The sequence below is a fragment of the Gluconobacter morbifer G707 genome (genome assembly GCF_000234355.1).
Taxonomy (GTDB): domain Bacteria; phylum Pseudomonadota; class Alphaproteobacteria; order Acetobacterales; family Acetobacteraceae; genus Gluconobacter; species Gluconobacter morbifer.
Genome location: NZ_AGQV01000001.1, coordinates 461,374 through 519,044, shown reverse-complemented (window position 1 = coordinate 519,044; position 57,671 = coordinate 461,374). Strand labels below are relative to the sequence as shown.

Annotated in this window: 53 protein-coding genes and 1 pseudogene (2 of these 54 only partly in view); 26 read left to right on the top strand and 28 right to left on the bottom strand. The window is 60.9% G+C overall.

Annotated features, from left to right (window positions below; translation table 11 throughout):
* The 8 genes from GMO_RS02310 to mtnK form a co-directional block, all read left to right on the top strand.
* Positions 1 to 795: the 3' portion of an OmpA family protein gene (locus GMO_RS02310; RefSeq protein WP_008850646.1), read on the top strand. Its footprint begins 345 nt before the window's first position; 795 of the gene's 1,140 nt are visible here — the last part of the coding sequence; its start codon lies beyond the left edge, outside the window; the stop codon is at positions 793 to 795.
* A gap of 137 nt (positions 796 to 932) precedes the next feature.
* Entirely contained in the window at positions 933 to 1,475 is a 543-nt protein-coding gene (locus GMO_RS02305) for a GtrA family protein (RefSeq protein ID WP_040507363.1), read from the top strand.
* A gap of 84 nt (positions 1,476 to 1,559) precedes the next feature.
* Positions 1,560 to 4,199: an alanine--tRNA ligase gene (alaS, locus tag GMO_RS02300; RefSeq protein WP_008850644.1), complete on the top strand. Its 2,640-nt coding sequence runs from the start codon at positions 1,560 to 1,562 to the stop codon at positions 4,197 to 4,199.
* A gap of 116 nt (positions 4,200 to 4,315) precedes the next feature.
* On the top strand, positions 4,316 to 4,999 hold the full coding sequence (locus GMO_RS02295; RefSeq protein ID WP_008850643.1) for a carbonic anhydrase: 684 nt from the start codon (positions 4,316 to 4,318) through the stop codon (positions 4,997 to 4,999).
* A gap of 35 nt (positions 5,000 to 5,034) precedes the next feature.
* Positions 5,035 to 5,571: a hypothetical protein gene (locus GMO_RS02290; RefSeq protein ID WP_008850642.1), complete on the top strand. Its 537-nt coding sequence runs from the start codon at positions 5,035 to 5,037 to the stop codon at positions 5,569 to 5,571.
* Between the two features lie 66 nt (positions 5,572 to 5,637).
* Positions 5,638 to 5,859 (top strand): endonuclease/exonuclease/phosphatase family protein, encoded by a 222-nt coding sequence (locus GMO_RS14610; protein ID WP_008850641.1) that lies wholly within the window; start codon positions 5,638 to 5,640, stop codon positions 5,857 to 5,859.
* Positions 5,860 to 5,963: 104 nt separating this feature from the next.
* On the top strand, positions 5,964 to 6,659 hold the full coding sequence (locus tag GMO_RS02285) for a hypothetical protein (protein WP_008850640.1): 696 nt from the start codon (positions 5,964 to 5,966) through the stop codon (positions 6,657 to 6,659).
* The gene (gene mtnK / locus GMO_RS02280) at positions 6,660 to 7,847 is read left to right on the top strand and encodes an S-methyl-5-thioribose kinase (protein ID WP_008850639.1); all 1,188 of its coding nucleotides are present in this window, start codon (positions 6,660 to 6,662) and stop codon (positions 7,845 to 7,847) included. It abuts the gene before it with no gap.
* A 48-nt stretch (positions 7,848 to 7,895) separates the two neighbouring features.
* Here mtnK and GMO_RS02275 read toward each other — a convergent pair whose 3' ends face one another.
* From GMO_RS02275 to rpsD, 3 genes are all read right to left on the bottom strand, one after another.
* Positions 7,896 to 9,443 (bottom strand): peptide chain release factor 3, encoded by a 1,548-nt coding sequence (locus GMO_RS02275; protein WP_008850638.1) that lies wholly within the window; start codon positions 9,441 to 9,443, stop codon positions 7,896 to 7,898.
* A 153-nt stretch (positions 9,444 to 9,596) separates the two neighbouring features.
* Positions 9,597 to 9,749, bottom strand: a complete 153-nt coding sequence (locus tag GMO_RS14340; protein WP_175282564.1) for a hypothetical protein — start codon at positions 9,747 to 9,749, stop codon at positions 9,597 to 9,599.
* A gap of 79 nt (positions 9,750 to 9,828) precedes the next feature.
* Positions 9,829 to 10,446 carry a 30S ribosomal protein S4 gene (gene rpsD, locus GMO_RS02265; RefSeq protein WP_008850636.1) on the bottom strand — a complete coding sequence of 206 codons (618 nt, stop codon included), beginning with the start codon at positions 10,444 to 10,446 and terminating at the stop codon, positions 9,829 to 9,831.
* Positions 10,447 to 10,796: 350 nt separating this feature from the next.
* Here rpsD and GMO_RS02260 point away from each other — a divergent pair, with 350 nt between their 5' ends.
* The gene (locus tag GMO_RS02260; RefSeq protein ID WP_008850635.1) at positions 10,797 to 11,267 is read left to right on the top strand and encodes a peptidoglycan-binding protein LysM; all 471 of its coding nucleotides are present in this window, start codon (positions 10,797 to 10,799) and stop codon (positions 11,265 to 11,267) included.
* Between the two features lie 99 nt (positions 11,268 to 11,366).
* The gene (locus GMO_RS02255; protein WP_008850634.1) at positions 11,367 to 12,581 is read left to right on the top strand and encodes an MFS transporter; all 1,215 of its coding nucleotides are present in this window, start codon (positions 11,367 to 11,369) and stop codon (positions 12,579 to 12,581) included.
* Here GMO_RS02255 and GMO_RS02250 read toward each other — a convergent pair.
* Complete coding sequence (locus tag GMO_RS02250; RefSeq protein WP_008850633.1) at positions 12,535 to 13,917, bottom strand: MATE family efflux transporter; 1,383 nt, start codon at positions 13,915 to 13,917, stop codon at positions 12,535 to 12,537. The two genes, GMO_RS02255 and GMO_RS02250, sit on opposite strands and share 47 nt — an antisense overlap.
* An 84-nt stretch (positions 13,918 to 14,001) precedes the next feature.
* Here GMO_RS02250 and cysS point away from each other — a divergent pair, with 84 nt between their 5' ends.
* From cysS to GMO_RS02230, 4 genes are read left to right on the top strand one after another with little or no spacing between them, the layout of a single operon-like run.
* Complete coding sequence (cysS, locus tag GMO_RS02245) at positions 14,002 to 15,366, top strand: cysteine--tRNA ligase (RefSeq protein ID WP_008850632.1); 1,365 nt, start codon at positions 14,002 to 14,004, stop codon at positions 15,364 to 15,366.
* On the top strand, positions 15,363 to 16,139 hold the full coding sequence (locus GMO_RS02240) for an RNA methyltransferase (RefSeq protein WP_008850631.1): 777 nt from the start codon (positions 15,363 to 15,365) through the stop codon (positions 16,137 to 16,139). The genes cysS and GMO_RS02240 overlap by 4 nt, the downstream gene beginning before the upstream one ends.
* A gap of 4 nt (positions 16,140 to 16,143) precedes the next feature.
* Positions 16,144 to 17,166: an ion channel gene (locus GMO_RS02235; RefSeq protein WP_008850630.1), complete on the top strand. Its 1,023-nt coding sequence runs from the start codon at positions 16,144 to 16,146 to the stop codon at positions 17,164 to 17,166.
* On the top strand, positions 17,138 to 18,016 hold the full coding sequence (locus GMO_RS02230; RefSeq protein WP_008850629.1) for an aldose 1-epimerase family protein: 879 nt from the start codon (positions 17,138 to 17,140) through the stop codon (positions 18,014 to 18,016). The genes GMO_RS02235 and GMO_RS02230 overlap by 29 nt, the downstream gene beginning before the upstream one ends.
* Positions 18,017 to 18,067: 51 nt before the next feature.
* Here GMO_RS02230 and gltX read toward each other — a convergent pair whose 3' ends face one another.
* Complete coding sequence (gltX, locus tag GMO_RS02225) at positions 18,068 to 19,402, bottom strand: glutamate--tRNA ligase (RefSeq protein WP_008850628.1); 1,335 nt, start codon at positions 19,400 to 19,402, stop codon at positions 18,068 to 18,070.
* 63 nt (positions 19,403 to 19,465) lie between these two features.
* Here gltX and GMO_RS02220 point away from each other — a divergent pair, with 63 nt between their 5' ends.
* From GMO_RS02220 to GMO_RS02210, 3 genes are all read left to right on the top strand, one after another.
* A complete protein-coding gene (locus GMO_RS02220; protein ID WP_008850627.1) occupies positions 19,466 to 20,287 on the top strand; it encodes a hypothetical protein in 822 nt (273 codons plus the stop codon).
* Positions 20,288 to 20,404: 117 nt separating this feature from the next.
* The gene (locus GMO_RS02215) at positions 20,405 to 21,532 is read left to right on the top strand and encodes a THUMP domain-containing class I SAM-dependent RNA methyltransferase (RefSeq protein ID WP_040507668.1); all 1,128 of its coding nucleotides are present in this window, start codon (positions 20,405 to 20,407) and stop codon (positions 21,530 to 21,532) included.
* 108 nt (positions 21,533 to 21,640) lie between these two features.
* The gene (locus GMO_RS02210; protein WP_008850625.1) at positions 21,641 to 22,534 is read left to right on the top strand and encodes an NAD(P)-dependent oxidoreductase; all 894 of its coding nucleotides are present in this window, start codon (positions 21,641 to 21,643) and stop codon (positions 22,532 to 22,534) included.
* A gap of 41 nt (positions 22,535 to 22,575) precedes the next feature.
* Here the strand turns inward: GMO_RS02210 and GMO_RS02205 are convergent, their stop codons facing one another.
* Genes GMO_RS02205 through alkB form a run of 4 tightly spaced genes read right to left on the bottom strand, consistent with a single transcriptional unit; the run spans position 22,576 to position 26,306 of the window.
* Entirely contained in the window at positions 22,576 to 23,019 is a 444-nt protein-coding gene (locus tag GMO_RS02205; RefSeq protein WP_008850624.1) for a hypothetical protein, read from the bottom strand.
* Complete coding sequence (locus tag GMO_RS02200) at positions 23,016 to 24,206, bottom strand: beta/alpha barrel domain-containing protein (protein WP_008850623.1); 1,191 nt, start codon at positions 24,204 to 24,206, stop codon at positions 23,016 to 23,018. The genes GMO_RS02205 and GMO_RS02200 overlap by 4 nt, the downstream gene beginning before the upstream one ends.
* The gene (locus GMO_RS02195; protein WP_008850622.1) at positions 24,207 to 25,598 is read right to left on the bottom strand and encodes a class II 3-deoxy-7-phosphoheptulonate synthase; all 1,392 of its coding nucleotides are present in this window, start codon (positions 25,596 to 25,598) and stop codon (positions 24,207 to 24,209) included.
* 51 nt (positions 25,599 to 25,649) lie between these two features.
* The gene (gene alkB, locus GMO_RS02190; protein WP_008850621.1) at positions 25,650 to 26,306 is read right to left on the bottom strand and encodes a DNA oxidative demethylase AlkB; all 657 of its coding nucleotides are present in this window, start codon (positions 26,304 to 26,306) and stop codon (positions 25,650 to 25,652) included.
* A 141-nt stretch (positions 26,307 to 26,447) separates the two neighbouring features.
* Between alkB and GMO_RS02185 the strand changes: the two genes are divergently transcribed.
* Entirely contained in the window at positions 26,448 to 26,849 is a 402-nt protein-coding gene (locus GMO_RS02185; RefSeq protein ID WP_008850620.1) for a hypothetical protein, read from the top strand.
* A gap of 97 nt (positions 26,850 to 26,946) precedes the next feature.
* Positions 26,947 to 27,768, top strand: coding sequence for an alpha/beta fold hydrolase (locus GMO_RS02180; protein ID WP_040507361.1), 822 nt, complete (start codon positions 26,947 to 26,949; stop codon positions 27,766 to 27,768).
* Between the two features lie 39 nt (positions 27,769 to 27,807).
* Here GMO_RS02180 and GMO_RS02175 read toward each other — a convergent pair whose 3' ends face one another.
* The 3 genes from GMO_RS02175 to GMO_RS02165 form a co-directional block, all read right to left on the bottom strand.
* On the bottom strand, positions 27,808 to 29,850 hold the full coding sequence (locus GMO_RS02175) for an FUSC family protein (RefSeq protein WP_040507360.1): 2,043 nt from the start codon (positions 29,848 to 29,850) through the stop codon (positions 27,808 to 27,810).
* 83 nt (positions 29,851 to 29,933) lie between these two features.
* Entirely contained in the window at positions 29,934 to 31,334 is a 1,401-nt protein-coding gene (gene gorA, locus GMO_RS02170) for a glutathione-disulfide reductase (RefSeq protein WP_008850616.1), read from the bottom strand.
* Positions 31,335 to 31,361: 27 nt separating this feature from the next.
* On the bottom strand, positions 31,362 to 32,249 hold the full coding sequence (locus GMO_RS02165; RefSeq protein WP_008850615.1) for a ferredoxin--NADP reductase: 888 nt from the start codon (positions 32,247 to 32,249) through the stop codon (positions 31,362 to 31,364).
* A gap of 149 nt (positions 32,250 to 32,398) precedes the next feature.
* Here GMO_RS02165 and GMO_RS02160 point away from each other — a divergent pair, with 149 nt between their 5' ends.
* A complete protein-coding gene (locus GMO_RS02160; protein WP_175282563.1) occupies positions 32,399 to 34,852 on the top strand; it encodes a helicase-related protein in 2,454 nt (817 codons plus the stop codon).
* A 7-nt stretch (positions 34,853 to 34,859) separates the two neighbouring features.
* On the opposite strand, the gene GMO_RS02155 is transcribed toward GMO_RS02160, so the two are convergent.
* From GMO_RS02155 to GMO_RS02110, 10 genes are all read right to left on the bottom strand, one after another.
* The gene (locus tag GMO_RS02155; RefSeq protein WP_008850611.1) at positions 34,860 to 35,459 is read right to left on the bottom strand and encodes a helix-turn-helix domain-containing protein; all 600 of its coding nucleotides are present in this window, start codon (positions 35,457 to 35,459) and stop codon (positions 34,860 to 34,862) included.
* Between the two features lie 194 nt (positions 35,460 to 35,653).
* Positions 35,654 to 36,388 carry an META domain-containing protein gene (locus GMO_RS02150; protein WP_008850610.1) on the bottom strand — a complete coding sequence of 245 codons (735 nt, stop codon included), beginning with the start codon at positions 36,386 to 36,388 and terminating at the stop codon, positions 35,654 to 35,656.
* Positions 36,389 to 36,400: 12 nt separating this feature from the next.
* Complete coding sequence (serS, locus tag GMO_RS02145) at positions 36,401 to 37,663, bottom strand: serine--tRNA ligase (protein WP_008850609.1); 1,263 nt, start codon at positions 37,661 to 37,663, stop codon at positions 36,401 to 36,403.
* 14 nt (positions 37,664 to 37,677) lie between these two features.
* Entirely contained in the window at positions 37,678 to 38,460 is a 783-nt protein-coding gene (gene tatC, locus GMO_RS02140) for a twin-arginine translocase subunit TatC (protein ID WP_008850608.1), read from the bottom strand.
* Complete coding sequence (gene tatB / locus GMO_RS02135) at positions 38,457 to 39,050, bottom strand: Sec-independent protein translocase protein TatB (RefSeq protein WP_008850607.1); 594 nt, start codon at positions 39,048 to 39,050, stop codon at positions 38,457 to 38,459. The genes tatC and tatB overlap by 4 nt, the downstream gene beginning before the upstream one ends.
* 9 nt (positions 39,051 to 39,059) lie before the next feature.
* A complete protein-coding gene (scpB, locus tag GMO_RS02130) occupies positions 39,060 to 39,650 on the bottom strand; it encodes an SMC-Scp complex subunit ScpB (RefSeq protein WP_008850606.1) in 591 nt (196 codons plus the stop codon).
* Positions 39,647 to 40,402, bottom strand: coding sequence for a segregation and condensation protein A (locus GMO_RS02125; protein ID WP_008850605.1), 756 nt, complete (start codon positions 40,400 to 40,402; stop codon positions 39,647 to 39,649). The genes scpB and GMO_RS02125 overlap by 4 nt, the downstream gene beginning before the upstream one ends.
* Positions 40,403 to 40,413: 11 nt before the next feature.
* Positions 40,414 to 41,535, bottom strand: a complete 1,122-nt coding sequence (locus GMO_RS02120) for an SPOR domain-containing protein (protein WP_008850604.1) — start codon at positions 41,533 to 41,535, stop codon at positions 40,414 to 40,416.
* The gene (gene argS, locus GMO_RS02115) at positions 41,532 to 43,340 is read right to left on the bottom strand and encodes an arginine--tRNA ligase (RefSeq protein WP_008850603.1); all 1,809 of its coding nucleotides are present in this window, start codon (positions 43,338 to 43,340) and stop codon (positions 41,532 to 41,534) included. Before argS ends, GMO_RS02120 begins: the two co-directional genes overlap by 4 nt.
* A gap of 37 nt (positions 43,341 to 43,377) precedes the next feature.
* The gene (locus GMO_RS02110; protein WP_008850602.1) at positions 43,378 to 44,541 is read right to left on the bottom strand and encodes a deoxyguanosinetriphosphate triphosphohydrolase; all 1,164 of its coding nucleotides are present in this window, start codon (positions 44,539 to 44,541) and stop codon (positions 43,378 to 43,380) included.
* Between the two features lie 275 nt (positions 44,542 to 44,816).
* On the opposite strand from GMO_RS02110, the gene GMO_RS02105 reads away from it, so the two are divergent.
* Together GMO_RS02105 and xth are read left to right on the top strand one after the other, a co-directional pair.
* Positions 44,817 to 45,161 carry a HesB/IscA family protein gene (locus GMO_RS02105; RefSeq protein ID WP_040507663.1) on the top strand — a complete coding sequence of 115 codons (345 nt, stop codon included), beginning with the start codon at positions 44,817 to 44,819 and terminating at the stop codon, positions 45,159 to 45,161.
* A 4-nt stretch (positions 45,162 to 45,165) separates the two neighbouring features.
* The gene (gene xth / locus GMO_RS02100) at positions 45,166 to 45,939 is read left to right on the top strand and encodes an exodeoxyribonuclease III (protein WP_008850600.1); all 774 of its coding nucleotides are present in this window, start codon (positions 45,166 to 45,168) and stop codon (positions 45,937 to 45,939) included.
* Between the two features lie 7 nt (positions 45,940 to 45,946).
* Here xth and GMO_RS14605 read toward each other — a convergent pair whose 3' ends face one another.
* From GMO_RS14605 to GMO_RS02075, 6 genes are all read right to left on the bottom strand, one after another.
* Positions 45,947 to 46,087 carry a hypothetical protein gene (locus GMO_RS14605; RefSeq protein WP_245528434.1) on the bottom strand — a complete coding sequence of 47 codons (141 nt, stop codon included), beginning with the start codon at positions 46,085 to 46,087 and terminating at the stop codon, positions 45,947 to 45,949.
* A 332-nt stretch (positions 46,088 to 46,419) separates the two neighbouring features.
* Positions 46,420 to 46,983: a ferritin-like domain-containing protein gene (locus GMO_RS02095; protein WP_040507660.1), complete on the bottom strand. Its 564-nt coding sequence runs from the start codon at positions 46,981 to 46,983 to the stop codon at positions 46,420 to 46,422.
* Between the two features lie 98 nt (positions 46,984 to 47,081).
* The gene (locus GMO_RS02090) at positions 47,082 to 47,390 is read right to left on the bottom strand and encodes a hypothetical protein (protein WP_139064341.1); all 309 of its coding nucleotides are present in this window, start codon (positions 47,388 to 47,390) and stop codon (positions 47,082 to 47,084) included.
* 444 nt (positions 47,391 to 47,834) lie between these two features.
* Complete coding sequence (aspS, locus tag GMO_RS02085) at positions 47,835 to 49,634, bottom strand: aspartate--tRNA ligase (protein ID WP_008850596.1); 1,800 nt, start codon at positions 49,632 to 49,634, stop codon at positions 47,835 to 47,837.
* A 64-nt stretch (positions 49,635 to 49,698) separates the two neighbouring features.
* Positions 49,699 to 51,240 (bottom strand): FAD-dependent oxidoreductase, encoded by a 1,542-nt coding sequence (locus GMO_RS02080; protein WP_008850595.1) that lies wholly within the window; start codon positions 51,238 to 51,240, stop codon positions 49,699 to 49,701.
* 146 nt (positions 51,241 to 51,386) lie between these two features.
* Positions 51,387 to 52,175, bottom strand: a complete 789-nt coding sequence (locus GMO_RS02075) for a DUF2076 domain-containing protein (protein WP_008850594.1) — start codon at positions 52,173 to 52,175, stop codon at positions 51,387 to 51,389.
* Positions 52,176 to 52,328: 153 nt separating this feature from the next.
* Here GMO_RS02075 and GMO_RS02070 point away from each other — a divergent pair, with 153 nt between their 5' ends.
* From GMO_RS02070 to GMO_RS02050, 4 genes and pseudogenes are all read left to right on the top strand, one after another.
* Positions 52,329 to 53,207: a glycine--tRNA ligase subunit alpha gene (locus GMO_RS02070; RefSeq protein WP_040507357.1), complete on the top strand. Its 879-nt coding sequence runs from the start codon at positions 52,329 to 52,331 to the stop codon at positions 53,205 to 53,207.
* Entirely contained in the window at positions 53,200 to 55,254 is a 2,055-nt protein-coding gene (glyS, locus tag GMO_RS02065; protein WP_008850592.1) for a glycine--tRNA ligase subunit beta, read from the top strand. Before GMO_RS02070 ends, glyS begins: the two co-directional genes overlap by 8 nt.
* 172 nt (positions 55,255 to 55,426) lie before the next feature.
* Positions 55,427 to 57,283: pseudogene (locus GMO_RS02060) on the top strand (DUF2075 domain-containing protein).
* Positions 57,284 to 57,361: 78 nt separating this feature from the next.
* A protein-coding gene (locus GMO_RS02050; RefSeq protein ID WP_008850589.1) for an L-idonate 5-dehydrogenase crosses the window boundary here: on the top strand, positions 57,362 to 57,671 show its 5' end (the start). 737 nt of this gene lie beyond the right edge of the window; 310 of the gene's 1,047 nt are visible here — the first part of the coding sequence; the start codon lies at positions 57,362 to 57,364; its stop codon lies beyond the right edge, outside the window.

Here is a 57,671-nt window from a genome sequence, read left to right as displayed (position 1 = left end):
GCTTATGGCGGTCTCGTGAACGTGCTGTATGACATCGATCTGGCGAACTTCGGCCTGAACGTGCCGGTCACGCCGTTCGTCGGTGTCGGTGCAGGTTATCTGTGGCAGCACTACAACCCGACCACCACCAACTACGTGAACGGCGCAACGAGCCGCCTCGGTGGTACGCAGGGTTCCTTCGCCTACCAGGGCATCGTCGGTGCAGCCTATGACATCCCGAATGTCCCGGGCCTGGCCGTCACGACGGAATACCGCTTCATCGGTCAGCAGTTTGCTGATGGCCCGTACCAGTCCACCTCGTATAACCGTACGGGCGTACACAAGGGCAACGTGAACTTCGACCCGCGCTTCTCGCACCAGTTCATCCTGGGCCTGCGTTATGCGTTCGACACGGCTCCGCCGCCGCCGCCGCCGGCTCCGGTCGTTGTTCCGCCGGCTCCGACCCCGGCCCGTACGTACCTGGTGTTCTTCGATTGGGACAAGTCTGTCCTGACCGGCCGCGCCCGCGAGATCGTTGCACAGGCAGCCCAGGCTTCCACGCACGTTCAGACGACGCGCATCGAAGTCAACGGCTATACGGATAACTCCGCTGCCCACCCGGGCCCGCGTGGTGAGCGTTACAACATGGGTCTTTCCATCCGTCGCGCCCAGAGCGTGAAGGCTGAACTGATCCGTGACGGTGTCCCGGCTGCCGCCATCGACATCCACGGCTATGGCGAAAGCAAGCCGCTGGTTCCGACCGGCCCGAACACCCGCGAGCCGCAGAACCGTCGCGTCGAGATCATCCTGAAGTAATTCAGACCGATCCTGATGCCGGAGCCTCCCGGCTCCGGGTTCTGGAAAAGGCGTCCTTCGGGGCGCCTTTTCTTTTTTTCGGGTTCCCCATCTGAAAAACCGCCTTTCGCCACGATATTTTCGAGCTGGAGGTTCCCCTGCGCCGCAACCGTATTTTCTACCCGCGCTCCCGTCCCCAGATTCTGGGCCAGTTTCTCCGGTTCGGTACGGTGGGAGCACTCGGCATTCTCGTGGACTGGGGAACTGTCGATCTCCTGCGCCCCCTCACCGGCCTGGTGCCCGCCACGCTCTGCGCCTATTTCGTGGCCGCGACAGGAAACTGGACCCTCAACCGCCTCTGGACTTTCCGGCTGTCCGCCGCCGAAAATCAGCACCCGGTCCTGCAATGGCTGCGCTTCCTTCTCGCCAATGCCTTCGGGTTCCTGCTCAACCGCGGCACGGTCTTTCTGTGCTATGCCCTGCTCCCGTTCAGCGTGCGCCATCCGCTCGTCGCGCTTGCCGCAGGTGCGGTCTGTGGCATGCTGGCCAACTTCAACCTGTCCCGACGGCTCGTCTTCCGGGCCAGAACGCCGGAAACACCCATGGAACTCATGCAGATGGCCGTGGAAATCCCCGCCGCGGACGTGACAGCCCCTCCACCCAGACCAGAGTTTCCCGATCCGCATGACCGCAGGGACTGAGCTGCGCATTTTCAAGTCCGCCACAATAGTCTAGGACTGTCAGCCTCTTCTTTCCGCTTCCCTGGAACCTGACGCTCCAACATCATGACCAGCACAAACGACATCCGCTCAGCCTTCCTCGAATATTTCGGGTCGCAGGGCCATCGCATCGTTCCATCGGCCTCCCTTGTGCCGCAGAACGATCCCACCCTGCTGTTCACAAACGCTGGCATGGTCCCGTTCAAGAACGTCTTCACAGGGCAGGAAACGCGCTCCTATTCGCGCGCCACCACAGCCCAGAAGGTCGTGCGCGCCGGCGGCAAGCATAATGACCTTGATAATGTCGGCTACACGGCGCGCCATCACACCTTCTTCGAGATGATGGGCAATTTCAGCTTCGGGGATTACTTCAAACCGGAAGCCATCGAATTCGCCTGGACCCTGCTGACACGCGATTTCGCCCTCCCGAAGGAAAAACTCCTCGTAACGGTCTATGCCGAAGACGAAGACGCGGCAGGACTATGGAAGAAAATTGCCGGACTGGGCGATGACCGCATCATCCGCATCGGCACGTCGGACAATTTCTGGCGCATGGGCGATACCGGCCCCTGCGGTCCCTGCTCGGAAATCTTCTACGATCACGGAGACAGCGTTTTCGGCGGCCCGCCGGGAAGCGCCGATGAAGACGGTGACCGTTTCGTCGAGATCTGGAACCTCGTGTTCATGCAGTTCCTCGATCAGGCGGACGGCACACGCACCAACCTGCCCCGCCCCTCCATCGACACGGGCATGGGTCTGGAGCGCTTCGCCGCCATCATGCAGGGCAAGCGCGACAACTACGACATCGACACGATGCGCGCCCTGATCGAAGCCTCCGCCGACCTCATGCATCAGGATGCAGACGGAACCTTCCGGGCCAGCCACCGCGTGGTGGCCGATCATCTGCGCTCTACGGCTTTCCTGATCGCAGATGGCGTCCTCCCCTCCAAGGAAGGTCGCGGCTACGTGCTGCGCCGCATCATGCGCCGCGCCATGCGCCATCTGCACATGATGGGCGCCAAGGACCCCGTGTTCTATCGCCTGCTCCCGGCCCTGATCCAGCAGATGGGCGCAGCCTATCCGGAACTGGTGCAGCATCAGGCCCTGATCGCCGAGACCATGAAAGGCGAGGAACAGCGTTTCACCGCCCTTCTGGAACGCGGCCTGACCCTGCTCTCCGATGAAGTCAGCCATCTGGGCGACAAGGAAGCCCTTCCCGGTGACGTGGCGTTCAAACTCTATGACACCTTCGGATTCCCGCTGGACCTGACGCAGGACGCCCTGCGCGAACAGGGCCGCACAGTCGACGAGGCCGGTTTTGAAGCCGCCATGGCCGAACAGCGCAAACGCGCCCGGGCGGCGTGGGTCGGCTCCGGCGATACCGCCGCCGAGACCGTCTGGTTTGACGCGCGTGAAAAGCATGGCCCCAGCGAGTTCCTCGGCTACGTGTCGGAAAAATCCGATGCCGAGGTCCAGGGCATTTTTCGGGGCAATGACGAACTGGCCGAAGCTCCTGCCGGTGAAGAAACCATCGCCATCCTGCTGAACCAGACGCCGTTCTACGGCGAAAGCGGCGGTCAGGTCGGCGATCACGGCACACTGACCGCCCCGGGACTGCGCGTCGAAATCACGGATACGCAGAAGCGCAACGGCGATCTGATCGTGCATTACGGCAAGGTCGTGGAAGGCACGCTGAAGCCGGGCATGGCGGTCCATGCGGAAATTGACCACGAACGCCGCACGGCCGTTCGCGGCCATCACTCCGCCACCCACCTGCTGCACGAAGCCCTGCGCCGCCGGATCGGAACGCATGTCACACAGAAAGGCAGCCTGAACGCCCCGGAACGCCTGCGTTTCGACATCAGCCAGCCCCGTCCCCTCACGGATGAGGATCTTGCGGAGGTCGAGGCGGAAGTGAACACCCGCATCCGTGAGAACGCCCCGGTCGAAACGCGCCTGATGACACAGGACGAAGCCGTGGCGGAAGGCGCGATGGCCCTCTTCGGCGAGAAATACGGCGATGAGGTCCGGGTCGTCTCCATGGGCAAGGGAGAAGACGGACGCCCCGCCTATTCGATCGAACTTTGCGGCGGCACGCACGTCAACCGCGTCGGTGAGATCGGCCCGTTCCGGATCGTCTCCGAAAGCGGTGTCTCGGCAGGCGTACGCCGTATCGAAGCCGTCTGCGGCGCTGCTGCCGAAAAGCTGTCCCTTGAAACGGAAAACCGCCTCAAGGACATTGCCAGCCTGCTGAAAGTTTCCGTGGCAGACGCGGTTTCGCGTGTGACAGCCCTGCTGGAAGAACGCAAATCCCTCGCCAGCCAGGTGTCCGACCTTCAGCGCAGACTGGCCACCGGCGAAGGCACGAACGCGACTGAAACCATCAACGGCATCACGCTTTCCGCCCGCAATCTGGGCGACGTCAGCCCCAGGGAACTCAAAAGCCTTGCGGACAGCATCGGCCAGCAGATCGGCTCCGGCGTCGTCGCCCTGATTTCCGAAGCGGATGGCCGCGGCTCCATCGTCATCGCCGTCACGAAAGACCTGACCCCGCGTCTGGACGCCGTAAAGCTGGTGCGCGAGGCGTCCGCCCTCATGGACGGAAAAGGCGGTGGCGGCCGCCCGGACATGGCGCAGGCCGGGGGCCCCAACCCGAACGCGGACGCGGTTTTCGCAATGCTGCGCGAACAACTCGCCAGGGCCTAAAACTACGACAGGACATATCAGGACAGTGACAAAGAATTAGGACTTCCCAAATCCTTCTTTACCTGTCCTGATAAAGCCCTCTAACTGTCAGGTAGTTTGAATTTAAGGAGAACACCATGGCCTGTGGGCGCGATACTCTGGCGAAACTGCTGGGCGGAGTCCGCAAGTTCGAAACGGACGTCTATCCCGAGAACGCAGAACTGTTCGAGAGTCTGGCCAACAGCCAGTCCCCCTCCAGTCTGTTCATCACCTGCGCCGACAGCCGGATCAGCCCCAGTCTCATCACCCAGACGGAACCGGGCGAACTGTTCATCGTCCGCAATGTCGGCAACATCGTTCCGGCCTACGGCGAAATGCTGGGCGGCGTCTCTTCGGCCATCGAATATGCCGTCGCCGTTCTCAAGGTGAAGAACGTCATCATCTGCGGGCACTCCAACTGCGGCGCCATGAACGCCCTGATGGACCTGAACGCCCCCAAACTGGCCAGCCTGCCGACGGTCCGCAGCTGGCTGCGCCACGCCGAAGCCGCACGCGCAGCCCTCGGAAACCTCAAGGCCGAGGATGCCGGCCCGGAGGAAATCCGTTCCCTAGCGGAATACAACGTCCTGCTTCAGCTCGCCCATCTGCGCACCCATCCCGCCGTGGTACGGGCGCTGGCACAGAACGAACTGAAGCTTCAGGGCTGGTTCTATGACATTCCCAAGGGCGAAATCCTCGTTCTGGATGAACAGACCCGCAAGGCACGCCCGGTCGGGGACGTTCTGAAAGAACTGGAACAGCCGCAGGACGTCACAGCCTGAAATCCACGATTGCGAAAGGACTGGCCTGCCTCGTCATGGCAGGCCATGTCAGCATCGTTTCCGCGCATGACCTCAAGATCAGCACCTGGAACATGGACTGGCTGACCCTGAAGGCCACCGGCAATCCGGCCCTGCCCGATGACGTCCGAACACGTGCGCCGCAGGATTTCACCCGCCTGCGCACTTACGCGCATCACCTGAATGCCGATATCGTCGGCTTCGAGGAAGTCGACGGCTTCGAAGCAGCGGCCCGGATCTTCGACCCCGCGACATACCAGCTTGTCCTGACACCCGACCATGTTGTCCAGCGCGTCGGTGTAGCGGTTCGCCGCGGCCTGCACGTAACGGTCAATGACGAACTGTCAGACCTGAACGTGTCCGGCCCGCTGGTGCCCCACCCCCTGCGCGGCGGCCTCGATGTCACGGTCAGCGACGGGAAGGCCACGCTGCGCCTGCTCGTGGTCCATCTCAAGACCGGCTGCTGGGACCAGCCCCTGACACAGCACGGACATTCCTGCCCCATCCTGTATCAGCAGTTCCACATTCTGGAAGACTGGATCCAGGAACGGTAGGACGAAGGCGAAGCCTATGCCGTCCTGGGCGATTTCAACCGCCGCCTCACCCTGCACGATCCCCTGATGCAGCACATCGAAGCCGATGCCCCCGTCCTTCTGACAACAGCCGACAAAGCCAGCCCCTGCTGGGGCGGAGAATATTTCATCGACCATATCCTCCTGGGCAACGCCGTCCGGACATGGCTTCGTCCGGACAGCCTGCGTGTCATGACCTACCGGCAGGACACCGATCCCGCAGGCCTGTCCGACCACTGCCCCGTTTCCGTCCATCTCGACTGGCCCTGACACCGGCGGCCCCGCAGCCCGCCTGACAGGAGAAACAGTTTTGCAGCCGGCCTTCATTTGCGCCATGAAAGACCCCCTTCTTTCGCCGCCGGAGCCCCTGCCCCATGACCTGCCCCGCCCCTGACTGGCCCGTCACGCCGCTTGCTGCCTCAGTCAGCGTGGTCGCGGATAGACCCATGCCCGCGCTGTCACCCGCCCTTGCCAACCGCGTACAGGCGCACTGGGACAAGGCGCGTGAAACGCGGCCCTCGCTCTATAACGGGCGCGTTTTCTGCGCGGATCATATCGAGCCGGAGCGGATCTCGGGCCACTGGTCAGAATACCGGCGCGTTTTCGCCCAGATGCAGGAGCCTGACCTGTTCGGAAAAGCTCCCCTGCGCCCTCTGGCCGTCGTAGGCCTTCTGAAAACGCGCGACGGCATCATGATCGGTCAACGCGCGCAACAGGCGGTCTACCTTTCCGGCTGGTGGCAGGGCACGCCCGCAGGCAACGTGGAAAGCCGGACCGGAACAGAAGAGATCGATCTGCCCGCACAGCTTCTGGCGGAAGCCGCGGAGGAACTCGGGCTGAGCGCACAGGACTGCAGAACCGGCCCCTGCCTCCTGGCCTGCGAACACCCGCAGACCCATATCATGGATGTAGGCATCCGCCTGGATGTCTCCTTGGGGTTCAGTGAGGTTCTGGAACGCTGCCAGAGCCGGGGCAATGGTGAATACGCCGCGCTACGCCTCCTCACCGCCGGACAGCCCCTACCCCATCCGACCGTCCCGACCCTGTCTGCCATGCTGGAGCATGCCTGAATGACCTATCGTTCCCTTGACGCCACAGGCCTCCTAGACTGGCTGAGCACCCAGCCTCCTCTGGCGGCCCGACTGGGCGGCACGGCACAGGACTGGACTATCCGGGAAGTCAGCGACGGAAACCTGAACATCGTCCATCTGGTGGATGGCCCGGCGGGAAAGCTCTGCTGCAAGCAGGCGCTGCCCCATGTCCGGGTCGCACCTGACTGGCCCATGCCACTGGATCGCGCCCTGTTCGAAGCCCGGTACATGCGCGCCACGGCAGAAGCCGTCCGTGGCCTCGCGCCGAAATTCTACGTCTATGACGAAGCCCTTTACCTGCTGGTGATGGAAAGCCTCGCCGGCTACGAGGTCCTGCGTCCTGCCCTGATGGCCGGCAGAGCAGCGCCCGGTTTTTCCGCCGTGATCGGGCACTATGTCGCCCGCACGGTGCAGGCCACGGGATGGATCAGCCAGCCTTTTGAAACCGGCTCCCGCCTGCTGGAGGCCTTCTCAGGCAACACCGCCCTGACGCGCATCACCGTCGACCTGATCCTGACCGATCCCTACACGATCTCCTCCCGCAACCCGCCGGCGGAAGCAGGACTACGGGACGATATCCGCAAACTTCAGAATGACCCTGCGCTTCACCGCGCCGTCGGATATTTCCAGAGCCGTTTCCTGACCGCACGTCAGGCCCTCCTGCATGGAGACCTCCATACCGGCTCCATCATGCTGAAGGACGGCGATGTACGCGTCATTGATGGCGAATTCGCAACAATGGGGCCGATCGGCTTTGACTGCGGCCTGTATGTCGGCAACCTGGCCCTGCATCTCTGCGCCGCTCCCCAAAAGGCTGACAGCCTGCGACAGGAAATCGTGCTGTTCTGGGAGAGTTTCAGCAGCGAATTACGCTCTCTCCTGTCACGCGGCGGCGGAGACATGTGGTCCCTGTCCGACGCAACCCAGCGTCAGGACATGCTGGATGACCTGCTTCTGGACATCCTGAAAGACATGGCCGGGTTCTGCGGTCTTGAAATGATCCGCCGGACGGTCGGGTTCGCGCAGGTGGCAGATTACGACCTCTGCGAAACGGAACAGAACCGCCTTCTGGCACGGCAGAAAGCCCTTCAGATCGGCCGGACCCTTCTCCTGAAAGCCTCCGGCGTCCGGTCCCTCTCCAGCCTGCTGAGTCTGATGGGCCTGTAACTGCCCAGAGGCCTGCTCCCCTGAGAAGCGGAGCAGGCCTGCGGCCCGTTAGACGGCAGCCAGTCCGATCTGCTTAATGTCATGGAAGGACAGGTCCGGGTTCGTCTCGATCGTCCGGCGCATCATGAAGGATGACGTCGCCAGAAAAACCGGATCCCCATCCAGATCATCCGCCATGGCGGACCGGTTGACCATCTCGAAAGCTTCGATCTTGTCCCGCTCCCCCGTCACCCAGCGCGCGAGTGTGTAAGGCGTGCTCTCGAAACCGATCGCAACGCTGTATTCCCCCTTCAGCCGAGACTGAAGCACGTCAAGCTGAAGCGTGCCCACCACGCCGACAATCGGCGGCAGACCATCCTGTGGCCGGAAAAGCTGCACCACACCCTCTTCCGCCAGTTCGACGAGCGCCTGACGCAGCTTCTTGGCCTTCATCGCATCGTCCAGACGCACACGACGCAGGATTTCCGGTGCGAAGTGTGGAACCCCGGTAAAACGCAGCTCCTCGCTCTCACTCAGCGTATCCCCGATGCGCAGTGTCCCGTGATTGGGAATCCCGACCACATCCCCGCCAAACGCCTCTTCGGCAAGCTGCCTGTCACGGGCGAAGAAAAACTGCGGGGTATGGAGCGCAAACTGCTTGCCTGTCCGGACATGCTTCAGGCGCATCCCGCGCGTCAGACGCCCGGAGCAGACACGCGCGAACGCCATGCGGTCCCGATGGTTGGGGTCCATGTTCGCCTGGATCTTGAAGACCAGCGCCGTAACCTGCTCCTCATTCGCCCGGACCTCACGGGTCTCCGTCGGCTGGGCACGGGGCGCCGGCCCATAGGCCACAAGGGCGTCCAGAAGATCGGTCACGCCGATTTCCTTCATGGCCGACCCGAAAAACACAGGCGACAGATGCCCGGCATCAAAAGATTCCCGGTCGAACTCAGGAAGCGCCGCTTCAGCCAGTTCAACTTCCTCACGCATCTGCTCCATGCGCGGATCATCCTCGCTGACCGGCTCCTTGGTGTGGGCTTCCTGTGTCCGCAGATCATAGATGCCAACAAATTTGGCTGCCCGCCCAATCGGCCAGGTCGCAGGAGACACATCCAGCGCCAGGGAACTGGAAATCTCGTCCAGCAGCGCGAAACAGTCCTGGGCCTCACGGTCCATCTTGTTGATGAAGGTAACGATCGGAATATCGCGCAGACGGCAGATCTCGAACAGTTTGCGGGTCCGGTCCTCAATGCCTTTCGCAGCGTCGATGACCATGACCGCACAGTCAACAGCCGTCAGGGTCCGGTAAGTATCTTCCGAAAAGTCCTCATGGCCCGGCGTATCAAGCAGATTGAAGATACAGTCGCGATACTCGAACGTCATGACAGACGTCACGACGGAAATGCCACGGTCCCGCTCAATCCCCATCCAGTCGGATTTGGTCCGGCGGCGTTCACCCTTCGCACGGACATTGCCCGCCATCTGAATGGCGCCACCAGCCCGCAGGATGCGCTCGGTCAGCGTCGTCTTACCGGCATCCGGATGGGAAATGATGGCAAAGGTGCGCCGACGCGCGATCTCGCGATTGATTTCAGCGCTCAACGCCTCTGACATGATGCCTCCGATGACAGCAGAACTTCGGGACCGGCTCCTTCACAGGGCCCGGAGTCAGACAGGACAGGCCTGACAGCAGCAGAGGACGCCCGGAAAGATACTTCTTCCGTTGGGAGGCGCAATCTGGAGAAACGGGCTTTTTCCGTCAAGGGACTAAAGCCCCCCTTTATACATACAGACGTCCTGCCACCCGAATCCCAGCCAATGTCCCGCCAGACCACGCACCACATCCTTCAGCCCGTCCACGGCCTGCGCTCCATGAGAGACGACACCACCGAAGCCGAAGCCGCAATAGCGTCCAAACACAAAAAACGCCGGATGGAGAAATCCATCCGGCGTTTTCCGGTCGTCTGCCAATCCCGAGCCACAGGGACCCGGAAACAGATCAGCGGGAGTAGAACTCGACCACGAGGTTCGGTTCCATCTGCACCGGATACGGCACATCGGAAAGCTGCGGCGTACGCAGGAACGTGCCCTTCATCTGGCGATGATCGACCTCGACGTATTCCGGCGTGTCGCGCTCACCCGTCTGGACAGCGTCGAGAACGATGGCGAGATGCTTGGACTTCTCGCGAACCTCAATCACATCCCCTTCCTTCACGAGGTAGGACGGAATGTTAACGCGCTTGCCGTTGACCGTGACATGGCCGTGGCTGATGAACTGACGCGCAGCGAACGGCGTGATCGCGAACTTGAGGCGGTAGATGACCGCATCCAGACGGCGCTCCAGCAGACCGATCAGGTTCTCGGAGGTGTCACCCTTGCGGCGGACGGCCTCGTCATAATACTTGCGGAACTGCTTCTCGCTGATGTTGCCGTAGTAGCCCTTGAGCTTCTGCTTGGCCATCAGCTGGATGGAGAAGTCAGACGGCTTCTGCTTGCGGCGCTGACCATGCTGGCCCGGGCCATATTCGCGGCGGTTGACCGGGGACTTGGCACGGCCCCACAGGTTGACGCCGAGACGGCGGTTGATCTTGTACTTGCTCTCAAGACGCTTTGACATGGGTTGACCCCTGTTCACACATCAGAACCGCCCGTTGCTGCCCGGCGATCCGTTTTGTTGCACCGGTAGGCCTCTCCCCGGATTGGAAAAGGCGGGCGCGCACCCAGAAACCGGCACCAGCGGGAAGCAGGATCCCGCAACGACAGGGGCCGGCCGGTACGTCCACGTTTCCGGCAGTAGTGGGGCGCCTACAGGACTCTCCGATGCCTGTCAATCACAACAGAACAGACAGCCCTGCCAATTTCTCAGGGGTGAAACGCAGAAAACGCGCAACCACCTGGCGGGTCATCGCGCTAACGGTCCGACACTCCCTCTGTTGAAGGGAGCCATTCGATTTCCGAGTTACGCGCATGAAAATCTATCGCTTCAATCCCAAAGCCGGCCACATCACGGAAGGCGCCCTCGAAGGACTGATCCAGTCTCTTGATTCGCCCATCCCGCCAAAGCCGGGCGAGAGTGCCATCAAGCGCGCTTTCAAGAAATTCGGACTGGCCCAGATGCACATGTCCCACCTCGTCATCGACGACCGGACGATCTATCTGCGCGGCAAGGCCAAATCCGCCAAGGAACGTGACCAGATGATCCTGACGGCAGGCAATGTCGCCGGCGTCTCCACGGTCGAAGCGGAAATCGCCGTCCCGCTAGGAACCCCGGATCCCCACTTCGTCGAAATCAAGACAAGCAAGACGCTCGACGAGGTGGCCGACAAGCTGCCGGAGGACGTCACGGGCGATGAACTCCTCAAGGCCAATGAACCGCTTGTCACATCAAAGGATGACATTTATCCGGGACAGACCATCCGCCTGCCGACGGAGAACTGATTCCCCTGGGGCTCCCGGTTCCTGAAACCGGGTTTACCCTGTCAGGGTCCGTAACGGCAGGGCGGTTTTTGCCTCTCCGTCCCGGACCCTGTTTTATTCATGGACACCATCGAACCAGTCGACGTCGAGCGGGTGCGCCCGCCCCACGGCGTCGAACCCGCCATGTTTTCCCTCATGCTGGCCACGTTCACCATCGGAACCGGCGAATTCGCCATGATGGGACTGCTGCCGGAATTCTCACACTCGCTCGGCATCTCCGTTTCCCAGGCCAGCAACGTCATCTCCGCCTACGCGCTGGGCGTGGTGGTCGGCGCCCCCCTCCTCGCCATCATCGGCGCGAAGCTGCCGCGGCGCACGCTGCTCCTAGCCATGCTGTGCCTGTTCATCCTCGGCAATATCGGCAGCATCCTCGCCCCGACCCTTGCCGGGATCGAAGTCATGCGCTTCGTCACCGGCCTGCCTCACGGCGCGTTTTTCGGCGTTTCGGCCCTGATCGGCGCCTCGATGGTGGAACGCGCCCGCCGTGGCCGCGCCATAGGCCGCGTCCTCTCCGGCGTCATGTTCTCAACGGTCATCGGCTCCCCGCTCTCCACCTATGCGGCCAACCATCTCGGCTGGCGCGTGGCTTACGGAAGCATCGCGGCGCTGGCCGTGCTCTGCTTCATCGGGATCTGGCACTTCGCCCCGCGTGACCGCCCCCATCCCGGCACATCCGCCCTGTCGGAACTAACCGCCTTCAAACGCCCCCAGGTGCTGCTGACCCTCCTGACCAGCGCCATCGGATTCGGCGGCCTCTTCGGGATCTATACCTTCCTGACAACGGCCCTCTCTGACGTCACCCATCTGCCGGACTGGCTGGTGGCGATCTACCAGATCGTCTGGGGCTTCGGCATGGTCGCCGGAAACGCCGCCGGAGGCGCCATGGCGGACCGGAACATCGACCGGACCGTCATCGTGTCCCTGACGGCAAGCGCTCTCATCATGCTCGGCTTCTGGCTGCTTCTGCCGTCCGCCCTGCTCATGCTGCCCGTCACGTTCCTGCTGCCCGCCGCGATCATCATGCTCAGCCCCGCCCTTCAGACACGCCTGATGGAAGTGGCGGGAGACGCACAGACCCTCGCCGCCTCCCTCAATCATTCAGCCTTCAACACGGCCAACGCCCTAGGCGCATGGCTCGGAGCGTTCCTCGTCAGTTCCGGATTCGGACTCGGCTCCGTCGGCTGGGGTGGCGCAATCTGCTCGGCAGCCGGCCTCGTCATCTATGTCATCACGATGTGGCAGGCACGCGTGAGCGCATCACGCTCAGCAGCCTGAACCCGAAGGCGACGGACGTCGTCGTCAGGGCAAGCGCCATGCCGATCCAGAGGCCTTCCACGCCGAAATGGCGATGGAAGGCCAGCCAGCTTCCGAAAACCAGACCAATCAGCCCGTAGCTGAACACGGCGATGATCATGGGACCGACCGTATCCCCACAACCGCGCAGCGCCCCGTTGAAAACGGCCTGAAGACCATCAACGATCTGATAAAGCCCCGCGATCTTCAGAAGCGTGATGACCAGCGTCGTCGTCTCGGGGTCAGGGACACGGTTGGAGAAATAAAGCGGCAGGATCTTTTCGGGAAACAGCAGCAGCAGGGAAGACGTGCTGACGCTCCAGATAAGAACGATCCCCATGGCCCACAGGGCGGCTTTCCGGCTCTGATCCAGCCGCCCCGCACCCCGCCAGTAAGCCACCCGCACATTCGTCGCCTGCCCGATCGCCAGACACACCATGAACAGAAGCGAACTCACATTCACCGCAACCTGATGGGCGGCCAGACTGTGCGTTCCCAGTTCCCCCGCCCTCAGACTGGTGATCTGGAACATCAGGATTTCCGCCGCGGCACCCAGCATCATCGGCGCGCCCAGCCGCACCAACTCCTTCATGACGGACCAGTCCACACGCCCCGGCTTCATGACGGCACGCACGCGCGGATGGGTCAGACACAGCCCGAACAGCGCAAAACTCACGACCCATCCCGTCAGCGTCGTGGCCGTGGCCGACCCGAACAGCCCCATGGCTGGCAGACCGAACCAGCCATGGATCAGCGCCGCGTTCGTCAGACCGTTACAGACCGCCATGGCCGGCATGATCCACAGCAGGAGCGTTTCCGCCCCCAGCGCCGGAAGCGCAACGCGCAGGACCCCGATCACCGCCAGATCCGGCAGAAGGGACAGCAGAAGGATGTTGATGAACCGGCTGCCATGAATCACGACACCGGCCGGCTCCCCCAGAAAGGCGAACAGCGACTTCGAGAAGGACAGCAGGATGGCGCAGGGAATAAAGACCGCCAGCGCCAGAAGCACGGTCGCGCTCATCACGTTGCGCCCGTCATGGCCCTTCAGCCCATGGGCTTCCGCGCCCCGTCCATGGGCGAGCAGGATGCCCGCGCCCCCCAGAATGGCCTGACAGGTCACCATCGTCGTAAAGAAAAACGTACTCGACAGCCCCCCGATCGCCACCTCCGCGACGCCCAGGCCTCCCAGCAGGACAGTGTCCGTCACCCCCATCGCCATTTCGGAAAGCTGGGACAGGGCCAGGGGAAGTGCCACGCGCAACAGGGCCACGATATGATTGCGGGGCGTCGTCGGATCAGAAGAAACGGAAATCATGGCCCCTCATCGCAGGGCGCAAAGATGCAGACAAGAGTTACAAATCCTGTTGCACAGGAACGATGGCTGGCGCATTGATCCCTGATGGCCGATCCAGTTTCCCCCGTGCTCCGCCTGCACGACACGCATTCCCGCGAAAAGCGACCGTTTACACCCCTCGATTCCGAGAACGTACGCCTCTATTTCTGTGGACCGACGGTCTATGACCGCGCGCATCTGGGCAATCTGCGCGCCATGATATGCGCGGATATTCTCGTCCGGCTTCTGCGTGTGCTGTATCCGCGTGTCACCTATGTCCGCAACGTTACGGACGTTGACGACAAGATCAACGCGCGCGCCCTGGAAAACGGGGAAGACATCGCCGCCCTCACCGCCCGCACGACCGAATCCTTTCACGAAGACCTCGCCGCGCTCAACATCCTTCCACCGGATATCGAACCGCGCGCCACCCATCATATCGAGGAGATGCTCGACATGATCGGGCGCCTCGTCGAAAACGGCCATGCCTATGTCGCTGAAGGACATGTCCTGTTCGCGGTCCGTCATTTTGCGTCCTACGGCGAACTGTCAGGCCGCTCGCTGGATGACATGATCGCCGGCGCCCGTGTCGAGGTCGCCCCTTACAAGCGCGACCCGGGTGACTTCGTCCTCTGGAAGCCCTCCCCGCCGGATCTCCCGGGCTGGGACAGCCCCTACGGACGTGGCCGCCCCGGCTGGCACATCGAATGCTCCGCCATGTCGCACCGCTATCTGGGTGAGAGCTTCGACATTCACGGCGGCGGCGATGACCTGCTCTTCCCCCACCACGAAAACGAACGCGCCCAGTCCCTGTGCTGCTATCCCGGCAGCCGCTTTGCAACGCACTGGGTCCATAACGGCATGCTTCTCTCCAACGGGGAGAAAATGTCCAAGTCGCTGGGGAATTTCTTCACCATCCGCCAGGTCCTAGAACAGGCCCCCGCAGAAGCCCTGCGCCTGCTCTATCTCGGCGCCCAGTACCGTTCGACGCTCGATTTCACATGGGAGAAGCTGGACGAGACACGCCGGGTCCTCGACCGCTTCTACCGGGCGCTGGAACGCGGGAACGCACAGGAAAACGTTCCCATCCCGGCCGAGGTCCTGGACGCCCTGTGCGATGACCTGAACACGCCCGTCGCCATTGCCGCACTGCACCAGCTGGCTGATTCCGCAATGCAGGGCGATCAGGACGCGGCATCGGCCCTTCTCGCTGGCGGACGCCAGATGGGACTGTTCACCATGACCCCCGCGGAATGGTTTCGCTCCGGTGTGGACGAGGCCGCCATTGAAAAACTGATCTCGGAAAGACTCGCGGCCCGCAAGGCACGGGATTTCGCACGGGCCGATGCGATCCGCGACCAGCTCGCAGCAGACGGCATCAGTCTGGAGGACGGCCCGAACGGCACGATCTGGCGGAAGGCCACGCCATGACCGGACGTGAAGGCGGCGCCGATCTTTCCCCCATCGGCGAATTCGATCCGGTCGTGATCCTCGTCCGGCCACAACTGGCCGAAAACATCGGCACGACAGCACGCGCCATGGCCAATGGCGGCCTGTTCCACCTCCGGATCGTGGCCCCACGGGACGGCTGGCCGCAGGAACGGGCCTGGCACGCCTCGTCAGGCGCATACCGCATCCTGGACGAAGCCCGGGTCTATGACACAGTCGACGAGGCAACGGCGGACCTGCATCGCGTCTTCGCCACCTGCCCGCGCCCGCGACACGTGATCAAGCCGGTCATGACCGCGCGCGGCGCGGCGGCGGAACTGCGCGTCACGGCCAACCGGGGACTGCGCACCGGCATTCTCTTCGGGCCGGAACGCGCAGGCCTCGACAACGAGGATATGGCCCGCGCCGATACACTGGTGCGCTACCCCCTCAATCCGCAGTTCATGTCCCTCAACCTCGCGCAGGCCGTTCTGGTCATGGCGTATGAATGGTACCTGACCGAGGACATTACCCCCCCGCGCGACCTCATGACGAATGAGACCCATATCGCGACCAAGGGGGAACTGAACAATTTCATGACGCATCTCATCCGCGATCTGGATGACTGCGGTTTTCTGAAAAATGAGCAGAAACGCCCCGGCATGGTCCGGAATCTGCGACATTTTTTCAATCGCGGCGAAGTGACGGAACAGGAACTTCGCACCCTTCACGGCGTGGTCAGCGAACTTTCCAGCGCACGCAAGGTCCGGAGTTAGACCCATGGTTCACTGGCGGCACAAACAGAAACTTCAGCCCCGCTCCACCGAGCCGCCACAACCAGCCTCGCCAGCCGCCGCAGCGACAGCCAACCAGATCCGCGCGCATGTCCTGGAAGAAAACGGACGCAGCGACATCATCCGCACCGGCCTGGACGCCGGAACACTGGGCGATCTTTACCACACCCTGATGACCATGAGCTGGATCAGCTTCTTCTGGGCATCCATCGGGCTGTATCTCGCGATCAACCTCGTTTTCGCGCTGCTGTATTACATCATCCCCGGAAGCGTCAGCGGCGTCCCGCACGGCGATTTCCTCGATGACGTGTTTTTCAGTGTGCAGACAATCTCCACCGTCGGTTACGGCACCATGTCGCCGGTCGGGAGGGTAACGAACACCATCGTCTCCTTCGAAGTGCTGGCCGGCATGATGCTGAACGCCGTGGCGACAGGACTGGTCTTCGCCCGGTTCTCCCGCCCCCGTGCGCGCGTCCTCTTCAGTCACACCGCCGTCGTCTCCTATGACGACGTGATCCCGACCCTCACGATCCGGCTGGCCAACCAACGCCGCACGCTGATCCTCTCGGCCAATATCGAGATGACCCTGACCCGCCTGATGCCGGACGAGCATGGCCGCCTCGTGCGGCGTTTTGACCGCCTGTCGCTCATCCAGTCCCACATGCCCATCTTCCGCATCAGCCTGAACGCGACCCATCTGATTGACGAAAGCAGCCCCCTGTACGGCCTGTCCGCCAATACGCTGATCGCCCAGAACGCTGAAATCATCATCACAATGGACGGAACGGACGAGATCTCGTCCCAGACGGTCTTTGCCCGGCATGCGTATGAAATCGGCCACGTAAAACACGGCTACCGCTTCTCCGACATCATCCACAACCGGCCTGACGGTCGCGTGGAAGTGGACTTCCGGCGCTTTCACTCCACGGAACCCGGGGATATCGTGGCGCCTGTTCCGCAAGGTCAGGAGTTACCCGCGCATGACGACCACCCCAAACCCACAACATGATTTTGGAACCGGCGCCCTCAGGGCCAGCGTCAGGGCACAGGGCGCGGAACTCGTCGCCCTGAAACATGACGGACGGGACCTGCTCTGGAATGCCGGTCCCGCATGGCCCCGTCATTCCCCGGTCCTGTTCCCCATCATCGGCAAGCTGCCCGGCAACCGCTCGACCCTCAACGGGCAGCCCGTCCATCTGACCCAGCATGGCTTTGCCCGGGACCGCCTGTTCCGCTGGCTGGAACAGACGCCCGATGGCTGCACGCTTGAACTGGTGGACGACCCCGAAAGCCGCCATCTCTTTCCCGCAGCCTTCCGCCTCCGCCTGCATTACCGCATCGAAGGCAACCGCCTCATCGTCTCCTATGAGCTGCACAACCCGGCGGACAACGCCACGCTCCACGCCTCCCTTGGCGCTCACCCGGCCTTTGTCTGGCCGCTGGAAGCCGGCGTCGCACGAGACGAACACCGTCTGGTCTTCGACGAAGCCGAGCCCGAACCGATCCGCCGCCTTGGCCCTGACGGCCTGCTGAAACAGGATTTCCCCACACCCGTTCAGGGACGCACCCTCCCCCTGAGCGACCCCCTCTTCGAGAATGACGCCATCATCATGGACCATCCGCACAGCCAGGGCGTCTCGTTCCTGACGCCGGACGAGACCGGCCTGCACGTCACATGGCAGGGCTTCCGCGAACTCGGGATCTGGACCAAACCGGGCGCGGAATTCCTGTGCATCGAACCCTGGTACGGCTTTGCAACACCCGAAGGGTTCGTAGGTGATTTTTCGGAAAAGCCCGGCCTCCTGCATCTGGGACCAGGCAAGAGCTGGTCAGCGGAATGGACGGTCGAACCCGTCTGACCCCTCAGCCTGACGCTCCGCGCCTGATGGCCGGAGCGTCAGGGAACACAGTCAGGCGTGGATGGCATCTTTCAGGCGCGTCACGGTCCGCGCATGTCCCATCAGGCCCAGCAGCGTATGCAGGTCAGGGCCACTGTCTTCCCCGGTCAGGGCGAGACGCAGCGGCATGAAAAGGGCCTTCCCCTTGCGCCCGGAAGCAGCCTTGAGCGCATTGACCCAGTCCGTCCAGGTCGTCTCGCCCCAGGGCTCACTGGGAAGCGTGTCCAGTGCCTGCTGAAGGAAAACCCGGTCATCCGGCTGTGACGGCGGGATGATGGTCCCCTGCGTGACATCCCACCAGTGCGGGATTTCCGCCGTGAGATCCACATTGCCCCGCACGGCATTCCAGAAGTCTTCCGTCGCTTCCGGCGGCAGATGCTCTCTCGCCACTTCGAACGGAAGATTATGAAGCGCACGGCGGTTCAGCGCCAGAAGCTGGCGCATGTCGAACCGCGCCGCAGACTTCGAGACATGCGAAAGATCGTAGGAGGCAATGGCCTCTTCCATCGTCATGACTTCCGGATCGTCGGACGTTCCAACCCGCGCCAGATAGGAGACGATGGTCATCGGTTCGATGCCATCCGCCCGCAGTGATTTCAGCCCCAGCGAATCGAAACGCTTGGACAATTTTCCCCCATCACTGTCCAACAGAAGAGGCAGATGGGCGAAGGTAAAGCGGTCAGGCTTCGCACCAAGCGCATCGGCGATATCAATCTGGACGCCCGTGTTCGTCACATGATCCTCACCACGGACGACATGGGTGATTCCCATGTCCAGATCATCAATCACGGACGCCAGCGTATAGAGAATGGTTCCATCAACGCGGATCAGCACCGGATCGGAAATGGCCGTCAGCTTGACTGAGCAGTCTCCCATGACCAGATCACGCCATTTCCGGCTACCATCCGTCAGCCGGAAGCGCCAGTACGGCACCTTGCCATTCGCTTCCGCCCGCGCCCGCTGGTCGGGCGTGAGTTTCAGCATGGCACGGTCATAAAGCGGTGGCTTACCGGCCTTGATGCGCATTTCCCGCTTGGCGTTGAGCTCCTGCTCACTCTCGAAGCATGGATAAAGACGGCCCGACGCCTTGAGCTTTTCGATGACTTCAGCGTAACGGCCCATCCGTTCCGACTGGCGGGCTTCCTCATCCCAGTCCAGCCCGAGCCATTTCAGATCCCGGCGGATGGCATCCTCGTATTCAGGCTTGCTGCGTGCGGTATCGGTATCGTCGATCCGCAGCAGAAACCTGCCGCCATGACGTCGGGCATAGAGAAAATTGGCGACGGCCTGACGTGCGTTGCCAACATGAAGATAACCGGTCGGGGAAGGAGCAAAGCGCAGTTTCATGCCGTCTTAATGCCGCATGATCGGGCTTCGCGCCAGAGTGGGTATGCATGGAGCACGTCATCCATGCCGCATAAGAAACCGCACCGGTTTTCCGTATCAGGGAAAATTTCCATTGCGATCGGGAAAGGGATTGACCAGCTTTCAACCTCTTCCGAACAGTTTCCGGCCATCAGGGACTTCATGCAGCTATTTCATCCGTCTCAACACACTGTCATGCTCATGAAATATGGTCTGGCCTGGGTTCTCACCACGACGTATCTGTTTCCCCTGTACTGGTGCATGAAGCAGCTCGCGAAGTACCGCCCCGCAGATCTGCAACGACTGACCTATGTCTATTTCCTTTCCGTCTGCGCCACTCTTCTCTTCACCTTGATTGCCGTTCACGAGCAATGGATCTCGGATGCCGGCTATCCGATTACCAGACAGGGCGAACTCCTTTTGCGGATGCTCCGGTTTTTCATGCCGATCGATGAGGAATTCGGGGAGATCCTGAGCGTTTTCATTCTGATCGCCCTGCCCTTCCTGTTATCTTACCTCGTCTGTGGCGTCCTGTTCGGCGTTGGGCGCCTGCCACGGCCGATCGGATCGTTCACGCGGGGATGCATCGTATTCTATGCCAAGAGCGTCCTTGTCTTCAGCGCCATTGCCCTGCCCCTCATGACCTATAGCCAGTACGCCCGATGGGACGGCACATCCGGACAGCTGCTCGTCGTTGATGTCAGCATGTGCACGGTACTGACACTGGTTTCAGTCGGGTTCATCACACTGGTCCTATGCTGGATGGATATCCTGCAGGGCATGCAGAAGGAAAACCCGGCGCTGGCAGCGAAAATCCTTCGCGGACTGGAAAGAATGTCCCGCAACGATCCTGAGAACACGCCATAAACCCTCTTGGGCTTTTCTGACGAAATATAACCTTCTTTCGTCGGAAGCATCGTGCTTCACCGGATGCAGAAGATGACGGCCATTGCGCCTATCTGTCACCCCTGCCATGCAGGCGGCATGACAACAGACGCGTCCTTTGAAATCTTCCTGGCAACGGCCCCAGGCCTTGAACCGACCTTGTGTGACGAAGTCCGTCTCAAAGGCTTCAGGACACCGCGTGTCACGGCCGGCGGTGTGACCATCCGGGGCGGCTGGCCGGAAGTCTGGCGCGCCAATCTCTGGATCCGGGGAGCCAGCCGGATTCTGGCACGCATCGACCGTTTCCGCGCGGTTCATCTCGCGCAGCTTGACGCCCGAGCCCGGAAAGTACCATGGGGCACGGTGCTGCGCGCCGATGTTCCTTTCCGGGTCGAAGCCTCATGCTCGGGATCGAAAATCTACCATTCGGGCGCAGCTGCACAACGAATCGAAAAAGCTGTCTCCGAAACGATCGGTGCCCTCCCGTCCGAAGATGCAGAGGTAACGGTCCGCCTGAGGATCGAGCAGGACCTCTGTACCGTCAGCATCGATACCTCCGGCGCGCTTCTCCACCGGCGAGGCCATAAGGAAGCCGTAAACCGTGCGCCGATGCGCGAAAGCATGGCGTCCCTCCTGCTGCGCCAGTGCGGATTTGATGGTGTTGAACCGGTTCTGGATCCGATGTGCGGATCAGGAACGTTTGTCATTGAAGCCGCGGAAATCGCAGCACGGCTCAATCCCGGCCGTTCACGACACTTCGCATTCGAAAAGCTGGCAACTTTCGACGCCGATGCATGGGAGAAAATGCGCGCCGTCAGGAGCACCCGTGTTCCGGAAAACCACTTTTACGGGAGTGACCGGGACGCAGGAGCCATCCGCATGAGCCAGGCCAATGCCGAACGCGCGGGGCTGGCCGACTACACCCGCTTCCAACAGGGCACGGTCAGCGACATGACACCGCCGCCCGGTCCTCCGGGGCTCGTCATCGTCAACCCTCCCTATGGCAACCGCATTGGCGAGCGGCACAGGCTCATCCCCCTTTATCGCGCCCTCGGCCAGACATTACTGGCGCGTTTCTCCGGCTGGAGAGTCGGAATCATCACTACGGAGTCCGGGCTTGCGCAGGCAACGGGATTGCCCTTCCTGCCCCCTTCCGCGCCCGTCCCGCATGGCGGGCTGAGAATTACACTGTACCGGACGGCACCCCTGCCTGCTCCGGAGAGGTGAACACTTTTTACGATACGGAACAGAAAGCGTTTCTGTCCGTTCGGAACACCATGCTGCCCCGTCATCGGGCCAGATCAGTCGAAATGAACATTCGGAAAGAGCAGCATCGTGAAAATCGCGTTTATCGGACTGGGTGCCATGGGAAACGCCATGGCGGGACGGCTACTGGAGAACGGTTTCGATCTGACCGTCTATAATCGTACCCGACAGAAGGCCGCAGCCCTGACAGCACGGGGGGCCAAGGTTGTGGAGACACCGGCAGATGCCGCGCGGAACGCGGACATCGTGTTCTCCATGCTGCTGGATGATACCGCCGTCGAGGAGATGACTTTCAGGAAAAACGGTCTGGCCGACACACTTGCACCAGGGGCGATCCATGCCTGTTGCAGTACACTGTCTCTGGAACAGGCACGCCGGTTGCAGGACGGTCATGCAGAGCGCAGGCAGACTTATGTCAGCACCACCGTGCTGGGACGCCCGCCTGCAGCGGAGGCGGGGAAACTCTTTGTTATAGCGGCCGGAGAGGACGATGCGCTTGAGCGGCTTACTCCAGCGCTGAACTGCTTCGGTCAGACCATTTTCCGCGTTGGTCAGAATCCCGTACAGGCCAATCTCGCCAAATTCTCGCTCAACTTCATGATCTTCTCGACCATCGAACAGATGGGAGAAGTTTTCGCCATCAATGAAAAAGCCGGCACCGATCCGAAGACGATTTTCGAAATCATGACGGGCAGTTTCTACAACGCCCCGGTCCACAAAAATTATGGATCGCTCATGGTGGACCATGCCTACGACAAATCAAGCGGCGCACCCGTAACGCTCGGGTACAAGGATATCAGCCTGTTTCTGAAGGCAGGTGAAGATTACGACACGCCCCTTCCCTATGCCTCCATCGCGCGGGACCGTCTGCTTGCAACGATGAGCGCGGGATACAGGGACGAAGACTTTGTCGTCATGCTTGAAGCCATCCGGCGGGATGCCGGTCTGAGCAAAAAATCCTGACAGGGACCGCCGGAGGTCAGCCTCCGGCGATATGCAGGATCTCAGTGACGGATGACTTCATGACGATTGGCGTCGTCTTCGTCATCATCCGGCGGGCCGTTGATTTCATCTTCATCCACCAGGCGGCGCGGATCAAGGGCGCGCCAGTCACGCTCCATCGGCGTAGCTGGATTGGCGGCGAAATCCTCCAGTTCGGTGGATGACTTCCAGCCGTCGTCGCCAGCGTCAACCACTTCGGCGTTTTCACCAAATGCCCACCAAGCCTCCAGCACTTCCTTGTCAGTCGCACCGGCGCGACGGCAACGCTCGATACTGTCGCGCACGTAAGCGCGGGCATAGGCGTTGGCATGCATCAGATCCATGAAATCCTTGACGACTTCCACCGTGTCGTCTCCGCTGTCGGACGCTCCTGAAAGGTCGATGATCCGCACGCTCCAGCTTTCGGGAGCCGCAGTGTTTCCGGATGGGTCTGAACTGTCAGTCATGAACTCTCCTGTCGATCCCGGATTTTCTGGAGCAGGAACTCCCGGCCTATCTTGACACGGGGTTGCCCGTCATAAGCCACGATATCTGCCGTACCGTAAGTTTCCGCCCAGCGGTCCGGGATGAATGAACCACTGCCGATGACGTCGATCGGCGCATGGGCTTCGCACATGGTGGAGCATTTCGATACATTGAACCCGGACGAGACAATGATCTTCACATGCGGGAAACCGTTATGGTTCAGTGCTTCCCGCATCCTCCAGATGGCAGCAGCCGAAACCCCCGTCCCGACCAGATCGCGCAGTTCCTGATCCGAACGATACCGACGGATCGTGCCCGGCGTGTGACGCTCCAGAACGGCATATGAGGATTGAGGGTCCAGTGTTTCAAGGAAACGGCCACCATGTGTGTCCAGCCGCACGCTGAGCTTACCTGCGGCGGCCTTTTCCGGGAAATGACGACAGACTTCCAGCGCGTCCGTGATCTCCTGCCCGAAATAGTCCACCAGAACAGTCAGCGGCCCATCAGGGTAAACCGCGTCATACATTTCCGCCGCACGCAGGGTGGAACCGGCATAACCGATCAGGGCATGCGGCATGGTACCCAGCCCGGCATCCAGTTCGAAGAAACCGGCCGTAGAGTCATTGGCGTTGCCAATGAATCCCCGCGCGCCCTCTTTGCGTGCCGCACGCGACCCAACGGCTGCGGCATAGGCCATCTGCTCCTGCATTTCGTATCCAGCGCAGTGCCGCGCATCCATGGCCAAGAACGGAACGGTCGGAAGCGCCATGGACATTTGATAGGCGTTATGGGCTGCCACGCATGTGGCGCCAACGCGCTGGAGAAGAAGCGTCTCCAGCGGTGCCAGTTTCGAGAAACGCCCCGTTAGGTACAGGAGGGGTTCACCCGCTCCGACCCACTGGCCTTCCTCGTAGACTTCCTGGCAGTGGATGTCGAAACCCTGTGCCTTCGCCACATTCTTCAGCCACCCCACCGCCAGACCGCAGGCTGCGATGACAGGGCGGCGAATGAACACCGCATAGGTGACCTCGCAGTCCCCGAAATGTTCGACGATTTTGCGCGTCCGGCCGAAATAGGCGTCCGTCCGGCTTTCGATGGTGTCCCTATCCACCGGACCGAGGACACCGGATGCATGGTCAAGAGAATGCTGGAAGACGGAAGTACTCATTCATGCTTTCTTTCCTGCTCGTCCCGTCAATTCCTGAGCGAGAAGAAAAGCCATTTCAAGAGACTGTTCAGCATTCAGACGCGGATCACAGAATGTTTCATAGCGATTTCCAAGATCGGACTCCGTCAGACACTGGGCACCGCCAATACATTCCGTGACGTCCTGACCTGTCATTTCCAGGTGAATTCCGCCCGGACGCAGACCGGCACTTTCGAATACATCAAAGAACCCGAGCACCTCTCCAAGGATATTGTCAAAAGAGCGTGTCTTGATCTTGTTGACCGTCGTCGTCGTGTTGCCGTGCATCGGATCACACAGCCATGTCACCGTCCGGCCCGTTTTCGTCACGGCATCCAGAAGTGGTGGCAGGTGATCGCGCACCTTATCCCTGCCCATGCGGGAAATCAGTGTGATGCGCCCGGCCTCATTCTGCGGATTGAGAATTTCCAGCAGTTTTTCGAGATCGGACACAGTAGTGGTCGGACCGACCTTGATGCCGATGGGGTTCTGAACGCCGCGCAGGAACTGCACATGTGCCCCGCCTGGCTGGCGCGTCCGGTCCCCAATCCACAGGAAATGGGCCGAGCAGTCATAATAATCGCCACTTGTGCTGTCGATCCGGGTCAGGGCCTGTTCATAGGGCAGCAGCAGAGCCTCGTGAGAGGTGTAGAATTCCGTCTCATCAATCTGTGCGGCGGAACCGTCAAAGCCACAGGCCCGCAGGAAGGACAGCGTCTCGTCAATCCGGTGCGCCAGATCCTTGTAGCGTGCGGCAAGCGGTGAACGTTCCACGAAACCAAGATTCCAGCGATGGACCTGATGCAGGTTGGCATAGCCCCCATGTGCGAAAGCTCGCAGGAGGTTCATGACGCCTGCGGACTGGAAATAGGCCGTTTCCATCCGGGCCGGATCCGCCCTACGGGCCTCCGGTGTGAAGACGGGGCTGTTGATGATGTCACCGCGGTAGCACGGCAGAGTCACGCCATCCTGCGTTTCCGTGTCGGATGAACGGGGCTTGGCATACTGCCCCGCCATACGCCCGATCTTTACGACTGGAACCTTTGCCGCGAAAGTCAGCACCACCGCCATCTGAAGCAGAACACGGAACGTGTCGCGCACGATATCTGCCGTGAATTCATCAAAACTTTCGGCACAGGCTCCGCCTTGAAGAACGAAGGCCTCTCCGCGCGACGCTGCGGCGAGACGCGCCTTGAGACGACGGGCTTCCCCCGCAAAGACGAGTGGGGGATATCGATGCAGACGAGCTTCCACAGCAGCAAGCGCGGCCTCGTCCGTATAGGACGGAGCCTGGACGATGGGACGAGAACGCCAGCTTGCAGGAGACCATGACATCGTGTCGGAAGATGTCTGGGTCTGGCTCGACGGGTGCATCAGATGCCCTCCGGATCGGTAGATTGAGAAAACAGGATTGCGGGGCGCTGGTTATGGCTGAAAACACGCCGGGTTGATAGCGCGAAACGTCAGATTATATCGCATGGCTTCTGTCTGCGGATGGAATGTTTCACGCACCGGACTGACGCCATGCCACGCAAACCGGGACGCACCACCCCACACCACAACATCTCCGTGCAGCAGATCCACCTGCCGGACGGGATCATTCCTTTTCAGCCCTCCGAACGCGAAACGGGCCGGAACACCGAGCGAAACGGACACGATCGGCGCCTGCGGGCAATCTTCATCCTGGTCCTGATGCAATCCCATCTTCGCTCCTGGCCCATAACGGTTGATCAGGCAGGATGTCGGATCGAAACCCTTGAACCCGGCCCTTCCAGCCGCATCTTGCGCCAGTTGACAGAATAATGGCGGCATATCCGGCCATGGTCGTCCTGTCTGAGGATCGGTCCGGACATAACGGTATCCCCTCCGATCGGAATACCAGCCACAGGCACCGCAACTGGTCATTTCCACGGACATCGAGCGGCCACCAGGGGTCAGAAACCGGCGAAACGGCGCCCTCGCCGCAATGTGCAAAATATTTTCGAGAAGGGCTGTCGCGCTCTTTTCGGCAAGGCCGGGAAGCCAGACAGCACCCTCTCCTAGCTGCGTCGGCGACCGGAAGGCCGCGAACAGATCATCCATGAACCGGAACCTTCCCTGAAAAAGACCTCTTGAACCTGCGCGTGAGCAGGCCGATTATGAAAATGTCCACACGGTTTCCGCCGGCCATAACGTGCCAGGGAGCCAGCCCTGTTTCCTGATCGGCCAAGGACCGGATTTTCAATGTTGTCCACATCCCGTTTTTTCTGTCACGCCCTGCTGGCGAGTGCATTGCTGACTGGGGCCGCCCTTGCCCAGAGCACGACCTTCGGCCAGCCGTATGAATCGTCACCTCAGTTCGGCACCAACGGCCAGTCCAACTCGGCTTCCCGCTCCAGTGGTGGTGAACATTTCCGGGCGCGCGGCCACCGTTCCCTGCCTCCCGGCTATCAGGATGCGCCATCCACCGAACTGGAACACGGTCCGGACCCGGATCATGAAGCCTCCATTGAGCGGGACCGCAATACCGGTGCCAACCTCTCCAAGTTCGGGTCTTCCTACCAGAACAGCAATAACACCCAGTCGGGCGAACTGGGCGATGCCACCGGCAATGGCTGGGTGGCACCTCGCGGAAACGGCTGGTAAGCAGGCAACCAAACGCCCCTAAGGGGGTTTGTGCTCCCGACAGACAGGGGAAAAGACGGTCTCAGGACAGCTTTCCCCGCGTGAAGGAGCCTGCATCATGCCACACATTACCGCAACCGACGGAACCGCCCTGCATGTCAAGGACATGGGTCAGGGGCGGCCCGTCGTCCTGATCCACGGCTGGCCACTGACCGGGGATATGTGGGAAAAACAGACACTTGCCCTCGCCGAAGCTGGATATCGGGTTGTGACGTATGATCGCCGTGGCTTCGGGCTCTCCGGCCATCCGATCAACTGTTATGATTATGACACACTTGCGGATGACCTTGCCGTCATTCTCGAACAGCTTGACCTGTGGGATGCAACGCTTGTCGGCTTTTCAATGGGTGGCGGTGAAGTCGCCCGTTATCTGAGCCGCCATGGACGGTCCCGCGTTTCCAGAACGGTGCTTGTCTCTTCCGTTCTCCCCTTTCTGTTGCGAACCGCCGACAACCCGGATGGGCTGGACATTTCCATTTTTGATGGGATGAAACAGGAAATCCGTCAGGACCGTTTCGGCTTTCTGAAAAACTTCATCCCTCATCTCTACGGTATGGGTGTGCTGCGCCATCCGGTCAGTCAGGGTGTACTGGACTGGTCGTTCATGCTGGCCTGCATGGCCAGCCCGATGGCGACGCTGGACTGCGTGGATGCATGGGGCACGACGGATTTCCGGGCAGACCTTCAGGCCTTTACCGTTCCCACGCTCGTCATCCATGGCACCGGAGATAGCAACGTGCCTTCCGACCTGTCAGGACGCAGGACGGCGGATGCCATTCCGGGAGCCACCTATATCGAATATGACGGCGCACCCCATGGACTGTTCATAACCCATGCCGAAAAACTGAACGCGGACCTGCTAAAGTTTCTGGCATCCTGATCTCTCTGAAACCTCTTTCCCTATCCTGGGAAGAGGTTTCTAGGCCTCGGCGTTCCGTAGAAATGCCCTGCTGGCCGGCAGTTCGGACTGCACGATAAGCAGGGAACCGATGGCCAGAACGAGGTCATGCCGGACGGACGGGTCCTGTGACTGCCGTTCAAGATCGTAAAGTTCCTGAAGGGTCGGATCGACCGTCGCCGCCGTATGGGTAAGCGGTAGGGTCCGACGCAGAAGATTGCGGACCATTCCATCCACTGCCGCCACGGCTGATTCAGGCAGACTGCCATGCTGGGCGAGTTTGCGAAGCATCAGCACATTTCGCCCAACCGTCAGGACGGACAGCGTACCGCGAAGCATGGCTTCCGCCCTCTCGCTCGAAAGAGACCCAGCGAAGCGGACCGCGCGTTCCATGCTTTGCGTGCCCTCATTGATCCAGACATATTCGTCCATGGAAACGCCCGGCAGAGCCAGACGACGCAGGCTGCGCTTGAGCTGGTACCGCAGGACGGCGCCTGCCCGGGCCGGCGTGAAGGGCAGGACGGCACGGAAGATGATGACACCGGCTCCCAGTCCCGCCAGAAGAGCCATAGTTGTGTTAAACCAGCCCAGTTCGTTAATACGCGACGCATTTCCCAGTCCCAGCAGGAAGGGAAAGAACGTTCCATAAGATGCTGCAAGAACGGCTGTGGATGGATTGCGTGAAGCAAGTCCCCCCAGCATCATGAAGAACCCAACGACCAGGCAGAAGAACGTATAACTGGACGTCACGGGCAGGACGATGAAAACAGGAATGACGCTTGCCAGCGCGGCCCAGACGGCGCCGTAAAAGAAATTGGCGCTCAGCAGGACCGTGTTCTCGAATGTTGCAAAACGCGCGCAGACCACGGCGATAAAAGTCAGGAAGACGCTACCTTGCGGCCATGCCGTGACTTCCCAGACATAGGCTCCGAACAGAAGCGACGCCATTGTGCGAATACCATTCCGGGTCGAAGCGCGCCAGTCCGCATTGCGGGTCAGATGGCGTCGTTCCGAGATGGGGGCGCCATCTACGCTGGCCCGGTAAGAACGCAGCGTTTCGCACAGGTCGGACAGCATAACTTCCACACCCGTGAGGATAATGCCCTCATTGAGGGAATCCTCGTCATTTCTCGGAAGAATGGCCTGCATCCGTCCGCGACATTCCGCAAGAAGCGCCTCGACCTGAACGAGCGCTGCAATACCGCGCCGGTCTGTCTGCAACCGTTCCGGAAGACCATCCAGCGCCTTGGCCATATCTTCCATCAGCGGATGCAAGGCGTCCGGGAAATGGGTCACGGACGTGATGCGGGTCCGCAGCCCCAGCCCACGGGACAGAACACGTGCCACAAGGCCGAGTGTCACATAGGCGTGCTCGACCTCGTTGCCTGCACTCCGGATTTCGATCCGGCTGAACTCGATCTGGTCGCTGGAAGCTTGAAGGGAGCCCAGCAGGGTTGAAAGCCGATCAATCGCACCCGGTTTCTGCCGCAGAACGTCTGTCAGACCTCCAACAGCATTGGACAGAACCGTCTGAAGCCGTTTGCGCAGCTCTTCCCGCGCCCGCTGAGCCACGTTTGGCAGGAAGATCATTCCAGCCGCGGTTTCGCAGATCACACCCAGAAAGATATAGGTGCCGCGCGCCATTGCGATGTTGAACACATGATCCGGGTCATTGACCGCGCCAAGGGCGATGATCGTACAGGTGTATCCTGCCAGAACAAGCGCATAACCCCGGAAATTGTGCGTCAGGGTCGCCAGCCCCGCACAGAGCCCCACCCAGATGGCCAGCGCAGGCAGGAACAGCCATGGATACTGGGGGAAGAGCGCCATGAGCGTGATGGCTGCCACCATGCCGACCACGGTTCCGACCAGTCGCCACCGGCCCTTGGAAATACTTTCCCCGCGGGAATTCTGGGCCACGATCCAGACGGTCATGGCGGCCCATTGAGGCTCTCCCAGTTCCATCCAGAAAGCGATGCCCAGTGCCAGAAGAGCAGCGGCCGTCGTTCGCAGGGCGAACATGAATGACGTAATGGACGGAGCCAAGAGCCAACCCAACTTCACGCCTTTACCTGCCTCTCAAGATTTCCCGGCCTGGTCTCCTATCTTCCATTTCCGGGAAGAGGCGACTCCAGCCTGCCGTTCTATTACCGTTTGCTATCGGAATGTCGGGGTATATGCCTCGTCCGGGTTCGCATTGTCACGAATTCTTCTGCACTGGTGGGATGCAGGCCAATCGTCCGGTCGAAATCACGCTTGGTCAGACGGGTCGTCACGGCGATGGCGAGGCCCTGTATGATTTCCGGCGCGTCCGGACCGATCATGTGAGCACCCAGCACGATCTGACTGTCCGCATCCACCACCAGTTTGAGGAATGCTTTTCCCTTGCGGCCCGAGAGGGTCTGGCGCATGGGCGTGAAGCTGGATGTATAAATATCAAGAGCGTGCTGTTCTGCCGCCTCTTCTTCCGTCAGCCCGACCGTGGCAACAGGCGATGAGAAGAACACGGCTTTCGGGGTTGTCCCGAAGGACCAGTCCCGCCCCTGCGGCGCATAGAGGCGCTCGGCCAGAAGGTGTCCTTCCGCGATGGCCGTCGGGGTCAGGTTGTAGGTATCGGTCACATCGCCGATGGCGTAAATGTTCGGGACATTGGTAGCCGGTTCTTCCGCACTGACAGGAATACGGCCATCCTTCGTCCGCACACCGGCGCGGTCCAGCCCCAGACCGTCAATATTGGGGCGACGGCCGGTCGCCATGAAAACGCAGTCCGTTTCAATGACATCACCGCCTTCCAGATGCAGGCGGTAACCGTCAGTCTCCTTTTCAATCCGCTCGGGTGTCCGGGAGGGATGAACCGCAATGCCATGCAGGGGCAGCAGTTCGGCCAGATGGGAACGGACTTCCTGATCGAAACCCCGCAGGGGCAGATCCGAGCGGTAAACGAGATCAACCTTCGAGCCCAGCCCGGCAAAGATTCCTGCAAATTCAACGCCGATATATCCGCTGCCAATAATGGCCACCCGCTCCGGGCGCGCGGCAAGATGAAAAGCGTCATCAGAGACGATCGCATGTTCCGCCCCAGGAATATCGAGCCTGACCGGCGTGGAACCGGGTGCCACGACAATCCGCTTTGCCTTCACACGTATGACCGGTTCATCCGGCGCCAGTAGCGACGGGCCAATCTCGATCGTATTCGCATCGACAAACCGGGCATTCCCGGTGAAGAGCGAAATACCGGCTTTTCGGAGCATCGAGACGTAGATGCCGTTCAGGCGCGTGATTTCACGGTCCTTGGCCTCGATCAGCGTGCGCCAGTCATGGGCAACCGGCTTCACGTCCCAGCCATATGCCGGGGCGTCAGCGATCTCGCGGCCATAATCCGCTGCGTAAACCATCAGCTTCTTAGGCACACAGCCGAGATTGACGCAGGTTCCACCCCAGTGGCGACGCTCGGCAATAGCCACGCGCGCTCCGTTCTGGGCGGCAATACGCGCGCAGCGTACGCCACCCGATCCGGCGCCAATGACGAAAAGATCGAATTCCTGCATGTCCCGGCCTTTCGTGCCTGTCTGTCCTCAGCGCTCCGCGAAAGCCTTCTCGACCACGTAAGAACCCTGGGTGCTCATGTTGCCTTCCGTGAAACCACGGCTGACAAGCAGCTTCTCGGTATCGGCCAGCATCTCCGGCGAACCGCAGATCATGACGCGGTCATGCTCGGGATCCAGTTCATCGATGTTCAGATCACGGAAGATCTTGCCATTCTCGAGCAGCGTCGTAATACGATCCGTGACCTGATAGTCCTCACGGGTCACGGCCGGATAGTAACGCAGCTTGTCCTTCGTATACTCACCCAGGAACTCATGCTCCGGCAGTTCATGACGGATATGGTTCTCATAAGCGAGTTCGCCGGAAATACGGACCGTATGGCTGAGGATCACGTTCTGGTAGCGCTCGTAGGCCTCTGGATCCTTGATGAGGCTCATGAACGGCGCCAGACCCGTTCCGGTGGACAGGAAATACAGGTTCCGGCCCGGCTTCAGGTTGTCGAGCAGCAGCGTCCCGACGGGCTTGCGACCGATCAGCACCGTATCCCCGACCTTCACATGCCGCAGACGGGAGGTCAGCGGACCATCCGGAACGGCGATGGACAGGAATTCCATGTGATCTTCATAATTGGCGGAAGCGATCGAATACGCCCGCAGCAGCGGCTTGCCCTCGACCTCGATGCCGATCATCGTGAACTGGCCGTTCTCGAAACGCAGGCCCGGATCACGGGTCGTCGTGAAGCTGAACAGACGGTCCGTCCAGTGATGGACCGTCAGGACCTTGGCTGGATACAGATGGCCATATTCCTTGCTGGGTTGTGCCAGCCGGTATTCTTTTGGATGACCTTCGAACGGAACGAGACCGGTCAGGGGCTCATCGAGTGTTGGAGTCGGGGCAGCATAGGTAGGGGTGGACATTTTTGTCTTCTGTCTCCGGTTGCGCACGGATAACAGGTCTTGGACCTGTATAATGGTCGGCCCTTTTAGACCAATCCCGTGCTCGCGGGAAACCCATGTCTCTTTCCGGCTCCGTTGAAGCGCAAACCGGAATGACGCACAACACTTCCATGACTGACGACTCCATGCCCGACGCCCCTCTTTCGCCCGCCGAACGCGCCCTTTCCCGCGCTGAAGCAGAATTTGGCGTCCCGCTCGACATCACCACCCGCGAACGCCCTGCCCTGCTTCGGCAGGTAACACGACGTCTGGAAGGTCCGGATGCGACCCTCTCGCATGACAGCCTTCTGGACGCGCTCTGCGTTGTCCGGCGCAAAGGCTGGGCCTCACAGCTCATGAATATCGCCCGTCGTGCGGGGGAAGTCTGGGTGACGAAAGCGGACACGCAGGATGCAGCGGCCCGGACCCATGATCCCCGTGCCGACATGGATACGCTCCGTGCCACGCTGGAAGAGGTGCTGACCGAACGCTGGCAGGACATGGGCGATTCGCCCCGAGCTGTGCTGGAGGATGTCCGGGCCGACCTGACGGATACGGGCGTCATCCTGTCCAGTAGGCAGATCGAGCGTCTGTCCCGCAGCATCGCCGCTGCTTTCGGGAGCGTTGATCTCGGCTTCGAGGACGACCTGCGCCTCGCCGAGGAACGACGCGCCCGCGAACAGGCGGATATCCAGTCTCGCGCGGAAGCGCGCCGCGCCCGTGAACTGAGACGGCTACAGGACTGGGAAGCCACGCTGGTTGGCTTCGAGGATATTCCCGCCATCCTGCACTGTTCCCGCCGTGAAGTCCTGCGGTGGATCGCGGAAAACCGGCTGCCCGTCGCCCGGCGCGAAACGCAGGCGGACGGGATCGAGCTGTTCTTCTTCGATCCCGTTGAACTGAAGAAGCTCCGCCCGCTCCTTCCCCAGTGGCGCTCGGGCAGGCAGGACAGACCGGAGGTCCTCGATCCCGGCACCAGAGCCGGGAACGCGGCCATTGCGCGCGTGGCCGCACTGGACCGGTTCGCCGCCCATTTCCGTACCGCACGCGCACTGAAGCGTCGCATCACGCTTGTCACCGGTCCGACCAATTCCGGCAAATCCCATACGGCTCTGAATGCGCTGGCCAACGCCGAGAGCGGTCTGGCCCTCGCCCCGCTGCGCCTTCTGGCGCATGAATTCCGCGAGTCTCTTCTTACGCGGGGCGTTCCTGCCTCCCTTTCAACGGGTGAAGAACGCATCGAGATGCCCGGTGCCCGGCATTTGGCCGCGACTGTAGAGATGTGCCCGTTCCATAACCCTGTGGATGTAGCCATCATCGACGAAGCTCAGATGCTAGCTGATCCGGACCGTGGAGCCGCCTGGACAGCCGCCATCATGGGTGTCCCCGCCCGACACGTCTTCGTTCTTGGTGCACCGGACTGCATTCCACTGGTCCGACAGATCGCCGAGCTCTGTGATGATCCTGTGGATGAGATCCATCTGGAACGTAAAAGCCCGTTAAAGGCCGATGGTGTTCTGCATCTGAGTGAACTGCAGCCGAGCGACGCAGTCATTGCCTTCTCCCGCCGGGAAGTGCTGGACCTGCGCGCCGAACTCATGGCGCGCGGCCGGCGCGTCGCGGTTGTATACGGGGCGCTCAGTCCGGAGGTCCGCCGCGCCGAGGCGGCCCGTTTCAACGCGGGTGAAGCTGATATCCTTGTCGCCACTGATGCCATCGGCATGGGGCTCAACCTTTCCATCCGGCGGATCGTATTCAGTTCCCTGCGTAAGTTCGACGGCCGTCAGACCCGCGACCTCACCTCCCAGGAGGTCAAGCAGATCGGCGGTCGTGCCGGACGGTATGGCAAGCATGAACAGGGCCTTGTCTGCGTTCTGGCGGAAGGTGGCAGCCCGGCTTTCGTCCGCCGGATGCTGAGCGCGCCTCCCGAGCCGGTCACGGAACTGCGCCCGCTGGTCCAGCCGGACTCGGACATCGTACGGGCCGTCGCGGAGGAGATCGGCAGTGACAGTCTTTACGGTGTACTGACCCGGATCAAACGGGCCGTGCTGCGTCCGGATGATCCGAATTACCGTCTGGCCGACATGGAACAGGCGCTCGAAATTGCCGCAGCTCTGGAGGGTGTGGAAGATCTCGATCTGTCCACGCGCTGGACCTACGCCATGTGCCCCATTGATGAGCGGGACAACGGCATCCAGAGGCTGGTGCAGTGGGCTGCGGACCACGCGGCCGGTCGACGCGTCCCGCCTCCGGGCACTGGCCGCCTGCCCCATCCCGAGCAAGCCGGACGGGAAGAACTGGAACGGGCGGAAAAACGGCACAAACGGCTTGTGGCCTGGCGTTGGCTGGCGCTGCGTTTCCCGGAGGCCTATCCGGCGCGGGATGATGCGGAAATCAACACATCCATCCTGAATGACTGGATCGAACAGGTCCTGCGGACGCAAAGCCGGATGCGTGAAAGCCAGAAGCAGCAACGCGGCGGATTTCGTCAGAAAGACAGAAGCACATCACCGCGGCATGCTACTGGCAAACGCCCCTACCCCGGAAAAGGAAAGCGACCTCCCGGACGGAAAGGTCGCTCCTGAAGCCGGTTCAGCCGGCTTTTTCCTTGGGAGATTTCGGCGCAATGGATGCCATCGCTTCGTCTTTCTGGCGAACCCGGCGTTCAATCCATTTCTGGGCCTGAAGTTTGATTAAAGGATCGAGCTGACGGTAAAGATTCAGGAAAGTATGCTCATCAGGCGTCAGGGTCGCCTGGATTGCCTTGTAAGCCATGCCCGTCAGCAGGACCTCCGGCTCCACGCCGAGCACCTTTGCCAGCGTTCCCAGATGCTTGCCGACATGCCCTGAACGACCGGTTTCCCAGAACGCAACAGCGGAACGGGAAATGCCAACCTTGTCCGCGAGCTGCTGCTGGCTGAATCCGACCATTTCCCGCAGGAGACGAATGCGCCGGCCAAGTTCAAGACCAGGTGAAAGAGTCGCGGGAGGAGCTGCTTCTTTTTTCAAAACTGCATTCGTCTGTCTGATCCAGGCTCCGAAAGTAACTTCCGTCGCCGTCATGATTTCCTGATGGTTTCCTACCCTGAAGTGTAGCACTTCGGCCTGTATCGTCACAATCTCGCGGAATGTTTCAGCCGCGTCTACAGGGGACCATATCTGTCCAACTCCGAAGCGGAATGTTTCTGTCATTAAATACCCTCCTGACTACAAGAAACCGGTCGGAAGGCTGCCCGGTCATCTTTGCCATGAATATGGCTTTTCCCGCAGAATATTCCTTCTTTTTCGCAAAAACAAAAGTCTATTGCAAAGAATTTCAGAAATTGTGAACAACACCTTTCCTGTCATGTATCAGACAGGTAAACCCTGTTCACTCAGGGAAAATTTCAGTTCGGGTCCTGCTGAATCAAAACAATACCAAATGTATCTCCTTTCGAACGAAGAACAAGTTCCCGGTTCTTTTCAAGAGACCACTGGTTTACTTTTGACAGGACCGTGTTGATTTCCTGCTCCTGCTTCATGAGAGCCGGACTACAGGCCTTACGGGTCATGGCGAAGGGCAGGAATGTGAGTTGTTTGCCCTGAAGACGGAAACGCCCCATCAGACGGTTACAGCCGTCCGTGCCATAGACGGTTCCGTCTTTTTGCAGGGTAAGACCCGGTCCATCCGCCAGCGTCTGGAAGCTGTGGCCGCCCAGGGACTGGATACGCCATGCCCCGTAAGGAGCTTCAGGCACAGTACTGGAGACGCGATGTACGAGAATATCGGGCTGACTCAGTGGATGACGGTCGGTGTTCTGAAACAGGATTTTCCCGTCCACCACGATCTGCGCCTGGAGATTGTAAGCTCCGGCAGCAGGAGGAGCATGATAGGTCAGGGTGTAGGGAATCGGAATGGCACGGGCAATGGGTGCACTGCTTTCGGCCAGCACACTTTCCGTCTCTCCGTTGGGCCTAACCTCTTCCAGCCGTACGGACAGGACAGCCCCAGGCGGGAGCGCCATGCGCTCCCGATAGGAAACGGATCCATGCAGGATTTTCACAGTGTCGGCCCATGCGCCCGGAGCGGCGATCAGCCCTCCGGCCAGCAGGACAAGTGCGAGACGATGATGCATCATCATGACGAAAGCTCCTCAGCCGATGCGGGTCAGACCGCCCATGTAGCCACGCAGAACCTCAGGGACGGTGATACTGCCATCCTCGTTCTGATACGTTTCCATCAGGGCGATCAGCGTACGTCCGACAGCCAGACCTGAGCCGTTGAGCGTATTCACGAATGCAGGTCCGTTTTCGGCGCGGTACCGGGCATTCATGCGCCGCGCCTGGAAATCGCGTGTGTTGGAACATGAGGAAATCTCGCGCCATGCCCCCTGTCCCGGTAGCCAGGCTTCAAGATCAAACGTCTTGGCGGCACCGAAGCCCGTATCACCTGCACAGAGAAGGATGCGGCGAAAAGCTATGCCGAGACGTTCGAGCACCGTCTCGGCAGCTTGGGTCATGCGCTCATGCTCGGTTTCGCTGTCTTCTGGCTTCACGATGGAAACAAGTTCGCATTTCGTGAACTGGTGCTGACGCAGCATACCCCGCACATCCCTCCCCGCCGATCCGGCCTCGGAACGGAAACACTGCGACAGGGCCGTCAGGCGGATTGGCAGGGCATCCACCGGAAGGATCTCTCCCATGACAGAGGCCGTCAGCGGAACTTCGGCCGTTGGTATCAGCCAGCGACCATCTTCGGTTCGAAAGGAATCCTCGGCGAATTTCGGCAGTTTGTCCGTGCCAAACATCGCCTCGTCATTGACCAGAAGCGGCACGCTCGTCTCACTGTAGCCAAACTCGCCCGTATGCGTGTCGAGCATGAACTGGCCGAGAGCCCGTTCCAGTCGAGCCAATGCGCCCCGCAGGACAACGAAACGCGTCCCGGACAGCTTGGCAGCCGTCGGGAAATCCATCAGCCCGAGAGCTTCACCCAGTTCAAAATGCTGCTTCGGCGTGAAAGGGAAATCTTTCTTTTCCCCACGATAATGAATGATGACATTGTCATCCTCGCTCTTTCCATCCGGCACGGACGGGTCGAGCCGGTTCGGAAGGGAGACGAGCACATCATTGATCCGCGCCTGGATCTTGTTGGCGCGTTCTTCCAGTTCACTGATCTGGTCCCGAAGTTGGACAGCCCTGGCCTCGATATCGGCCGTGTCCAGCTTCTGGCGCTTGAGCTGACCGATCTCCTTGGCCAGCGCCTTGCGTACGCCCTGTGCCTCTTGAAGGGCGGCAAGGGCGGCGCGGCGCTCTTCATCATCCGTGATGAGCATCTGGCCCACGGGTGACAGGCCCCGACGCGCAAGAGCTGCGTCAAAAGCGGCCGCATCGGCGCGCAGGGCTTTCAGGTCATGCATGGTTCAGGGCTCCGTCAGTCTTCTTCAGTCAACGGCTTCGGCTCAACCAGCCGCGCCATCAGGATGGACACCTCGTACAGCGCGACGAGTGGAATGGCGAGGCTCAGCATCGTGATGGCGTCTGGTGGCGCAATTACGGCCGCCACGGCGAAAGACGCCACAATGGCATACCGCCGGAATTTCCTGAGCTGGGCTACGCCGACCAGCCCGACACGCACCAGCAGCGTCAGGACGACAGGCAGTTCAAAGCAGATGCCGAATGCGAGGATCATCCGCGTCACGAGCGTCAGATACTCCGAGACCTTGGCCTGGAGTTCGATCTGCATGCCGCCCGTTCCCTGCCCGCTGTTCTGGAAGGACAGGAAGAACTGCCATGCGAAAGGAAAGACCACGTAATAAGCTAAGGCGGCGCCAATCAGGAACATGATCGGCGTGGCGATCAGAAATGGCGCAAAAGCCTTTTTCTCGCTCCGGTACAGGCCGGGGGCAATGAAGATCCAGGCCTGTATGGCAATCATCGGAAAAGAAAGGCAGATTGCCCCGAAAACCGCGACACGGATATAGGTGAAGAACGCCTCGTACAGCGCGGTGTAGATCAGGTGGGGCTGCTCACCCTGCTGACGCATGATGCGTCCGAGCGGAGCGGCGAGAAAGCGATAGATGTCTCCGGAAAAATGATAGCAGATGGCGAAGGCAATCACGAAAGACACGATCGACCAGATCAGCCTCCGCCGCAGCTCGACCAGATGTTCGAGCAGGGGCATAGGGGTATCCTGAATGCTGTCGGACTCCGTCATTCCTTTTCCTTCCTGCTCGCAATGGCGACGCGGTGTCCATGGTGCAGGGCGCGGACAGGCGGCAGGATGTCCGGCGCGCGCCAGCGGAAGCGCTCCCGCAGAAGGCGTCTTGCCGTGGTGGGTGGCAAGACGCAGGGCACCTCCTTCACGTCATCATTGGGACATTCATCCGCCCTCATCCGGGGGCGGGCATTGTAGGGCACCGTTTCCAGATCCATCAGGGATGATGGCGGGGGTGGAGGCGGCGGGGGTGGAGGCACTTTCGGCAGGCCAGCCGGGCTGGAAAGCGGCTGCGCAGAAGACGGATCCAGTTCAAGGCTGCGGCGGATCGTATTGTCACCGTCGATGGCTTTCGTGACCCTGTCACGCAGGTTGAAGGTTTTCAGATCCCGAAGCTGGTTCCGGGTTTCAGAAAGGTCCGCTTCCCGGACCATGTCATCGACATGGGACTGGAATTCCGCCGCCATGCGCCGCATGGATTTGACGGCATTGGACAGCGTACGGATCGCGACCGGCAGATCCTGCGGGCGTATGAACACCATCGCCACGATGCCCAGCAGCGCAATTTCCGAGAAACTGAAATCAAACATGCCGCGATCCTAGCCTTTCTCCACGCCCCCGCCTACGGCGGAAGAAGCGTCCGGCGCAGCTTCCGTGGGCGCGCGATCAAGCAGGAAGTCCTCTCTCCGGGGCAATGCACCCAGATCGGGCAGGCCAAAACTTTCCAGAAAAGTCGACGTCGTGCTCCAGAGGACCGGACGACCGGGCACTTCCCTGCGGCCTTTCGGAGCAATCAGGCCATCTTCGAGAAGAGCGTCCAGAATGGCCTGCCCCAGCGAAACACCACGGATGGCCTCGATTTCCGCTCGGGTACAGGGCTGGTGATAGGCGATGATGGCCAGTGTTTCCATGGCACCACGGCTCAGCCGGCGGGGTTTCTCGATCACCCTGACGAGCGCCTGGGCATAATCCGGACGGGTCCGGAACTGCCAGCCTCCCGCCACATCCACCAGTTCGATCGCATGACTGGCGTAGCGGATCTGAACCGCAGCCAGAACATCAGGAACCGGAAGCTCGAAACCCTGCACTTTCAGAAGCTCGGCAATGGCCGAGACCTTTACAGGTTCCGGACTGGCGAAAACAAGGGCTTCCACCAGCAGGGAAGCCCGGTTCAGACCACTGTCATTCATGAAAGGACACGCCATTCGATTTCGGCAAAGGCCTCGGGCTGCCGCAGTTCGAGAGCACCACCCTTGGCCATTTCCAGTCCCGCCAGAAGGGTTCCCGCCAGCGCGGCATTACGTCCGTAAGGACCATCCGCACCCCCCTCCAGCGTTTCCGGCAGCAGGGAAGTCAGGGTCTGCCAGTTCCGGACGGCGTTACTGCCGAGCATGTGCCGAAGACGCCCCAGCGCATCCTGTACGCTCCAGTATCGCCGGACACGGGGAGCATAAACACGCTTGCGCGCCGTACGACGACGGGCGGCCAGATAAGCGGTAATCAGGGCGGACATATCCACTTTCAGACCGGATCGATCAATTTCGGTGTGATCTTCCTCCTGCCCGCGACGAAAGACATCCACACCAAGCCGCGGCTGATCGCCGAGCCACCGGGCGGCCTCTCGCATCTGTTCCAGTTCGATCAGGCGGTCCTGTAGCAGACCGGCGGCTTCTTCCGCATCTTCAGGGTGATTTTCGGCCGGGAGAAGCAGGCGGGATTTGAGCCACGCCAGCCATGCCGCCATCACCAGCCAGTCCGCCGCAAGTTCGAGCCTCAGGCTCCGGGCTTCTGCCCGGGCCTTTTCCACCACGGCCAGATACTGCTCGACAAGCTGGAGGATGGAAATCTTCGCTAGGTCCACTTTCTGAGCGCGGGCAAGTTCGAGAAGCAGGTCAAGCGGCCCTTCATACCCGTCCAGCGTCAGATGCAGAACCTCGCTCAAACCCTCAGCCCCTAGAACTGTGCCGGTGTGCAGGCGATGGACTGGGCATGCAGCTTCACGCAATACGCTCGCGCCGTCTTCAGGTCCGCGAAACCGCCGATCCGCAGACGCACGAACGTGTGGTCGGCATGGGTCGTCTTCTCGAAAAGCGGCGTATGCCCGGCGAAGAGCGCCGGAGCCTGATGGCGCAGGCTGTCCCACTCCTTGCGGGCGGCCGCTTCGCTGTCGAGCGCACCAAGCTGCACCTCACGACTTCCACCCGTGGCCGGCTTCTCAGCTGGTCCACCATTTTCAGGCGCGGGAACAGGCGGCGGCAAAGGCCGCTCCACAGCATGATGCGGCGGTCTGGCGGGCGCCGCGTCTTTCGGCTTTTCCTTCGCGGGCGCTGGCGTCTCGACGGGCTTTGGCGCCTCCGGCACCGGCTGGGCAGCCTCCGGAGCCGCCTTGTCTTCAGAAGACGGCACGGCGGGCGCCACAGGTGTCTGCGACGGTGTTCCGGATGGAGGCGGAACAGGCTGGCCGTTTTCCGGAGCCGGGGAAGCTGGCGACCTGCCTGCATCCGGCGCGGGCGTACCCGGCGGCACGCCATACTGCTGGGCCAGTCCCTTCGTATCAGGCTGCTCGGGGCCGGGAGCCAGATGGGCGTCTCCGTTGCCGGTCATGTCCGTTTCAGCGCCATCGCCACCCATGATTTCCATGCCACCCGGATCGGCCGGACGGTCCTTCACCGGGCCGGGCGGCGGCCCGATGATGGGAATGCCGCCCTGATGCCCACCCATGAGCGACCATCCACCGACAGCCAGCAGCAGGACAGCGCCAATCCCGATCGCCCCCCCCACCAGCTTGCGCGTGGCAGGATCATTGCCCAGCATGGAAGACATGCTGTTTTTCAGGCCACCGCCCATGGCTCCACCCGCCGCCGCAGGACGACGGCGCGGGATCGGTTCTTCCTCGTAATCGTTGGTCAGGCGTTCGCGGTCAAAACGACCGCCACCCGCCGCCGGGCGGGAAGGCATGTCCGCATAGTCGCCCGGATCTCTGGGCGCCTGGTCCCTGGAAGGCTGGTCGCGAGGGGCCTGGTCCTTGACGTTGCGCTCCCTGACGTCCCGGTCCCTGTCATTTTCCGGTGTCATCGCATCTCCTCTACCGGCACAACGCCGAGAATGGTAAGCGCACAGCGCAGCGTTTCCGCAATGGCCGAAACGAGCGCCAGCTTGGCAAGACTGGTTTCACGGTCGTTCTCATGCAGGAATCGCAGGGTCGTGTCCTCACGTCCACGGTTCCACAAAGCGTGGAAATCGGACGCCAGATCAATGCAATAGGTCGCGATGCGATGCGGCTCACGCGCCACGGCCGCTGCTTCCACCGTGCGGGGGAAAGAGGCCAGTCGACGCAGGACCGCCAGTTCCACATCCGAGGACAGACCGGACAGATCGACTTTCGTCAGAGCTTCCGGCGTCACGGCATCCGCGCCGAACATCGTCTCGGCAGAGCGCAGGACGGACCGACAGCGGGCATGGGCATACTGGACATAGAAGACCGGATTATCGCGCGTCTGGGCCACGACGGCGTCCAGATCGAACTCCATCTGTGCATCGGCCTTGCGGGTCAGCATCGTGAAGCGCACGGCATCGGGGCCGACTTCATCCAGCAGATCACGCAACGTGACGAAAGTTCCCGCGCGCTTGGACATGCGGACAGGTTCGCCATTCCGTATCACGCGCACGATCTGGCATATGACGACTTCAAAATCGGTTTTGCCGTCTGTCAGAGCCGCAATGGCGGCGCGCATGCGGGAGACATACCCACCATGATCCGCACCAAGTACATCGATCAGGACATCTGCCGTCGCGGCTTTCTGGGCGTGATAGCCAATGTCATTCGCGAAATAGGTGTTGGAACCGTCGGACTTGCGGAGCGCACGGTCGGTATCGTCCCCGAAATCCGTAGAGCGGAACAGTGTCTGCGGACGAGCTTCCCAGTCATCCGGCAACTTGCCTTTCGGCGGCTCCAGAACACCTTCGTACAGCAATCCCTTGGCGTCCAGTGCCGCAATGGCGGCATCTACACGGCCGCTGGCCAGCGTTTCCGCTTCGCTGGCAAAGACTTCATGGGTAATGCCCAGTGCCGCAAGATCCTCACGGATGGCGGCCATCATCTTCACCAGTGTTTCGCGGCGCACCGTCTCGAACCAGACGGAAGGATCGGCCGGACTGCCATCTTCATTTGCCAGTGAACGGCCATGTTCCGCGGCGATGGCCTGTGCAACGGGGACGAGATAATCTCCCTGATACTGCAGACCCGCAGGAGTCAGCTTCCCGAAGGTTTCGGCATCGATGTCCGTGCCTATGACCTGGAGGTAGCGCCAGTAGGTTGCCCATGTCAGAGCCGTGACCTGGGTTCCGGCATCGTTGATGTAGTATTCGCGCGTGACACCATAACCCGCCGCCTCCAGCAGGTTGGCCAGCGCATCCCCCACAACCGCGCCGCGGCAATGGCCGACATGCATCGGGCCGGTCGGGTTGGCGGAGACGTATTCCACATTGACGCGCGTCCCCTGCCCCAGTCTGGAACGGCCATAGGCCGGACCAGCCGTCAGGACGGATATCGCCACATCCTGAAGCACAGATGGCTTCAGGGTCAGGTTCACAAAGCCCGGACCGGCGGCTTCGGCCTTCTCCACCTCCGGCAGTTCCACCAACTTCCGTACCAGTTCGGCGGCAATCTCGGCAGGTCTGCGACGTGCGGGTTTGGCGGCCAGCAGAGCGGCGTTCGTCGCCATGTCACCATGAGCGGCGTCACGCGGGGGCGTGACCTCGACACGCTGCGCAACCTCCTCCGGAATTCCGGGGACAACAGACCGCAATGCCTCGCACACCTGCTCCCGTGTGCGGGCAAAGAGGCAGTCAGTCGTGGGGGCAGTGGGTGCAGCGGCCATTTCAGCTCGATTCCTGTAACGCATCAGAGAGGCTCTATCAGCCCAGCACGGAGAGGTCCGTCAACCGTCGATGTTCTTCCATCGCCAAACGATCGGTCATTCCAGCGATATAATCCGCTACCAGCCGCCGCCGCGCCGTCTCGTCAAGGAGTTTTGCACGCTGCTGCCAGGGATCGGGAAGAAGACCCGGCTCCTCCGACAGGATATCGAATATTTCCGCCACCGCGATCCTGGCCTTGCGTGTCATGCGCCTGACGCGCCAGTGGCGGTACATCCGGGCATACAGGAATTTACGGATGGCCTTGTTGGCCTCGCGCATCTGCGGCGTAAAAGCCACCACCGGATGATCTGCATGACGGATGTCATCGGCTGACTGCGGGTTCAGAGCCTCAAGATTGCGCCATGTCTGGTCCGTCAGGTCCGTGGCCAGCGCATTGATGACGATACGAATGGTCTCATGGCGCACACGCTGCGCCTGATCGAAGGCCTCGCGTCCGGTTCGCCGCTCCAGCTCGCGGGAATGAATGAGGGCTTCGCCTACGATGGGCAGATCCTCGATGTCTTCGAAGGAGAGCAGTCCGGCCCGCAGGCCGTCATCGAGATCATGGCCGTGATAGGCGATGTCATCTGCCATGGCGGCGACCTGCGCCTCGGCAGAGGCATAACTTGCAAGATCCAGATGATGCCTTGCATCGTAATCCACGAGATAGGGGGTAGGCCGTTTGACCGGGCCGTTATGCTTGGCCAGCCCTTCCAGGGCCTCCCATGTCAGGTTCAGCCCGTCAAAAGCATGATACCGGGCCTCCAGAGACGTCACGAGGCGCAGGGACTGGGTATTATGATCGAAGCCGCCCCAGTCCTGCATGGCCAGGGAGAGCGCATCCTCACCCGCATGCCCGAAGGGTGTGTGCCCAAGATCATGAGCCAGCGCCACCGCTTCCGTCAGATCCTCGTTCAGGCCAAGATTACGAGCAATCGAGCGGGCGATCTGCGCCACTTCAAGGGAATGGGTCAGGCGCGTGCGGAAAAAGTCACCCTCATGGTTGATGAAGACCTGCGTCTTGTACTGAAGGGTGCGGAAACCGGCGGAATGAAGGACACGGTCACGATCCCGCTGCCAGGGTGAGCGAACAGGACTTTCCGGCTCCGGATAGAGACGCCCGCGCGCTCCGGCTTCCTGTACCGCATAGACTGCCACCATGGATGCACTCCCTGACTGTGAGCCGTCGGGCCAAAGAGCGCCGTTTCCAGCCGGATCACGACGTCATTCTACGGCAGCGCAGTCAGGGCGCAACCGCCCCTTTCCCCGACGGCTTCCTTTATCCCCCTTTGCGCTCCCGCATCCTCTCGCCATATAATCAGGACCATTCCCGTCCTGCCTTGACGGACTGTTCCGGAACATCTTTCGCCTTCCTCCGGCGCATCGGAACAGCCCTTGGGCCGCGCAGGGCAGGCATCACAGTCCGGAGCCGACCGATGACCGACACACCAGCCTTTTCCCTCTCCCCAAGTGCGGCGGCGCGCATTGTAGAGATCGTTTCCGCACAACCGGATCCCGCGGAACTGGCGCTGCGCGTCTCCGTCCTTGCTGGTGGCTGCAATGGTTTCCAGTACCAGTTCAAGCTGGATCGCGACACTGGCCCGGAGGATGTTGTCATCGAACGTGACGGGGCGAAAGTTCTTGTTGATGCAACCAGTCTGGAACTGCTGGAAGGGGCGCAGCTGGAATTCGTGGACAAACTGATGGGCGCGCATTTCACGATCACGAACCCCAATGCCGCCTCTTCCTGCGGTTGCGGCACCAGTTTCTCGCTGGCGTGATCCGATGTCACTGACGATTGCAAGCTGGAACATCAATTCCATTCGCGCCCGTGCCCATCTGGTTCATGACTGGCTGGACCGTCATCCTGAATGCGACCTGCTCTGCCTTCAGGAAATCAAATGCGAGGACGGCCAGTTTCCAGCCTCCTTCGCAGAAGCTGGTTTTCACATCGCAACAGCGGGACAGAAAGCCTATAACGGTGTGGCTCTGATTGGGCGCGACCCGTTCACTGTCACGACACGCCATCTGCCCGGCGTTGAAGATCCGGCCGCGCGCTATATCGAGGCGGAGCTTGATGGCGTGACCGTGGGCAATCTTTACCTGCCGAACGGAAATTCCGGCAGCGAAGAAGGCTATGGCCGGAAAATGGCTTTCTTCGATGCCCTCACCCTCCGCGCCAGACTTTTCTTGGCCGAAGAACGCCCGTTCCTGTTCCTGGGCGATTATAATGTCTGCCCCACGGACGAGGATTTCGCTCCCGGCGCACTCTCTCCCACAGATGCCCTGACGCGTCCCGAGAGCCGGGCTGCCTTCAATCGTCTCCGCTGGACAGGCCTCACGGATGCCCTACGGGCACTTGAACCGACCGGGCGTCATTACACATTCTGGGATTATCAGGCTGCGGCGTTCCAGCGTAATTCAGGCCTGCGAATTGACCATGCCCTGCTTTCGCCCCGCGTGGCGGACCGGCTGGAAGCCTTCACCATCGACCGCGATGAACGCGCCCGGGAAAAGTCTTCCGATCATGTTCCGGTTCTCGTGACGCTGCGGAAATAGGCAGCCCTTACGGGCGCGGCTGAAATTGCCCCGGCGGTGGCGGTGGAGGCGGCGGCGGAAGCCGGTTGACCTGCATCCTTTCCATGCGACCCGGTCGCCACCGGTAACCCCGGCCGGTCCATTCCCAGTGTCCGCCACGCCACCGCATCCCCCGGGCATGAGGGGGAACGGATTCAACGAGATCACGTGGTGGCGGAGGTCTCTGTCCGTACGGACCGCTATAGGGGACGAACTGGGCGTGGGCGGTCCCGCTCCCCATGGGAGCAAGCGCCATGGCAGATGCGAAGAGAGCGGATACGGCAAAAATACCGGATAAATGCTTGAGCACAGATACCTCCTCTCAGGGCAGGGGAACATGACAGAGAGAAGTTCTAAAGGTGGGTTTCGGCTGCCATAAGGCGTTGTTATGGCAAAAAAAAGAACGGGAAGCTGTTTCACACAGACCTCCCCGCTCCATTGACCTCACATCCCTGAAGAATTTCAGGACAGGAACGGCTTGCCTTCGTGAGCGACCAGCAGATCATGCAGATCGGTGGCGTGATCCTCTTCATCCGCGAGGAAGCCTTCGAGCAGGATACGGGTCGTTGGATCCTTGTCCCCGAAGTAACGGATCAGTTCCTGATAGTGCTCGATCACGATCCGCTCGGCGACCAGATCCTGCTTGACCATTTCCACGAGGTTGCCGCCATTGCCGTATTCCGTGGCAGAGCGGGTGGCGAGGCCTTCCGGGTTGAAATTCGGCACACCGCCCAGCTGGTCAATCCGATTTGCGGCACCCAGCATGTGTTTGCGCTCGGAGGCGGCGTGTTCCTGGAATTCCTTGCCGACGCTCTCGCTGGTGAGGCCCTCAACCGCGATGGAATGCATCGTATAGCGCAGGACGCAAACGATTTCCGTCGCCAGCACGGCCTGAAGCAGATCGATCGCGGTCTGGACATCACCCTGATAGGTCGGGACAACCGCACCATTGTCGAGGGACTGACGGGCCTTTTCACGAAGGATCTTCACGTCCGTCAGGAAAGCATTCTTTGTATCGGTAGCCATGGTCATTCATCCATCATTGTAAGGATATGCCCTATCAACGACGTCGATAACGAAATGTTGCACCCTGCCCGTGGGAAAATGCTTCCCGCTCTCTTCCCTTACCATTGAATACGAATTTCGCCCGTTATCGCGGTCGAACCGCCTGCGGCGCCCGGAATCGTATCACGATAACCACCGAAGAAATTCGCTGTCAGATCCAGCACCGGAACATCGCGCACCGGATAAACAAAAATCGTGGTGATACCCTGCTCATCCCGCAGAGGCGACTGGCGAGCACGTTCCACATTTACAGGCACAATATGGGACAGTGATGGCGCGGCGACGACCGGAACCGATGCGCTTCCAGATCGCGGTCGGACCGAAGCCGGAATCCGCGACAGGGACGACGGCATCAAGTAAGACGGCACGGCAGAGACCGCTTCCCTGTCATCCCAGCACACACAAAGCGCCATTCCCGTACGCAGCCAGATCGCGTCTGCGCAGATGGAAAAGGAAGCGGCCGAATATCGTCATGTCATGAGACCTACCTTGAAATTCAGAAGCGTGACCAACTGTTCGACACAACAGAACGTTTGCAATCTGTAAGACAAAGGATCCGGCATGTTGTTTTTATGCCGCGCCCCATCTCAGTGCTTCTGAACGGCGATTTTGTTTCCCGCCTGCGCACAAAGACCACCCTCATTCGTGCCATTCTCAAATTTTATGTTTTTTGCTTCGAAGACTTGTGAGGATTGTCCACCCGCAACTGTGACACTCCCATCTTTAGACCTTCCGAACCTGTCCGACGATCATCACGAAAGACATGGCCCATAAAAAAACCGGTGCCTCTAAAAGGCACCGGTTCATCCATATCAGGACTTTGAAACGCTGGGTTTCGGCTTGGGAAGATCCAGAGCCAGATGAAGTTCCTTCAGCCTGGCCGGTTCGACGGGGGCCGGAGCTTCCATCATCAGGTCCTCACCGCTCTGGTTCAGCGGGAAGAGAATGACCTCACGGATGTTCGGCTCATCAGCCAGCAGCATCACGATACGGTCCACGCCCGGCGCCGCACCACCATGGGGAGGCGCGCCGTAACGGAACGCGTTCAGCATGCCGCCAAAACGCTCCTCGACCACTTCCGGTCCATAGCCGGCAATCTCGAACGCCCGCAGCATCACCTCCGGCAGATGGTTCCGGATTGCGCCCGAAGACAGTTCAACACCGTTGCAGACGATATCATACTGGTAGGCGTTGATGGTCAGCGGGTCCTGCGTGTTCAGTGCTTCGAGACCGCCCTGCGGCATGGAGAACGGATTGTGGGAGAAGTCTACTTTCCCCGTCTCCTCGTTCAGCTCGTACATCGGGAAGTCCACGACCCAGCAGAAGCGGAAGGCGTTCTTCTCGATCAGGTCCAGTTCTGTCGCGATCTTCGTGCGGACGACACCGGAGAACTTGGCCACCTCATCACCCTTGTCGGCAGCAAAGAACACGGCGTCACCGGCCTTGAGACCACAGGCTTTACGGATGCTCTCAACGCGCTCCGGCTCAAGGTTCTTGGCAATCGGCCCCTTGCCGCCGTTTTCCTCGAAGATGATGTACCCGAGGCCGCCGGCACCGCTCTCACGCGCCCAGGAATTCAGCTTGTCAAAGAAGCCGCGCGGACGATCTCCCGCGCCCGGCGCCGGGATGGCACGGACCTGCCCCCCAGAGGCCGCGATCTTGGCGAAAAGACCGAAGCCGGAATCACGGAACGCTTCCGTTACATCCCGGATGATCAGCGGGTTCCGCAGGTCCGGCTTGTCGGAACCATAATCCCGCATGGCATCGGCATAGGGAATGCGCGGGAAGGCACCGTCCGTGATCTTCCAGCCATCAGGCGTGAACTCGTTGAACACACCGGCCAGAACCGGCTCCAGAATGGTGAAGACGTCTTCCTGCGTGACGAAGGACATTTCGAAGTCAAGCTGGTAGAACTCACCGGGGCTGCGGTCCGCGCGGGAGGCTTCGTCACGGAAGCACGGCGCGATCTGGAAGTAACGATCGAAACCCGCGACCATCGCAAGCTGCTTGAACTGCTGCGGAGCCTGCGGCAGAGCATAGAACTTCCCCGGATGCAGACGGGCCGGCACAAGGAAGTCACGCGCACCTTCCGGCGAGGAGGCCGTCAGGATCGGTGTTTGGAATTCGGTGAAGCCCTGCTCGATCATCCGCCGGCGCAGGCTGGCGATGACCTTGCTGCGCAGCATGATGTTCTGGTGCATCTTCTCGCGACGGAGATCGATGTACCGGTATTTCAGGCGCAGTTCCTCGGGGTAGTGCTCGTGGCCATTGACCTGGAACGGCAGGACAGCGGCGTTGGACCGGACATCCAGTTCCTCGGCGCGGACCTCGATGTCACCGGTCGGCAGGTTCGGATTGCGCTGGCCATCCTCGCGCACCACAACCTTGCCCGTGATGGTGATGACGCTCTCGACACGCAGCGCATCGGCGCGCTCCAGCAGATCCGTCCCCGCCGGGATGACGATCTGGGTGATGCCGTAATGGTCGCGCAGGTCAATGAACAGCAGGCCGCCATGATCGCGCTTGCTGTGCACCCAGCCGGAAAGGCGGACGGTCTGTCCGGCGTCCTGCTCACGCAGGGCGCTACAGTCATGGGTGCGGTATGGATGCATGTCGGGCCTCGTCAACTACCTGTGCGGATAAGTCGGCGCAGGAAGCCGGGCGAGGCCGCTTCTGTCAAGCTTCCTGCACAAGCGCAGGCTTCTCCCTGAGAAATCCGTCAAAGTCCACGGCGGCGCGCGCCATGTCATAAGCATGTCCCGCCCCGGCGAGCGCCACGGGCTTTCCGCCCTTCAGATAAGTGGCAAGGAAGCTGAAACCGCGGATATCCCCTTCCAGAATAATGTTATCGAAAGTGTCCCCCCAGCCCAGAAGCTCGATCTTCTTGCCGAATTGCTGGGTCCAGAACCACGGCATCGGTATGACGTCCGTCTCGTGGCCCATCATGGCATGGGCTGCGATCCGCCCCTGGATTTCCGCATGGCGCCAGTGTTCGATTCGCCGTGTTCCACCCTCATGACGGGTGGCTGAACAGTCCCCGGCCGCATACACGCCAGGTGCAGCCCGCATCTGCCCGTCCACCACGATGGCACCGCTCCTGTCACGCTCCAGCCCGTTCACATAATCCGTGGCTGGCGTCACGCCGACACCCAACAGCACAAACGCGGAGGACAGACGGGTACCATCTTCGAGTTCCACGCCCTCGGCCACCTTGTCCCCGTAAATCGCCGTGACGGGAGAATCCGCCACGAACGCCACGCCGTTTTCCTCATGCAACTGGCGCAGGCGCAGACCGATTTCCCGGCCGAACTGCTTTTCCATCGGGATGGGAGTATTGGAAATGACCGTAACACCTACCCCCCTCTGGCGCAGGGAGGACGCAACCTCCAGCGCAATGAACCCGGCCCCGACAATCGTCACGGCCTGATCCGGATCGAGGATACGGGCGATCTCCTCGGCGTCCTTCTCCCGGTGAAGGATCAGTACGCGCTCCTTGTCCACACCAGGAATATCCAGCGTTTTCGTAATGGAGCCGGTGGCGATCAGGATGTGATCGCCCGTCAGTTCGAAACCGTCATCCAGCGTCGCGGTCCGGCTGTCGGGGCTGAACGCCGTGATACTGGCCTTGCGCCGGGTGATCCGGTGGTGCTCATAAAATTCTTCGGAGCGCAGAAGTGGCGCATGAGCCTTGTCCGGCTCGCTGACAAGTACGGTCTTGCTCAGGGCCGTGCGGTCGTACGGGAGATACTTCTCCTCGCTGACCATCGTGATCTCACCATCGAAACCTTCCTGTCGCAGGGTCACCGCCGCACTGACGGCTGCCGCACCAGCCCCGAGAATCAGGACGCTTTCATTGCCCCGGCGCGGCTGCAGTTCCGGGCGGGACAGCGGCTTCAGACCCACAAGCACACGGTCGTCCACAATTTCCACCGGGTAGCGCGGCAGCGGGTCCAGCGCGAGAGGCTCGACAAGGCTTCCATCCGCGGCATCGAACACTGCCTTATGCCAAGGGCACACCAGAACCGCGCCTTTTTCCGTCCGGCAATAGGCTCCCTGCTCCAGCGGGGCTTCCTTGTGCGGGCATTTGCCCCCGAAGGCCTGAACCCGGTCTCCATCCTTCACAAGAACGATCGGTTTGCCATCAAGCGAGAAGGACGTAATCTGGCCATCCTGAAGGTCACTCAATCCGACGAGATCACGGAAGTCGCTGGCAGACATGGAAAAGCCTCCGGTACTGGGCAGGAAAACAATGACGTACCGTTACACAACGCAGCGTGGGCCGATGAGTTGGGACAGCGCAAAAAACCCGTCCGGACCCTGAATAAGGTCTGGACGGGCCAATCGGTCAGTCAGTAGCCGGGCGATCAGAACATGTCGTCGAAGCCGCCGCCATCTCCACCACCGTCTCCGCCGCCGCCAAAATCACCGCCGCTGTCGCCACCGCCGCCGAAATCGGAATCCGAGAAGCCGCTGCCAGCGTCGGTGCCCGAACCGGAGAACGGATCGGCGCCATAATTGTTGTTGATAACCGTCGTATCGCCACCGGCACCGAACCCGCCAGCCGCATCACCACCAGCCGCGCCATGATGGTCGGAGAAAAGCCCCTCAAGGGCGTTGGCCGTCATCATTCCGCCAGCCACACCAGCCGCCGTGGTGAGTGCGGAACCAAGGAAACCGGTTCCTCCACGCTGGAACATGCCCGGCTGGTATCCCGGCGGATAGCCATAATTCTGCGGGCCACCAGCGGCGTAATTCGGAGGCGGAGCAGACTGGTTCGCACCCCAACCCGGCGGGGGGGCGGCATTCGCCTGCTTGTTGCCACCGAACAGACCACCAAACAGTCCGCCGGATGATTTGTTTCCGCCCTGCTGCTGAAGCTGGGCGATCTGCTGCTGGGCCTGCTGGAGCTGGAATTCAAGCTGCCGGATGCGGTTCTGCGCCTGCGCAAGAGCGGCTTCCTGCACCACGGCCATCTGGGTGATGCGATACCGTGCTTCCGGATATTTCTGGAAGTTGTCGGCAATGAAACGGTCCGCCTCAGGGTCGATGGGCGGAAGCGCCGGTGTCTGCTGCTGGCCGAAGCTGCTTCCCTGCTGCGCACCGCCAACACGAGCGATGAAACGGGAAATAAGGTCGCGTTCTTCGTTGTTCATCGTCTCTATCCTTCCAGACGAGGCAATTGGATCACCCTCTACATATGAGCTACCCAACCCTTTCCGACAAGATGAGGAAGCCGCCGTCACTTCCGGTAACAGGCACCTACCTGTAAGGTGGCTTACAATTTTGCCAAACCGGAGCCTATCGAATTGCCTGCGACCCGGCCGCCCAGCTTTCAGGAACTGATCCTGCGCCTTCATCAATTCTGGTCCGACAAGGGCTGCGCCATCCTGCAGCCCTATGACACGGAAGTCGGGGCCGGAACGCTCTCCCCCCATACGACCCTGCGGGCACTTGGTTCCCGCCCCTGGGCCGCAGCCTATGTGCAGCCCTGCCGCCGCCCGTCCGACGGACGCTATGGCGAGAATCCAAATCGCCTCCAGCATTATTACCAGTATCAGGTCCTGCTGAAGCCCACGCCGGAAGAGAGCCAGAACCTGCTTCTGGAAAGCTATCGCGCCATCGGCATCGACCCGGAAAAGCATGACATCCGATTCGTCGAGGATGACTGGGAAAACCCGACGATCGGCGCCTGGGGGCTAGGCTGGGAAGTCTGGTGCGACGGGATGGAGGTCACGCAGTTCACCTATTTCCAGCAGGTCGGTGGCATCCCGACGGTTATGCCTTCGACAGAGCTGACCTACGGTCTTGAGCGCCTCGCAATGTATGTGCAGGGCGTCGAAAACGTCTATGACCTCGATTTCAACGGCAAAGGCCTGAAATACGGCGACGTGTTCCTGCGCGCGGAACGGGATTACTCCCGGCATAATTTCGAGCTGGCCGACACACAGATGCTTCTCGCGCATTTCAACGATGCGGAACGGGAATCCCTGCGCCTGTCGGAAGCCGGAGTGGCACAGCCAGCCTTCGACCAGTGTCTGAAAGCCTCTCACCTGTTCAACCTGCTGGACGCACGGGGTGTGATTTCCGTCTCCGAGCGGGCGTCCTATATCGGACGCGTGCGAACGCTGGCGAAAGCCGCGTGTGAAGCCTGGCTGGCAGGTGAGGAGGAGACGACCCATGGCTAAACTGCTGCTCGAACTCTTCAGCGAAGAAATCCCGGCCGGTATGCAGCCCCGCGCGGCAGCGGACCTCGGTACACTGCTGACAAAGGCCCTCGATGGCCTGCATCCGAGCGATATGCGGACATGGTTCGGGACGCGACGCATTGCCGTCGCCCTGAACGTGGATGCCGAAATCCCGGCACGCACCGTCTCGGAGCGCGGCCCACGTGAAGGCGCGCCGGAAAAAGCGCTTCAGGGCTTCACCCGCAAACATGGCGTCACGCCGGACGAACTTACACTGGAGAACGGATTCTGGGTTCTGAACCGGTCTCTCGATCCGGTCAGCGCCGAAAGCCGCGTCGCCGAAGCCGTGCCGGAACTGCTCTGGAAATTCCCCTGGCCGAAATCCATGCGCTGGGGTGTGAATTCCGGTTTCACCTGGGTGCGCCCGCTTCGCCGCATCCTGTGTCTGCTGGACGGGCGTGTCGTGCCGTTTGCCTTGGCCCGTGAGGGAGACGAGGCACACGGCCTGAAATCCTCCAACCTTACCGAAGGACACCGTTTCCTTGCCCCGGGCGCGTTCGAGGTCTTGTCCGCTGACCAGTGGGAACAGGAACTCGAAACACGCTTCGTCATCATCAATGATGACCGCCGCCGTGACATGATCGGCACCGGCATTGCGCGGCTGGCCGCCGAACATGATGTGACAGTGGTACAGGATGATGGCCTGCTGCACGAAGTGGCCGGACTGGTGGAATATCCGGTCCCGCTGATGGGACAGATTGACGCCGCGTTCATGGATCTGCCCGCCGAGGTGATGCAGGTCTCCATGCGGATCAACCAGCGATATTTCGCTCTCCGGGACAAGGACGGTAAAGCCGCACCCTTTTTCGTGTTCGTCGCCAACCTGCCGTTCAGGGATGGTGGCAAACTGACAATTGCCGGAAACGAACGTGTCCTGCGCGCGCGCTTCGCCGATGCCCGCCATTTCTGGGATCTGGACCGCAAGACGAAGCTGATCGACCGCGTTCCGGCACTGGACGCCGTGACGTTCCACGCCAAACTCGGCACGCAGGGTGAGCGCGCCAGAAGGATTTCCGCGCTGGCCGGGACCATCGCGAAAGCCATGGGGCTGGATGCTTCGCAGGTCCCACAGGCCGAACGCGCCGGGCTGCTCGCCAAGGCCGATCTCACGACCGGCATGGTTGGCGAATTTCCGGAGATTCAGGGCGTCATGGGCGGTTATTACGCAGCCCATGATGGCGAAAACGCGGCCGTCTCCCAGGCCGTGGCCGAACATTACATGCCGCGCGGGCAATCCGATGAGACGGCAAAGGCTCCGGTGTCCGTCGCCGTAGCACTGGCGGATCGGCTGGACCTGCTGACCGGCTTCTTCGCCATCGGGGAAACACCCAGTGGGTCAGGCGATCCTTATGGCCTGCGCCGGGCAGCCCTGGGCATCATCCGCACGATCCGCGATAATGGCCTGCGCCTCGATCTGACGGACCTGTTCGCAAAAGCCGCAGCCGGGCGCAGCGGTGGAGACCTGTCCAGACTGCCAGACTTCATCACGGAACGCCTGCGCGTTCAGCTTCGCAGCGAAGGCGAGCGGCATGATGTACTGGCTGCCACCCTTGCCGGTGGTCTGGACGGTGATCTCGTGCGTCTTCTTGCCCGGACGTCTGCCCTGTCGGATATGATCCAGACGGAAAACGGCAAAAACCTGCTCGCCGCTGCCAAGCGCGCCGCCAATATCCTGCGCATTGAGGACAAAAAGGACGGCCCGCATATTGGTGCACCTGATCCCTCCCTTTATGCACAGGATGAGGAACGCGCCCTTGCCGCCGGGCTGGATCAGGCCATCCCGACGATCGAGGCAGCCCTGAAGGACGAACGCTTTACGGATGCCATGCAGGCCATCGCGGCCCTGCGCCCGACGCTGGATGTGTTCTTTGACAAAGTGACGGTCAACGCACCGGAGCCAGCCCTCCGCATCAACCGCCTGAAACTGCTGAACCGGTTCCGGGAGACGACGGCCCTGATTGCGGATTTCGGACAGATCGAGGGCTGATCCGGTGGGAGCGTGGTGGTCCGGTTCCATCACCACGTTCCTGCGAACCGATCCGGGACAGATCTGCGAGCGTCTGGCTCATCAGGCCGCAAAGAGACGTTTTCAAAACGAACCCGCTCAACTCCGTGCATGGGCCACACAGGTTGATCTCCTGCGTGAAACACTGACCGCCATGCCGGAAGCCTCCGGCTGGCAGATCATCTTTGAGTATCCCATTCCCCGTCTTGGTGGGCGGATCGACACAGTACTGGTTTCGCCGGATGCTGTCTTTGTTCTGGAATTCAAAGTTGGCGCTCGCAGCTTCGATGCCGCCTCAACCGCCCAGACAGAAGGTTATGCGCTGGATCTTCAGGATTTTCATGCCGGTAGCCGCCGTCACCCTATCATTCCCATCCTAATCGCCACGCAGGGACCTGCCGTTTCCCAAACGGAGCCGTTACTTCTGGGATCTGGTGTAACGGTGGTCCAGTACTGCAATGCGGCTGATTTTCCTGACGTGCTTGCCCGTCTGTGCGCCAGGGCAGCATCTTCCATCGGGCCCATGATCCCGGCGGACCGGGAAGACGCTCCTTATGATCCTGTTCCCAGCATCATTGAAGCTGCACGTCTGATTTACGCCACACACAGCGTGGCGGACATCCATACAGCCCGGGCAGACGCCACGAACCTGACCCGGACTTCCAACTGTATCGCGACATGTTTGAATGAGGCACGCCAGCAGAACCGGAAAACCATCATTTTCGTCTCCGGCATTCCCGGTGCGGGAAAGACGCTCTGTGGTCTCAAAGCCGCTTTTGCGACTGGTCATCCCGGCACGGAGGCCACATTCCTGACTGCAAATCCGACACTGGTTGCCGTTCTGCGCGAAGCCCTGATCCGTGATGCCGTGGCACAGGGACAAAAACGAAAAGTCGTCGAACACCGGATGGAATCCACCATCCAGTCCCTGACAAAATTCCGGGACCATTACGTCTCGCGATTATTGGAATGTCCGCCCGAACGGATCATGGTCATTGACGAGGCGCAACGCACCTGGACAGCAGAACAGGCCATCCGCAAAAGCCGGCAACGCCCGGTGACCCTAACCCAGTCTGAACCCGCCCACCTGCTGGATATCATGGCACGGCACGACGGTTTTGCAGCGATTGTCTGTCTGATCGGACAGGGACAGGAAATCCATGACGGTGAAGGTGGGCTCGCCTGTTGGGGAGAAGCCTTACTGGAACGTCCGGTCTGGTGCGTGCAGGCCGCACCGGATGTCATCGGCTCCGACACCCTGACGCATCTGCCTTCCACCCTCTCCGTCACGACCCAGCGCGCCCTCCACCTGACCGTCGCTATCCGCTCTCTGCGTGAAGAGAACACACCGCGCTGGGTAGAGGCCATGCTACAGGGTGACATCCAGAGCGCGGCACGGATCGCACAGGACAGTCACCTTCCCTTTCGCCTGACGCGGAACCTGAAAGATCTCCGGGCCGGTTTGCGAAAAAGAACGCGCCTGACATATCGGTGCGGACTTGTTTCCAGTGCCACGGCAAAGCGTTTGCGCCCAGAAGGTCTGGGATGTGAAGTCCCGCATATGGATTCGGCCGCCGTGGCACAGTAGTTCCTGAACCGCTGGATTCCGGAGAAAGATGTCCGCGCATCCGATGCTCTGGAAACAGTGGCAACGCAGTTCGCTATTCAGGGGCTGGAACTGGACTTCGTCGGGCTCTGCTGGGATGGAGACCTGATCCGCCTGCCACACCAGAGGGCATGGCAGGCCCGGACTTTTTCCGGTACAAAATGGCAGACCGTCCGGACAGCGGAGAAAGCCCTGTGGCGGCTCAACACTTATCGCGTTCTGCTGACACGGGCACGGTATGAAACGCTGATCTGGGTTCCACAGGGCGATCCGGATGATCCATCCCGTCAACCGGAAATTCTTGACGGGATTGCGGATTTTCTTCTCGCCTGTGGCGTACCGCCTTTACAGGATGACAGCCATATCCGGGAAAGCCATATGAGCAGATCCCTGACGTCAGCGTGACAACACTGAAACGTCATCCCGCCCGCCAGAGCTTCGGTTTAACGTGCAAGCCTGTATTTTCCCTTTATCTACAGGCGCATGGTCATGTCATCATTCGATGGGTCAAGGACCACCGAGGCCCTTGTCATTCACGAAAAAAACGATCTCCGGCTTGATACGGTCCCGTTGCAGGAGCCTGGGCCCGGCGAAGTTCTGGTCAGCCCTGCATGGGGCGGTATCTGTGGCTCGGACATGCATTACCTTCTGCATGGTGGGGCCGGCGCATCCGTTCTGCGTGAACCCATGATCCTGGGGCATGAAGTCTCCGGAATCGTTGATGCCATCGGCCCTGGCGCGACGCGCTTTCAGGTTGGGCAGCCTGTCGCGATCCATCCGGCCCGAGCCTGTG

Bases quoted from the DNA above. Each gene is read 5' to 3' on its own strand.
- argS (WP_008850603.1), bottom strand. From the start codon at position 43,340: ATGGCCGCTGCACCCACTGCCCCCACGACTGACTGCCTCTTTGCCCGC.
- GMO_RS02185 (WP_008850620.1), top strand. From the start codon at position 26,448: ATGTTGTCCACATCCCGTTTTTTCTGTCACGCCCTGCTGGCGAGTGCA.
- tatC (WP_008850608.1), bottom strand. From the start codon at position 38,460: ATGACGGAGTCCGACAGCATTCAGGATACCCCTATGCCCCTGCTCGAA.
- serS (WP_008850609.1), bottom strand. From the start codon at position 37,663: ATGCATGACCTGAAAGCCCTGCGCGCCGATGCGGCCGCTTTTGACGCA.
- GMO_RS02075 (WP_008850594.1), bottom strand. From the start codon at position 52,175: ATGAACAACGAAGAACGCGACCTTATTTCCCGTTTCATCGCTCGTGTT.
- GMO_RS02295 (WP_008850643.1), top strand. From the start codon at position 4,316: ATGGCCTGTGGGCGCGATACTCTGGCGAAACTGCTGGGCGGAGTCCGC.
- GMO_RS02160 (WP_175282563.1), top strand. From the start codon at position 32,399: ATGACTGACGACTCCATGCCCGACGCCCCTCTTTCGCCCGCCGAACGC.
- glyS (WP_008850592.1), top strand. From the start codon at position 53,200: ATGGCTAAACTGCTGCTCGAACTCTTCAGCGAAGAAATCCCGGCCGGT.
- GMO_RS02150 (WP_008850610.1), bottom strand. From the start codon at position 36,388: ATGATGATGCATCATCGTCTCGCACTTGTCCTGCTGGCCGGAGGGCTG.
- gltX (WP_008850628.1), bottom strand. From the start codon at position 19,402: ATGAAACTGCGCTTTGCTCCTTCCCCGACCGGTTATCTTCATGTTGGC.
- GMO_RS02110 (WP_008850602.1), bottom strand. From the start codon at position 44,541: ATGGTGGCAGTCTATGCGGTACAGGAAGCCGGAGCGCGCGGGCGTCTC.
- GMO_RS02255 (WP_008850634.1), top strand. From the start codon at position 11,367: ATGGACACCATCGAACCAGTCGACGTCGAGCGGGTGCGCCCGCCCCAC.
- GMO_RS02230 (WP_008850629.1), top strand. From the start codon at position 17,138: ATGACGACCACCCCAAACCCACAACATGATTTTGGAACCGGCGCCCTC.
- GMO_RS02240 (WP_008850631.1), top strand. From the start codon at position 15,363: ATGACCGGACGTGAAGGCGGCGCCGATCTTTCCCCCATCGGCGAATTC.
- GMO_RS02080 (WP_008850595.1), bottom strand. From the start codon at position 51,240: ATGTCTGCCAGCGACTTCCGTGATCTCGTCGGATTGAGTGACCTTCAG.
- GMO_RS02220 (WP_008850627.1), top strand. From the start codon at position 19,466: ATGCCGCATAAGAAACCGCACCGGTTTTCCGTATCAGGGAAAATTTCC.
- GMO_RS02290 (WP_008850642.1), top strand. From the start codon at position 5,035: ATGGCAGGCCATGTCAGCATCGTTTCCGCGCATGACCTCAAGATCAGC.
- GMO_RS02195 (WP_008850622.1), bottom strand. From the start codon at position 25,598: ATGCACCCGTCGAGCCAGACCCAGACATCTTCCGACACGATGTCATGG.
- GMO_RS02250 (WP_008850633.1), bottom strand. From the start codon at position 13,917: ATGATTTCCGTTTCTTCTGATCCGACGACGCCCCGCAATCATATCGTG.
- GMO_RS02165 (WP_008850615.1), bottom strand. From the start codon at position 32,249: ATGTCCACCCCTACCTATGCTGCCCCGACTCCAACACTCGATGAGCCC.
- GMO_RS02120 (WP_008850604.1), bottom strand. From the start codon at position 41,535: ATGACACCGGAAAATGACAGGGACCGGGACGTCAGGGAGCGCAACGTC.
- GMO_RS02200 (WP_008850623.1), bottom strand. From the start codon at position 24,206: ATGAGTACTTCCGTCTTCCAGCATTCTCTTGACCATGCATCCGGTGTC.
- GMO_RS14605 (WP_245528434.1), bottom strand. From the start codon at position 46,087: ATGCGGTGGCGTGGCGGACACTGGGAATGGACCGGCCGGGGTTACCGG.
- GMO_RS02095 (WP_040507660.1), bottom strand. From the start codon at position 46,983: ATGGCTACCGATACAAAGAATGCTTTCCTGACGGACGTGAAGATCCTT.
- aspS (WP_008850596.1), bottom strand. From the start codon at position 49,634: ATGCATCCATACCGCACCCATGACTGTAGCGCCCTGCGTGAGCAGGAC.
- GMO_RS02260 (WP_008850635.1), top strand. From the start codon at position 10,797: ATGAAAATCTATCGCTTCAATCCCAAAGCCGGCCACATCACGGAAGGC.
- rpsD (WP_008850636.1), bottom strand. From the start codon at position 10,446: ATGTCAAAGCGTCTTGAGAGCAAGTACAAGATCAACCGCCGTCTCGGC.
- GMO_RS02275 (WP_008850638.1), bottom strand. From the start codon at position 9,443: ATGTCAGAGGCGTTGAGCGCTGAAATCAATCGCGAGATCGCGCGTCGG.
- scpB (WP_008850606.1), bottom strand. From the start codon at position 39,650: ATGAATGACAGTGGTCTGAACCGGGCTTCCCTGCTGGTGGAAGCCCTT.
- GMO_RS02205 (WP_008850624.1), bottom strand. From the start codon at position 23,019: ATGACTGACAGTTCAGACCCATCCGGAAACACTGCGGCTCCCGAAAGC.
- tatB (WP_008850607.1), bottom strand. From the start codon at position 39,050: ATGTTTGATTTCAGTTTCTCGGAAATTGCGCTGCTGGGCATCGTGGCG.
- GMO_RS14610 (WP_008850641.1), top strand. From the start codon at position 5,638: ATGCAGCACATCGAAGCCGATGCCCCCGTCCTTCTGACAACAGCCGAC.
- GMO_RS02155 (WP_008850611.1), bottom strand. From the start codon at position 35,459: ATGACAGAAACATTCCGCTTCGGAGTTGGACAGATATGGTCCCCTGTA.
- mtnK (WP_008850639.1), top strand. From the start codon at position 6,660: ATGACCTATCGTTCCCTTGACGCCACAGGCCTCCTAGACTGGCTGAGC.
- GMO_RS02285 (WP_008850640.1), top strand. From the start codon at position 5,964: ATGACCTGCCCCGCCCCTGACTGGCCCGTCACGCCGCTTGCTGCCTCA.
- cysS (WP_008850632.1), top strand. From the start codon at position 14,002: ATGGCCGATCCAGTTTCCCCCGTGCTCCGCCTGCACGACACGCATTCC.
- GMO_RS02215 (WP_040507668.1), top strand. From the start codon at position 20,405: ATGACAACAGACGCGTCCTTTGAAATCTTCCTGGCAACGGCCCCAGGC.
- alaS (WP_008850644.1), top strand. From the start codon at position 1,560: ATGACCAGCACAAACGACATCCGCTCAGCCTTCCTCGAATATTTCGGG.
- gorA (WP_008850616.1), bottom strand. From the start codon at position 31,334: ATGCAGGAATTCGATCTTTTCGTCATTGGCGCCGGATCGGGTGGCGTA.
- GMO_RS02180 (WP_040507361.1), top strand. From the start codon at position 26,947: ATGCCACACATTACCGCAACCGACGGAACCGCCCTGCATGTCAAGGAC.
- xth (WP_008850600.1), top strand. From the start codon at position 45,166: ATGTCACTGACGATTGCAAGCTGGAACATCAATTCCATTCGCGCCCGT.
- GMO_RS02235 (WP_008850630.1), top strand. From the start codon at position 16,144: ATGGTTCACTGGCGGCACAAACAGAAACTTCAGCCCCGCTCCACCGAG.
- alkB (WP_008850621.1), bottom strand. From the start codon at position 26,306: ATGGATGATCTGTTCGCGGCCTTCCGGTCGCCGACGCAGCTAGGAGAG.
- GMO_RS02105 (WP_040507663.1), top strand. From the start codon at position 44,817: ATGACCGACACACCAGCCTTTTCCCTCTCCCCAAGTGCGGCGGCGCGC.